A 57,671-nucleotide genomic window follows, 5' to 3' on the forward strand; every position below is an offset into this window, starting at 1 on the left:
GACACCCAGGTCATTGACCACGACCCTGGCGCCTCGGGAACCCAGCAGCAAGGCGTGGGCGCGTCCCAGGCCGTTGCCGGCGCCGGTAACGATGGCGACTTTGCCGTCAAAACGAATTTCTTGAGACACGTTTGCTCTCCTATGATCGCGCTCACAACGTGCGAGCGATGATTTCCTTCATGATTTCGTTGGTCCCGCCCCAGATCCGGTTGCCACGGGTGTCCAGGTACAGCCTGGCAATCGGGTATTCGGTCATGTAGCCGTTGCCGCCATGCAGTTGCAGGCAGGCATCGACCACCCGGCTGCTGAGTTCGGCGGTCCAGTACTTGGCCACCGCGGCCGCTTCGGCCGTCAGTTCACCGCGCAGCAACAAGGCCATGCAGCTGTCGACCCATGAGCGGCCGATCTGGATTTCGGTCTTGAGTTGCGCCAGGGTGAAACGCGAGTTCTGGAAGTCGAGCACCGGTTTGCCGAACACGATGCGCGTGCGGGTGTATTCGAGGGTGTGATCCAGCGCCGCCTCGGCCTGGGCCTGGAAACCGGCGGCACCGATGATGCGTTCCCACGCCAGGTCGTGCATGAGCTGATAGAAGCCCTGCCCTTGCACGCCACCGAGCACGTTCGCGGCCGGCACGCGGCAATCGTCGAAGAACAACATGCTGGTGTCCTGGGCATGCAGGCCGATCTTTTCCAGCGGCTGTGAACGACTGAACCCTTCGCGCTCTTTCTCGACAATAATCAGCGAGATGTCCTGGGCACCCTTGCCGCTGCTGCCGGTCTTGCAGACCACAACCGCGAGGTCGCAGGACGATCCGTTGGAGATGAACGTCTTCGAGCCGTTCAGCACGTACTCGTCGCCGTCGAGCGTCGCACGGGTGCGCACGGCTTGCAGGTCCGATCCGGTATTGGGCTCGGTCATGGCGATGGCGCCCACCGCCTCGCCGGCGATCATTCTCGGCAGCCAGGTCCGCTTCTGCGCCTCGGTGCCGTAATTGAGGATGTAGAACGCCACCAGGCCGTGCACGCCGAAGCCGATCAGGCCCGAGGCCCCGACCCGCATGAATTCTTCGGCGAACAGCATGTCGAACAGGCGGTCGGCGCCGGGGCCGCCATACTCCTCCGGCATGGAGGGCAGTAACATGCCCAGCTCACCGGCCTTGCGCCACACTTCACGGGGCACGCACTTGTCCTTCTCCCACTGGGCGTGGAAGGGTGCGACTTCCTGTTCCATGAAGCGGCGGCAGGCGCGGCGAAACTCATCGTGCTCGGTACTGAACAATGTACGGGGGATCAAATATTCCATGGGAATTTCTCTTTATCCTGAGTCTGCAACCGGGATCAGAGCGTGCGCCCGACCAGATCTTTCATGATGTCGTTGGCGCCGCCGGCGATGCGCAGGACGCGGTGATCGAGGTAGTGACGGGCCACCGGGTACTCGAGCATGTAGCCGTTGCCGCCGTGCAGCTGGACGCACTCGTCCACGACCTTGGTGTAGAGGTCCGAGCACCATAATTTGGCGGCGGCTGCCGCCTCGGGGCTGAGGCTCCCGGCCAGGCACTGTTCCATGCAGCGGTCGACGTAGTTCTGCGACACCGCCAATTGCATCTTCAGGTCGGCCAATTTGAAGCGGGTGTTCTGGAAGGCGAAGATCGGCTTGCCGAACACGGTGCGACCCTTGGTGTATTCAAGCGTGCTTTCAAGCACGGCCTCGGCACCGGCGACGCTGCTGATGGCGATAGACAACCGCTCCCAGGCCAATTCCTTCATCAGTTGGAAGAAGCCCTTCCCGGCCTCGCCGCCCAGCAGGTTTTCCTTCGGCACCCGGACGTTTTCGAAGAACAGCATGGTGGTGTCCTGGGCGTGCAATCCCACCTTGCGCAAGGGTTTGGACCGACTGAAACCGGCACGGTCGGCTTCGACCAGGATCAGCGAGATGTCCTGGGCGCCCTTGCCCGAGTTGCCGGTCTTGGCGACCACCACCACGACATCGCAGTTGGTGCCGTTGGAGATGAAAGTCTTGGCGCCATTGATGACGTATTCATCACCGTCCAGCACGGCGCGGGTCTTGACCGCCTGCAGGTCGGAGCCGGTGTCGGGCTCGGTCATGGCCACTGCGCCAATGGCCTCGCCGGCTGCCATCTTCGGCAGCCACGCCTGCTTTTGCTGCTCACTGCCGAAATTCACCAGATAGCCGGCAACGATGTCATGCACCCCGAAACCGATCAGGCCGGAAGCCTGGCCCGCCCGGTAGATTTCCTCGGTCGCAATCATCGAAAAAAGGCGATCCAGCCCCAGCCCGCCATAGGCCTGCGGCGTGGTCGCATTGAGCATGCCCAGCGCGCCGGCCCGCTCCCAGATTGACCGGGGAACCCGATGGTCTGCTTCCCACGCTTCGAGGCAGGGAGCACATTCCTGAGCCAGGAAGCGCCGCACGCTGCGGCGAAACTCCTCGTGCTCTTGATCAAACAGGCTGCGCGCAATCATGGGGTGGTTCTCTCCTCAAATCATCGTTCTGCCACCTATCCAGGGGCTATGGATCGATCATAGGAGGAGGTATCGGCGATCCGCCCCCTCGGGGAGGGGGGGATTTGTGCATTCGAAAATCAAGGTTTGCTTCTGATGCGGGCCAGGCAAGCGCAACATTGAATGGCTTCCACACCACAAAGGCTACGGGCAGCGGCGACTACTCACGCCGATCAATCTGATCCAGCATCCAGACCGCGAGAATCGAGCAAGCAACTGTCGATTTTGTCTTCGACATCACACGGTTGAAAACCGCTTGCGATAATCACTCGGACCGACCCCGAGACGCCGCACGAATGCCCTTCTGAAACCATCCGTATTGGCATAGCCGACGATATCGGCCAAGCGCTTGAGTGACACGTCCGAATCTTCGATCAGCCGCCTGGCGGCATCGATACGGGCAAGCTCGACAAACTCGGCCGGGGTCGAGCCGGCTTCCGCCTTGAAGGTGCGGGCAAAGTTCCGTTCGCTCATGCCTGCGCGAGCGGCCAGGGTGGGGACGCTCAGGTCGGACTTGAGGTGCTGCAAGACATAGTCCTGCACATCCCTGATCACACTGCGTTCGGCTGTCTGTGCGGCCAATTGCGCGCTGAACTGCGATTGCCCGCCAGGTCGCTTGAAGAACATCACCATTTCACGCGCGACACTGAGCGCCAGTTCCCTGCCGTGATCCTCTTCGACCAGCGCCAAAGCCAGGTCCATGCCTGCGGTGACTCCCGCCGAGGTGTAGATGTTGCCGTCCCTGATGAAGATGCTATCGGGTTCGACGCAGGTTTGCGGATGTTCCCTGGCGAGTTTCGCGCTGGAATTCCAGTGCGTTGTCACACGGCGCCCGTCGAGCAGGCCGGCGGCAGCCAGCAGGAATGCGCCGCTACACACCGAGCCGATGCGACGCACGGATTTGGCCTGCCGGCGCAACCACTCCTGTAGCGCAGGGTTCATGGCGATTTCGTCGATGTGCGGGCTGCCGGCCACGAGCAACGTATCAATCCGGCCTTTATAGGTCTCGAAGGTCTCATCCACGCCGAGTTTCAAACCACTTGAGCCTTTGATCATCCCCTTGTCGGTACCGATGACTTCGACCCGGTAGGCGCGTGGATTCCCCAGTTGCCTGGCCGCTTCGGCGAACACATCGGCGGGTCCGACAACGTCAAGCAGTTGCACGCGGGGGAATGCCAGGAGGGTTATGCGCATGATGTCTGTCCTCGTCGAATCATTGGCTGAATACGTCGCCATGTGACTATTTAAGCCAAACCCATTTTCGGCTGAAAATAGCTCCAACAGCAAATTCAGTCAAACGGGAGACTGCCATGAACAACGCATACACCCCCTCCGTCGCAGCGGCACAATCGGTACCCAACAGCACGACTTCAATCAAAAACCTGCCGATCAATCTGTTCGGTTCAGTCATGGGTCTGGCCGGTCTGGGACTGGCCTGGCGCCTGAGTGGTCAGTATTTCGGTGTAGGCGGCGCGTTGGGTGAGGCGATTGGCGCGCTGGCCGGCCTGATATTCGTATTGTTGACCCTCGGTTATCTGAGTAAATGGGTGAAACACCCTGCTGCGGTAAAAGCCGAGTTCAACCATCCGATCGCCAGCAACTTTTTTGGCACCGTCACCATCGCACTGTTGCTGCTGTCGGCCGTGGCGGCACCCCACAGCGAATGGCTCGGGCAGGCGCTCTGGATACTGGGCAGCGCACTGACGGTGTTGCTCGCAGGTCTTGTGGCTTCCCGCCTGTTGTCGGGCAATCAGGATTCATTGAATGCCGTACCTGCGTGGCTGATTCCAGGTGTTGCCACCCTCGATATCGCGGTAACCGGCGCGCACATGCCCATGCCATGGGCGGCGGAGTTCAACCTGTTTGCCCTCGCCGTGGGTGCGGTACTGGCGCTGGTTTTCTTCACCCGGATCTTTTCGCGGGTGGTGCATGAAGCCCCTCTGGCCAAAGGCATGGTGCCCTCGTTGATGGTCCTGATTGCACCGTTTGAAGTAGGTTTTCTGGCGTACACCAACGTGTTCGGCGAAATCGACCGATTTGCCAGTGTGTTGTTCTACTTCGGCCTGTTCCTGTTCGTGGTGTTGAGCTTCAAAGTGTTCCGTCGCGATGTGCCTTTTGCCCCTTCGTGGTGGGCAATCAGCTTCCCCATCGCAGCCCTGAGTAATGCGGCACTGAAATATGCACATGCCCAGGACAACACCTTGCTGATGGTTATCGCTGCGGTGATTTTGCTGTTCCTCACCGTGGCACTGACCGTGTTGCTGGTGAAAACCCTGATCAGCCTGTTCAGCGGAAAACTGTTGGCCAACTGACCGTTTACCTCCCTTTGGCGAGCCCTCACCGGCTCGCTTTTTTTTTGCCCATACAGGTTTCATCCAATGACTTACAACACATCGTGGTTACTGCTGATCGTTGCCGGCTTTCTGGAGATTTTCTTTGCAGTCGGGTTGAAATCTGCAAACGGCCTGGAACGGCCCTGGCTGCTGGTCGGCACGGTCTTCGTGTTGGCCGGCAGTTTGTGCTTGTTGACACTGGCGTTGCGGGTGCTGCCTGTAGGAACTGCCTATGCGGTCTGGACCGGAATCGGCGCCGCCGGCACAGCCATCGTCGGAATGTATTGGCTGGGCGACGCGGTATCGTTCTGGAAATTGTTCTGGATCGGTCTGATCCTGTTGAGTGTCGCCGGGCTGCGCTGGGTGGCCTGAACCGTGAGCCATTGAGGCGAAAGGTCAGGTGCAGCCTTGAGGTTCCGTGGATCCGGTTTCGAGTATTTGCGCGGTGATGTCATGCGTCGGGCGATACAGGTCGAACGGCGCGCTATTCTTGATCTGGGTAGCTGAACGCCCACACCGAAGGAGGTCATCCGTCTATGCACTGTGTCTTTTTCGAAATCCGCTGCGGTTTGACCTGATGCAAGAGGACAAGTCGATCCGCGCCGTCACGACACCCTGAAAAGGAGGCACCAGCATGAGCACCTTGAAGCTTCACCCTGCACTGGACAACGGTATCCAACCCGCCGCCGCGAATTTCACGGGTGGCACCCTGCAATGCCTGTGTGCGACTGACAAGGTCGAGGTCAGGATCGACGCACAAACCCTGCATAACCACGCATGCGGCTGCAGCAAATGCTGGAAACCGCAAAACGCGACATTCGCCGTCATCGCCGTGGTACCCCGGGATAAGGTCAGCGTCACGGCCCACGGCGAAAAACTGGCGATCGTCGACGAAACCGCCACCATCCAGCGCCACGCCTGCAAACAGTGCCACGCCCATCTCTTCGGACGCATCGAGAACAAGGACCATGCGTTTTATGGCCTGGACTTCGTCCACACCGAGCTCTCCCCCCAGAAAGGATGGGCTGCGCCAGGCTTTGCGGCGTTCGTGTCCTCCATCATTGAAACCGGCACACCGCCCGCGCAAATGAAGGCGATCCGCGAGCGCCTGCGCTCGCTCGGCCTGGAACCCTATGACTGCCTGTCCCCGGACTTGATGGACGCAATGGCGACTCATGTCGCCAAACAGAAAGGCCTGCTCCCCGCCGCCTGATCGAACGGCCGCCGCGGTTGCTTCACTGGACCGCGGCCCCGGTTCACCTTCAACCTTGGGCTCGCGCACTTCAACTCATGCCGATTGCCTGCGCCAGGTCCCGGGTGATGTGCCGAACTGGCGCTTGAAGGCGCGACTGAACGCGGCTTCGGATTCATAGCCCACGGCAAAGCCGATTTGCGCCACATTGCCGCGGCCTTCGCGCAGGTGTTGAGCCGCCACGTGCATACGCCAGAGCGTCAGGTATTGCATCGGGGGTTGTCCGACCAATGTCGTGAATCGCTCCGCGAAAACCGAGCGCGACATGCCTACCTCAAGTGCCAGGGCTTCGGCCGTCCAGCCCTCGGTTGGACGCGCATGGAGCAGCGCCAATGCGCGCCCGATAGGCGGATCCCGCAAACCCGCCAGCCACCCGCGCTGTTCGGCGGGAAGGTTCGCGACATACTGGCTGACGGCCTCGACAAACAGCAGTTCGGACAGTTTGGCGATGACCGTGGTCGAGCCAACCCGCCCCGCCGCGATCTCACTGACAGCGAAACGGAATGAGCTTTCGATCCAGGCGCCCGAAGCCGTCGCGCGTACATCCAGCTTCAATAAGGAGGGCAGCGACGACAGCAACGGACTGAAGGGTGTTTCAGAGCCGAGGAAACCACACAACAACTGCGTGGCCTCGCCGTCCCCGCCGTACTTGATGCGTGAAATGCCGCCGACTTCCGGCGGCTGGATAACGTCGCGCGCATGCATGGGTGCAACGCTCAGGTCACTGCCAAACGTATGAACATCGTTGCGGGGCAGCAGTATGAGTTCGCCTGCCCGCACGTCAACAGTCGCACCCTCGTCGATTCGCAATTGCATGTGCCCTGCGGCGACGAAATGCGAGGCAATGATATGTCGGGGTGTCGCCAGGAACGGTTTGCAATCGTCCGCAGAGAGCTTTCCGTTGATGCACCAGGGCGCAGTGAGCTCCGCCTCGAGAAAGACCCCTCCCGACAGCCGAATCACACGCAAGACATCAGACAGCGCATCCAGCAATTTGCCAGCCCTCCTTTCCGGAGTCCGGAGCATGTAATCAGGCGGCCCGGTCATTCGCTGCCTGAACCGCGAGGCCTAGATTAGCACCAACGTGGACTCAGTGATCGAGACGCTCCCCAGAGGCTTGCCCCAGGGTCATTGGTTCCGACGTCAGCCGTCATGGCCCCATTACAACGCGAACTGGGAAGCAGGAGATCGATATGAACACCGTCGCCAACATACCCGGCCCGGATTCGGGCAACGCCGCCCGCTATGCTCAAATGGTCAGATCATCGAAGAAAGCCGAATGGCAGATCGATCGCGATTTGCTGCAGGACAGGCGCTTCGACTTCTCGCGCAAATTCTTGCCCGACGGACTGTCGCGGGTCGACCGCCTGACCTTTCTCGCCACGGATGAGGCGCGCCTGCTCAGCCAGATCCAGGGCCGGACCTATGCGTACATCTTCGGTCTGGTCGAGCGCTTTATCAGTGCCAAAATGCTCGATCAGGGGCGGGCCCATGTGTTTGACGATCAGCTCGCACTCGAAGCGCTGGTGCGCTTTTCCAACGACGAGATCAAGCATCAGGAGCTGTTCCGGCGCATGGAGACAATGATGTCTGCACAATTGCCAGCGGGTTATCGTCAGGTTGCCGATCCAAACGATGTAGCGCGTGCGGTACTGGCGGCCAGCTCCTGGTCGGTGCTGGCACTGACCTGCCATATCGAACTGTTTGTTCAGTCGCACTACACGCAAAGCATCGCCCCGCACGAGGAGTTGTGCCCACTGTTCAAGGACGTCTTCAAATTTCACTGGAAGGATGAAAGCCGGCACGTCGTACTCGATGAGCTGGAGTGGAAGGCCGAGCACGCGAAACTTTCGCCGGCCGAGCGTGACCAGGCGGTGGACGACCTGATTGCGCTGGTGGCAGCCGTCGACGCCATCCTGCAGGCACAATCGGCAGCCGACACCGACTACTTCATTCGAAACGTTTCACCATCGTTCGGTGTCGATGAGACCGCGCAAATCAAAGCCTGCGTGCTGGGCGCCTACCGCTGGCAATACATTATCTCGGGCGTGCAGCATCCCCACTTTGGCCGGCTGCTGACGCGCATGACTACGCCGGCACAGATGTCCAGGATTCAGACTGCGCTGGCACCGATCATGGGCCATTGATCGAGGGCCCGGCCGACTCGGGTCGGCCGGGCGGCTATGAGATGACGCACTGACGTAGAGGATGGCGGCCATGACGACACCGATGTGGATGTTGCTTGGATTTGCGACCTGGACCTTGCTGCTGTTGATGGCAACCGTCGGGGTCTATCGTTGGGGCAGAATCCTGTTCTCGAATGTGCCGATTGCCTCGTTCCGAAGCGATCAGCCCGAAGGCGAGGACTGGTATCGGCGCGGGACGCGAGCACACGCGAACTGTGTGGAAAACCTGCCGGTGTTTGGCGCCATCGTGTTCGTGATTTCGGTCCTTGGGATAGACGGCCCTGCAGTGAACGACTTGTCCGTCGTCGTCCTGATCGCACGCGTGTGCCAGTCTCTGGTTCACGTATCCCATGTGCAAACCGATAGGTTCGTGGCGGTTCGGTTCAGCTTCTTTTGCGTTCAGCTGGTCTGCTTTCTCGCGCTCATTGTTATAGCCGCCATTCATGGCGCATAAAAACTGGCCGCCTCAACAGCCTGCTCAAGGCGCACCAAAACGGACCAGCGCGGCCTCGATAAATCGTCGCAACTTGGCCGTTCGCTGACGATTGGCGGTGTACAGCAAATGCATTGGCCGGCCAGGCGCCTGGTAATCAGCCAGCACGCGAACCAACTCGCCGCTGCGCAACGCGGGCTCCAGAAAGTCTTGCGGGCCGAGGACTATTCCGAATCCATCCAGTGCTGCCGACAGCAGTGCCTTGCTTTCGTTAACCTGCAATCGACTGCCGACCTGTACCCGTTCGACTGCGGAGCCTTTGCAGAATACCCATTCACGGTCGGCCGGCCTGGACCAATAGGCATACCCCAGGCACTCATGGTGCATCAGATCACCCGGTATTTGCGGCACTCCGCGGTCGGCCAGATAGCCCGGCGTCGCACAGGCGACCAATCGATAAGGCGCCAAGGGCCTGGCGGTCAAACTGGAGGTGGCCAATGGACCAATCCTGAACGTCACTTCGTAACCCTCTTCCACCAGATCGACGAAGCGGTCGGTCAGATGCAGATCGATTTCGACCTCCGGGTGTTGGCGCAAAAACTCCGTGACAAAGGGCATTAGGCTATAGGAGCCGAAGGTGACGGGTGCGCTGACTTTCAGTTTCCCGCGCGGGGTGTCGCTCATGATCTGCGCAAGGGAGTCGGCCGCCTGAGCCTCGCTCAAAATGTGCTTGCAGCGTTCGTAGTAGGCACTGCCCAATTCAGTCAGGCTCTGGCGCCGGGTGGTGCGGTTCAGGAGGCGCGCGCCTAGCCGCTGCTCAAGCGCGGCGACGTGCTTGGCCACCATCTGCGGCGACAGACCCAATCGCTCGGCGGCACCGGCATAGGAGCCTGACTCCGCCGCCATCACAAACGCGCCCATGCTCGTCAGTCGATCCATCATTCAATACTCCTAGTAACGAGACTAAGTAACGGATGATTATTTATCTCCCATTGGTTGGCAATCATCATGATTGCTACTGACCAACCAGCGGAGCAAGGACATGCAAATCGGCATTATCGGGGCAGGCTTTATCGCACGCGCAGTCGCGCAATTGGCCATCGCGGCGGGACACCAGGCGATGCTCAGCAATTCGCGCGGGCCACGGACCATGAGCAGCGTGCTCAGCGGCATTCCTGGCAGTCAGGTCGGCACTGTGGAGGACGCGGCACAATTTGGCGAAATGGTACTGGTGGCCATTCCGCTTGAGCATTACCGCAGCGTGCCGGCCCAGTGGCTGGAGGGCAAAACCGTGCTGGATGCCAACAACTACTACCCTGAACGCGACGGTCACATTGAGGCTCTCGACCGATTCGAAACCACCACCAGCCGCCTGCTCGCCGAGCACCTGCCCCACTCCAGCGTGGTCAAGGTGTTCAACGCAATCCTCGCCCAGGACCTGATACAGGACGCGCGCCCCAAAGCGGCGCCCGACCGACGCGCACTGCCCGTCGCTGCGGATGATCCGGTGGCGAAAGCGCGGGTCATCACCTTGCTGGACGAGATTGGATTCGACGGGGTCGATGGGGGCAACCTCGATGAAAGCTGGCGATTCGAACGCGCTAAACCCGCCTACTGCATACCGCTGGATAAAGAAGGACTGAAGGCTGCCCTGGCTGCCGCCCAACGGCAGGTCGAATTGCCCGAGGGATCGTGGCGCCGCCGAACACATTGAGCAATCACGCTTGATTCAAAGGCATGAAGTCGGTACTGACTATGCCGATGACACCTTTGAAGCGAACCGCCTGCGTGACTGCGCCGATAATCGAAAGCTCATTGAAGAAATCTCGAGGTCACGCATGGCGAGCGCATCTACAGGGCAGGTCAGCCCGAAAACCCTGAGAAAGGTGATTGTGGCCGCTGGCATCGGCAATTTCGTCGAGTGGTTCGACTTCGCCGTCTACGGTTTTTTGGCCACGACCATCGCCCAGCAGTTTTTCCCCAGCGGCGATGCCAGTGCCGCGCTGCTCAAGACCTTTGCCGTATTCGCCGTGGCCTTTGCGTTCCGGCCCCTTGGCGGGATTTTCTTCGGCATGCTGGGCGACAGGATCGGCCGCAAGCGAACCCTGGCGATGACAATTCTGTTGATGGCCGGTGCAACGACCTTGATCGGCGTGCTGCCCACCTATGCCGCGATCGGGGTCATGGCCCCCATTCTTCTGTCCCTGATTCGTTGCGCCCAAGGCTTCTCCGCCGGGGGCGAATACGCCGGTGCCTGTGCCTACCTGATGGAGCATGCCCCGAGCGATAAACGCGCCTGGTACGGCAGCTTCATTCCGGTGTCGACCTTTTCCGCGTTCGCCGCTGCTGCGGTGGTGGCCTACGCACTCGAGGCGACATTATCAGCCGAAGCGATGGGTAGCTGGGGCTGGCGCCTGCCGTTCCTGATTGCCGCCCCGCTGGGCCTGGTGGGTCTTTACCTGCGCTGGAAGCTGGATGAAACACCGGCGTTCCAGGCAGTGACCAAGGAACATGCCGTCGCACATTCGCCCCTCAAGGAAACCTTGCGCAACCATGGTGCGGCGATCTGCTGCCTGGGCGCCTTTGTGTCGTTGACGGCGCTTTCGTTCTACATGTTCACCACCTACTTCGCGACCTACCTGCAAGTCGCCGGTGGCCTGAGCCGCGCAACCGCGCTGCTGGTGTCACTGATTGCATTGATCTTCGCGGCGGCGATCTGCCCGCTGGCCGGGCTGTATTCAGACAAGGTCGGACGCCGGATGACCGTGATGACGGTTTGTGCGCTGTTGATTGTGGTGGTGTATCCATCGTTCCTGATGGCCAGTTCCGGCTCGTTCGCAGCGTCCATCATCGGCGTGATGCTGCTGGCGGTTGGCGCGGTGCTGTGTGGCGTGGTGACGGCAGCCTTGCTCTCGGAAACCTTCCCGACCCGTACGCGATACACCGCATCGGCCATCACCTACAACATGGCGTACACCCTGTTCGGCGGCACCGCACCGCTGATGGCGACGTGGCTGATCAGCACCACCGGCAGCAACCTGTCGCCGGCGTTCTATCTGATCGCCGTGGCCGTGCTGGGGTTGGCGGGTGGTTTGGCCTTGCCTGAGACGTCCAGGATCTCCCTGCATGACGTGCAGGGGCAGGAAAAAAGCGCAAGCGTGAGCGCGGAGGCCTGAACAATACCCCTCCAAAGGAGGGGCGCGCGAAGGATCGGATGCAGGCTATACGGTGATGACCCAAGCGGTCATTTTCACTGCATCCGACGGAGATCTTCATGTCCTTGCGTTTACCTTTCACACTGGGCGCCAGCGCCCTGACCTGGCTGATGACAGCCTGCTTGCAGGCGCCGGTTGCGCTGGCGCAAACCGACTCGGCATCGCCAACGCCCGCCATCAGCGACCAGGATATCAGCGACGCCTACATCTACCTGTACAGCCGCCTGCTGGTGGCACGCCAGCAACAGCTGGATTTCAAGGCGGGCATGCAGTGGAACACCCTGACTCATCACAAGCCCGGCGCGGTGGATTGGCCCAATCCCAATCTGGACGTGGCGTACTCCGAAGCCTGGGTGGCGGTGGACAAGAACAGCTGCACGCTGGTTTCAGTACCGAAGATCAGTGGCCGCTACTACACCGTGCAGTTCCTCAACGGCTGGGGCGAGACCTTGGCCAACATCAATGAAAGGGAGTTCCCCAAGCATCCGAACGGCGAGTTCGCCGCCTGCTTGCAGGGCGCCAAGGTCAAGCTGCCGGCCAACACCCAGCGAGTCGATCTCCCGGCGCGTACAGCGCGGGTGTTGACACGTGTCGAGTTGGGCAGCGACTGGAGCGAAGCCGAGCGCTTGCAGCACCAATTCACAATGCGCCCGACCGGCTCGCCGCAATTGCCGCAGATCCCACAAACACTGATGTTCCAAGGGCAGCAACTGCCAGGCGTGGAAGCCTTCGACTCGGCGAACGTGGCGTTGCAGGAACCTGACCTGAACCCCGGCATGGAACCGTTGCAGGCCAAGGTCCGCGCCATCGCCGCCGCCATCGCTAACCCGGAAGAGCGGGCGCGCATTGACAAGTCGATCCACACCCACACGTTCGCCGATCTCGCCAAGGCTTCGCCACTGATGGGCCACGGCACCGCCAGCAACGGCTGGGGCCGCCCCGCCACCTCCGGCACCTACGGCAGCGACTACCTGACCCGTACCCTGGTGAACTATGGCGGCATCTGGGCCAACACCCAGAAGGAAGTGGTCTACTACCGCGGCTGGCAGGACGAGAACGGCAAACCGCTGGACAGCGCGCAAAGCTATTCGGTGACCTTCCCCGCCGACCAACTGCCGGCGTCGATGGTGAACTACTACTGGTCGATCACCGCCACCGATTCCAAAAACTTCCGCGTGCTGCCCAATCCGCAGAACCGCTTTGCAATCAACAGCCATTCGCCGCTGACGTACAACAGGAACGGTTCACTGACCCTGCACTTCGCCCCCACCAAACCCCAGGACGTCGCCGATGGCAACTGGCTGCCCACCTCCGCGGGGCAGAACTATCGCCTGATCTTCCGTTTCTACGGGGCCAAGGGTGGAGCGACCACGGGTGAATACGTCCCGCCGGTGATCAAGCATTCGTGATCGCCCTTTGGGCAAGCCACTCTCGGATCTGGGGGTGGTTTGCTCTGAGTCATGCGCCGTTACCCCCCTCCAACCGGGTTGGCTGCCAAAATCGTTCCCGGGTATAGACTGCCCCCGCGAAACGCCAGCGAGCGAAGTGAATGGAGCGTCCACGCAATGCTCCCCTCCTTCGCTGCGCTGGTGTTTTGCGCTTACGATCCAACAACACCGAGCACCTTGTGGCGAGGGAGCTTGCTCCCGCTGGGTCGCGCAGCGGCCCCAAAAAACGGGCCTGCTACGCAGTCCAGCGGGAGCAAGCTCCCTCGCCACAAAGTGCAGTGTCAGTTTTGGATTCCTGAATTGGGCTACCACCCATCCCTACTAAAGAAGGGGTGGCAGCTGTACGCAGGTTAGTAGACCGGGGAATCCAAGAAACCGGCGCGCCCAGGGGCGCCCTGCGTACAGCCACCATCAGAATGCAGGCGCAAAGCCTGACTGATAGAAGCGTTGTACGTCTTGGATTGAACCACCGGGCTACTAATCCCGATCACTGATGGGCAGTGACGCGAATCAAGTTACCGAGCAGCCCCAAGGTGCACAAGGCGGCGGATTCTGGCGTACCCGTAGGCAACGGTGCAAGGTTTTGTAGCTTTCAGGAAGTAAGGTGTAGGGCGCTTAAACACGCGATCTCATCTTGTGTTGATGGGTCTGACACTTGGGTACTGTTGGAGATAAGACCATTGAGATTTCAGCCGTGCCAAGACGCTAGCCGAGCGCAGCACATAGCATTCGATTCAATTCAAGGATAGGGAAGATCCCCCACTCAAGTCAGTGAGGGGCAGAAGTTCAGATCGATTTGGCAATCAAAGTGACGACGACAAAGGTCGCAAGAGCGAACGCAACACCGATGCAGAAAGGCAACAAAGAAGCGCGGGCTGCACTCGGGGCCGGCCTGCGCATTTCTTCGGCGAGCGAGGCTATATCACGACGCAACTGCTCAATGTTGTCCTGATTCGTGGGTTGTGTATGCATGCTGCATTTTCCTCTGCGAGTCACGGGTCATTCCTGTTGCGGGAACTATGTCCGGGTTGCCGATGAACTTCATTAGAACCCTCTCGCTCGCCGCCGGTGTCGCCTCCCTGTTGTGCCCCGTCACTATTTCCTTTCCATCAGTATCTGGATAGCAGGTGACTCCCATTGAAATGTAGGCAAAATCCGATAGCTGAGCACGAAGGTTCATCCGTATGTATCCCTACATCCATACTTCGCACCTACTCAATCAACCCATTCTTACGCGCCCACGACACCGCATCATAGCGACTCGAAACCCCCAACTTGGCGTAGATATTTTTCAAATTCCACTTCACCGTTTCCAGCGAAATATTCAGCGTCAGGGCCACGCGTTTGTTGGCCATCGCCTGGCTGATCAACTCCAGGATGGCCAGTTCCCGTGGCGTGAGCGTCGAAGACACGCCATTGGCCGACGACTCGCTGGTGCGGCCGACGCTTCCCGGGCCGAAGCGCTCCAGCAATTTCCCCAGGTACGCCTTATCCTCACTGGCCAGCGGTTTGCTCGCCAGCGCGGAGAGCATCTTGCGCAGCACTTCGCCTTCGTCGAGGAAGGTGCGCACCAGTCCCAGCCGGCGGCCCTGGGACAAGGCTTCCAGCAAGTGCGCTTGCGCCTGTTCCGGTTGCAGCAGATCGGCATTGGCGCAGGCTTCGAGCAGTTGACCGGTGACCAGCAATTGTCCACGACTGAATTTCCTGGCGTAGGCACTCAGGATCGCCAGGTTTTCCAGGGCTCTGCCCGGGTAATTGGTGGCCAGTAGCAGGCGCGCATGCGCCAGCGCCGATATCGCCGGGATGTCTGCCTGGAAGCCCGGGGACTCGCGGTGTTTCTCCGCCAACGCTTGCAGTTTGGCGACCCTGTCGGCGGCGTAGGTTTTGTCATTCACCAGCAAGGCAATATGGGCCTGTTCGGCCAGGCAATGCGCCAGGGCACGATCCTGGTTGATGGTGCGAAAGTGTCGCTCCTGTCGATCCAGAAAGGCCATGGCCACTGCGGCGCTGTCCTGAAGCAGGTCCAGGCGCGCCCGGCAGATGGTGGCGCGCAGCATGGTGTCGGGCATGGCCCATTGCAGCAGCCCGTTGCGATTGGCGAGGATTTCCCGCGCTTCATCGGTACGGTCTACCTCGCGGTAGACCTCGGCCAGCGTGGCGGCCCCCAGATAAGCACTGGCGGCGCGGTGCCCATGCACCGCCACGGCGCAGGCCAATTGTGCCGTACCGATCCGCTCGGCCTCGCGCATCTGGCCGGCCTGCAGGTAACAAAGGGTCCGGGCCCCTTCGGCCACCAACGCCATCTCGCCATTGCGCTCGGCCTCGGGGATGGGGTTCTCGTCAAGACATAGCAGCGCTTCCTCGATCCTGCCCGCTGCCAGATAGGCAATGGTCAGCAGCGCCGGCGCGCCGAAACGCGTCACGGTGTAGTCATCCGGCAACGCCTGGAAGTTCTTGAGCAAGCCAATGATGGGCTCGGTGCGATCACGCTGCAGTTCAATGGCCGCCTGGACCAGCGGCAGTCGATAGGCGACGTCGGCGTGCTGCGCCGCGCCGCTGCGATGGAATTGCTCCAGCCAGACCTCGGCCTTGGCCGGACGGGCCGTGAGGGCGTACGCCAGGCAGCCGAGAAAGAACAAGCGCGGCCGGGAAAACAGGATTTGCTGCGGCAACCGGTCGAGCAGCCGTAGCAACGGGCTCAGTTGACTCAGGCTCCAGGTCGCCGGGGCTGCCCGCTCGATCAACTGTGCGGCGAAATCGAGGTCGCCCGCCAGGGTGGCATGTCGTACCGCCTCGGCCAACAGCTTGCGCTCGGCGAACCAGCGTGCGGCCCGGTTATGCAGTTCGGTTTGCGCGGCGCTGTCCCGGCGCGCGAGCCGTGTGGCCAGGAAATCGCCGAACAGTGCGTGGAAGCGATACCACGGCTGCCGGTCATCGGCTTCGACGCGAAAGATCAACAGGTTCTCTTCATCCAGCCGCTTAAGCATGGCCTGCGCCGAGCTGACGCCAGTGATTGCTTGCGCCAGGGAGGCATTGAAGCGACGGCAAATACTCACACTTTCCATGAACTGCGCCAACTCGGGCGGCAGATGGACCATCACGTCTTCGGCCAGGTAACTCTGCAGATCGTCGGAGCGCCAGCCCATTTCGCGCAGCGCACCACGGGAGTCCGGATCGCTGCGCAGCAGGATGATCACCAGTTGCAAGGTGGCCGGCCAACCGCTGGTGAGTTCATGGATCTGATGCAGTTCTTCCGGACTGAGTTTCAGTGCAGCCAGGCTCTGTTCAAGAAACGCGCGGGATTCAGCCAAATCGAATGGCAATGTAGCGCAATCGAGTTCCAGCAATTGCCCGCTCAGGCGCAGGCGGCTGAAACTCAGCGGCGGACCGACACGGGACGAGATGACGAAATGCAGGTTCTCGGGGCTGTGATCCAGAAGCTTCTGCATGAGCTGGTGGGAGCGCGGGTCGGTGACGTGCTGGTAGTCGTCGATGACCAGGAACAGCTCCTTGTTGATCGCGGCGGCACCTTCGACAATGGCCGCCACCACCTGGTCGATGAACTCCGGTTGCGCGCCTTCCAGTGGAACACCGCTGTCCAGGGCAATGCCAAGGCGCTGCAAGGCGCCGCGCAGATAGGCGAAGAAGATCGGGACATGCTTGTCATCGCCACTCAGCGACAGCCACGCCACTTCGGCTCCCGAGCGCATCATCACCTGGCGCCACTGGGCCAGCAGCGTGGTCTTGCCGAAACCGGGACTGCCGGTGACCAGGCCGACGCGGCATTGACTCATGCCGCGCAGATCCTCCAGCAAGCGTTCGCGCAGAATGGTCTGGGTGCCGATGCGCGGTGGCGCGAACTTCGTCGATACGAGTAGCTTGTCGGTATGCATGTCCTGACTGGTCTCCCATCCTGCCGTACCCAACGAAACAGCGAGTCGGGCGCTGCACGATCCGGATCGGTGAGGTGTGCCATGTTCTGGCGATTGTTGGATTTCTTACCCGCAGGTTTCTGACAACCCCGGGTTCCGCCTTGGCACAGATGGTGACGGGGAACAGCGACCCATTACCCCCCTACATTGGAGGGGGGTAACCAGAACACCGACCCGCCAGCGAGCAACTCATTCCTGTGGGAGCGAGCCTGCTCGCGATGGTCGTTAACGATAACGCGTGCTGTCTGAATGATCGTGTTGCCCGGACGTTTTTCGCGAGCAGGCTCGCTCCCACAGGTATGAGTTGGCTTTTGCTCTGGCTTTTGCTCTGGCTTTTGCTCTGGCTTTTGCTCTTGATCTATCTGCCCCGTTTCCAGAGGCCGAACGCAGGCGTTGCGCAGTGGGCCGGAGCGAGGGGCCGAATGGTGGGGCAAAGCCTTTTGGTTCCTTTTTGGCGTTTGAAAAAGGGACTCGCCGTAAGGGCGAAACCGCCAGTGGCCGTAACCGCAGGAATGGATATGTACACTATCAAAACCTATGTCGCCTGACACAAAGCTTTCGCGAGCAGGCTCGCTCCCACAGGTATCCGCTCCTGCAATTAATCCGGATACATCCAGTCAGAGTGTACGCGCCACCAACTCACGCATGATGTCGTTGGCCCCCCCATAGATACGGTTGACCCGGCTGTCCAGGTAATGACGGGCCACCGGATACTCCAGCATATAACCGTTGCCGCCATGCAACTGCACGCACTGATCGACCACCTTCGAATACAGCTCGGTGCACCAGAGTTTGGCCGCCGCGGCCGCTTCCGGGCTCAGTTCGTGCTGCAGGATGAGTTCCATGCAGCGATCGGTGTAGGTCTGCCCCAGGACGATCTCGGTCTTGAGGTCGGCCAGCTTGAAGCGCGAATTCTGGAATTCGATGATCGGCGTGCCGAAGGCCTTGCGTTCGCGGGTGTAGGCAATGGTCTGTTCCAGCACCGCCTGGCTCGCCGCGATGGCGAGTATGCCGATGCTCAATCGCTCCCAGGCCAGTTCCTTCATCAATTGGTAGAAGCCCTGGCCAGGCTCGCCGCCCAGAACGTTGGCCTTCGGCACCCGTACGTCCTGGAAGAACAGCATGGTGGTGTCCTGGGCATGCAGGCCGACCTTGCGCAGCGGTTTGGACTTGGTGACCCCGGCGCGGTCAGCCTCCACCAGGATCAGCGAAATATCCCGGGAGCCTTTGCCGGTGCTGCCGGTCTTGGCGATCACCACGATGATGTCGCTGTTGGTGCCATTGGAAATGAAGGTCTTGGCACCATTGATCACGTAGTCATCGCCGTCGAGCACGGCACGGGTCTTGACCGCCTGCAAATCGGACCCGGTGTCCGGTTCGGTCATGGCCACGGCGGAGATGATGTCGCCGCTGGCCATTTTCGGCAGCCATTGTTGCTTCTGTTCTTCGGTACCGAAATTGATCAGGTAGCCGGCACAGATGTCATGCACATTGAAGCCATTCAGGCCCGAGAGCCCTGCACGAGCCACCTCTTCGACGGCAATCATCGAAAAACGCCGGTCCAGGCCCAGGCCGCCATAGGCCTCCGGTGTCGTGGCGTTGAGCATGCCCAGTTCGCCGGCGCGCTTCCAGACCTGGCGGGGAACCAAGCGATCCTCCTCCCACTGTTCGTGAAAGGGCGTGCATTCCTCCGCAAGGAAACGCCTTACGGTATTGCGGAACGCTTCATGCTCATGATCAAAGAGTGTGCGCGGAATCATGGAGTGACCTCTGGATGCGATGGGTTCTGTCGGCGACTTTTTCAGCCGACGCCTTTGCGTCACCTTAGAGCGACCCGCGCTCGCCCTGCCCCCTCGAATCGAGTAAGGCAAATGGCTGCTCTTGGATAACGGGCAACCCCACTCCTTTCGAGGGGTGTTTGCCCCCAGATAGCGTCGATAGCATTCGGTCAATGCGTGCACACGTGTGCACAACAAGTGAAAAGCGACCGGAACACACGACATGAAGCGCGACAGCACAGCCGGGGATGCATCCGCTCAGCGAAGCGCCACATCCGTCGAACGGATCACGGCCAGGGACCTCGCCCGACGCATGGGGGTGGCTACTTCCACCGTCACCCGCGCCTTCGATGCGCAGTCGCGCATCTCGGCCGAGCTACGCGAGCGCATCCTGGCCCTGGCCGATGAGCTGGGGTATCGCCCCAATGCCATTGCCCGTTCGCTGAACCAGCGCAGGACCGGCATCGTGGCGCTGGTGGTGGGTGACATGGCCAATCCCTTCTATCCCGCGCTCCTTGAAACGTTCTCCCTGAAACTGCGGCAAACCGGCCGGCAATTGCTGCTGTTCGTCGTGCCGCCCGGGGGCGATGCGGACGAGCTGATGCCGCAACTGTTGCAGTATCAAGTGGATGCCATTGTGGTCACCGCCGCGAAGCTGTCTTCACACATGGCGGATCTGTGCGCCCGTCAGGGCGTTGCGGTGGTGTTCATGAACCGCCGGGTCGCGGACCCGACCGTTTGGTCAGTGTGCTGCGACAACCAGCGCATGGCCGCTGAAGTGGCCGAGTACCTCGTGTCCCGGCAACGCCGGGCCTGCGCTTTCGTGTCCGGCGACACAAGCATTTCCACCACCACTGACCGCCTGCGCGGGTTCGAACAGGGCCTGGCCCTGCATGGCCAACACCTGGTGGCGTGCGTCGCGGGCGGGTACACCTACGAAGGCGGACGTGACGCGGCGGCCCGACTGTTCAGTGCCGGGCAACCCGCCATCGACGCCGTGTTCTGTGCCAACGACGTCATGGCCCTCGGTGTTCTGAGTCACCTGCGGATGAACACCTCTTTGCGCGTACCCGAGGATGTCGCCGTGGTCGGCTTCGACGACATCCGCGCCGCGGCCTGGCCGGAAAATCACCTGACCACCGTGCACCAGCCTGTCAGCCAGATGATCGATTGCGCCATTCGCTTGCTTGGCGAAGGTCGCCCCGACGCAAGCGTCATCCAGGCGCTGCACGAAGTGCCCGGCCGACTGGTGATTCGTTCCACCGCATAGCGCCCCACACCAACAAAAACAATCGTCCGCCCGAGGCGGCCAAACCTTGATTTCCAAAGGAGAAATCCCGTGATCCAACACCTCAAGAAGGGCCAGTCGGCCCAAGCCAAGGCCAGTAATCAAGCCCAGGTGCGCGCTACCGTGGAAAGCATCATTGCCGACATCGAGCAGCGCGGTGATGCGGCGGTACGTGAGTACTCCGAGAAGTTCGACAAGTGGACTCCACCGAGCATGCGCCTGACCCCGGAGCAGATCGACGCCTGCATCGCCAGCCTGCCCCAACAGACCCTCGACGATATCAAGTTCGCCCAGACGCAGATCCGCCGGTTTGCCCAGATCCAGAAGGAGTCGATGCACGACGTCGAGGTCGAAACATTGCCTGGCGTCGTGCTCGGTCATCGCAACATTCCGGTCAACTCGGTGGGTTGCTACATCCCCGGCGGCAAATACCCGTTGATCGCCAGCGCCCACATGAGCGTACTCACGGCCAAGGTGGCCGGCGTCAAGCGCGTAATCGCCTGTGCACCGCCTTTCGAGGGCCAGCCTTGCCCCGAGATCGTGGCCGCCATGCACCTCGCGGGGGCCGATGAAATTTACTGCCTGGGTGGCGTGCAGGCCGTGGCCGCAATGGCGATCGGGACCGAGAGCATCGTCGGCGTGGACATGATTGTCGGTCCGGGTAACGCCTATGTGGCCGAGGCCAAGCGTCAGTTGTTCGGCCGCGTCGGCATCGACCTCTTCGCCGGCCCGACCGAAACCCTGGTGATCTGCGATGACACCGTGGATGCCGAACTGGTCGCCGTCGACTTGCTGGGCCAGGCCGAGCACGGCCCCACCTCCCCCGCGTACTGCGTGACCACCAGCAAAAAAATCGCAGAAGAACTGCCGGCCGCCATAGACCGGGTGCTTTCACGCCTGGACACCGCGCCGGTCGCAAGCGTGGCCTGGAACGACTTCGGTGAGATCTATCTGTGCGACACCGACGAGCAAGCCCTGGAAGTCGCCGAACGCCTGTGCTCCGAGCATGTGCAGGTAATGACCCGCGACCCGGCCTGGTACCACGATCGCATGACCCGCTACGGCGCCCTGTTCCTCGGGCACCGGACCAATGTCAGCTATGGCGACAAGGTCATCGGCACCAACCACACGCTGCCGACCATGGGCGCCGGGCGCTACACCGGGGGTTTGTGGGTGGGCAAGTTCATCAAGACCCACACCTACCAGCGCGTGCTGACCGACGAGGCCAGCGTGATGATTGGCGAGTACTGCTCCCGGCTGTGCGGATACGAGCATATGTCCGGCCACAAAGAGCAGGCGGACATCCGCGTGCGACGCATGAAGCAGGAGGCTTGAAGCCATGAGCAAGCCTGTACCGCACAACCGCAGTGACTATCGCTACCTGCGCGAGATCACCACGCGCTGGATGGACAACGACGTCTACGGCCACGTCAACAACGTCATCTACTACAGCTGGTTCGACACCGTGGTCAACGGCTGGCTGCTGGAACAGAACCTGCTCGACTTCGAGCAGTGCCCGACGGTCGGCCTGGTGGTCGATACCCATTGCAGCTATTTCTCCTCCATCGCCTTCCCCGACCTGGTGCGTGCCGGCCTGCGCGTGGCCAGCCTGGGCACCTCAAGCGTGCGCTACGAAGTCGGCCTGTTTGCCAATGACAACACCGAGGCGTCGGCACAGGGCCATTTCGTTCACGTCTACGTCGACCGCGTGACGCGTCGGCCGGTGCCATTGCCGCAAGCATTGCGCCGCGCACTGGAGAGCATCGAGGTGGCGTCATGATCAACGTCAGGAAACTGGTCATGGCCTGCCTCGTACTCGCTGCTCCACTGGCGCAGGCGCAGACGTCCAAACCCAACATCCTGGTGATCTGGGGCGACGATATCGGCTGGCAGAACGTGAGTGCCTATGGCATGGGCACCATGGGCTACACCACGCCGAACATCGACCAGATCGGCATGGAGGGCATTCGCTTCACCGATCACTACGGGCAGCCATCGTGCACTGCCGGCCGGGCAGCGTTCATCACCGGCCAGTATCCGATTCGCTCCGGCATGACCACCGTGGGCCAACCGGGTGACAAGCTCGGCCTGCAAGCCGCCTCGCCGAGCCTGGCGGAGGTGCTGAAAGAAGCCGGGTACCGCACCGGTCAGTTCGGCAAGAACCACCTGGGTGACAACAACGCCAACTTGCCGACAGTGCATGGCTTCGACGAGTTCTACGGCAACCTGTATCACCTCAATACCGAGGAGCAAAGTGAGTACGCCGACTATCAGAATTTCGCCAAGTCATATCCCGGCGGACCACAGGCGTACGCCAAAAAATTCGCCACCCGTGGCGTGCTGCACACCCTGGCCACCGACAAGGATGACCCGACGGTCGACCCACGCTTCGGCGTGGTCGGCAAGCAGAGCATCGAGGACACCGGCCCGTTGACGATGAAGCGCATGGAGGACTTCGACGGCGCCGAACTGATCCCCCGTGCAGAGGACTTCATGCGCAAGGCCAAGAGCGATGACAAGCCGTTTTTTGTCTGGCTCAACACCAGCCGCATGCACCTGTACACCCACCTCAACGCCAAGTGGAAACATGCCGCCGATCAGTACACACACGAAGGTGACAACCACGGCGGCGGCATGATGCAGCACGATCATGACATCGGCCAGGTGCTCGATTTCCTCAAGCAGAGCGGCCTCGATAAAAACACCATCGTCTGGTACTCCACCGATAACGGCCCGGAACACTCCTCCTGGCCGCATGGCGGGACAACACCCTTCCGTGGCGAGAAGATGACCACCTATGAGGGCGGCGTGCGGGTGCCGTCGATGCTGCGCTGGCCGGGTGTGATCCAGCCCGGGCAGATCAAGAACGGCATCCAGGCGCATCAGGACATGTTCACCACCCTGGCCGCAGCGGCCGGCGTAACGGATGTGGTCGAGCGCATGAAAGACCAGAAAAAGCAGTACATCGATGGCATCAACAACCTCGACTACTGGACCGGCAAGTCGCCGCAAAGCGCACGCACCAGCCTGTTCTACTACATCGAGAACAAACTGACCGCCGTGCGCATGGGGCCATGGAAGATGCACTTCTCGACCAAGGAAGACTATTACGCGCCGATAAAACCCTTGTTTGCACCATTGATGTTCAACCTGCGCAGCGATCCGTTCGAAAGCTACGACAGCAATGACTCCTACGGCCACATGATCCAGAAGTCGTCGTGGATCTCCGGCCCCATGGGCGAACTGATCGGCGCCCACCTCAAGACCCTGGCCGAATACCCACCGGTGCAGGCAGCCAAATCGTTCGACCGGTCGAACCTGGTGCAGGACTTCCTGAGAAACCAGCCGAAAGCACAATGATGCAATCGAAACCGGCGCAAATGGCGGTGTGTCTGACGCCATCTGTGCCGGCCTCTTCGCTGGCAAGCCAGCTCCTACACGAGGGCTTCGTCGAGCACCAAATCTGCGGCCACCCCCAATCAACTGTAGGAACTGGCTTGCCAGCGAAAGCGGTGTATCTGACGCCATCTCTGCCGGATGTGCCGGCCTCTTCGCTGGCAAGCCAGCTCCTACACGAGGGCTTCGTCGAGCACCAAATCTGCGGCCACCCCCAATCAACTGTAGGAGCTGGCTTGCCAGCGAAAGCGGTGCATCTAACGACATCTCTGCCGGATGTGCCGGCCTCTTCGCTGGCAAGCCAGCTCCTACACGAGGGCTTCGTCGAGCACCAAATCTGCGGCCACCCCCAATCAACTGTAGGAGCTGGCTTGCCAGCGAAAGCGGTGCATCTAACGACATCTCTGCCGGATGTGCCGGCCTCTTCGCTGGCAAGCCAGCTCCTACACGAGGACTTCGTCGAGCGCCAAATCTGCGGCCACCCCCAATCAACTGTAGGAGCTGGCTTGCCAGCGAAAGCGGTGCATCTAACGACATCTCTGCCGGATGTGCCGGCCTCTTCGCTGGCAAGCCAGCTCCTACACGAGGACTTCGTCGAGCGCCAAATCTGCGGCCACCCCCAATCAACTGTAGGAGCTGGCTTGCCAGCGAATGCGGTGGGTCTGACGCCATCTCAATCGGATGTGCCAGCGAAAGCGGTGTATCTGACGCCATCTCTGCCGGATGTGCCGACCTCTTCGCTGGCAAGCCAGCTCCTACGCGGGACCTTCAATATTCGAACGGCTTAACGCGGTGTGCGGTTGGAATGGCAGATAAGGTGATTGCCGATCCGCCGCCCACTCCAGTGGAGTGGGTCACGAGACGGGTCTCAGGTTGCTTCCTCCCGCCGCCTGCGGGCGATGACAATGGCGTCGTAACGGCTGGAGACGCCAAGTTTGAAGAAGATGTTCTTCAGGTTCCACTTCACGGTTTGCAAGCTGAGATTCAAGGCCAGTGCAATGCGCTTGTTGGACATCGATTGCTCCAGCAGATCAATGATGTCCTGCTCGCGCCGGGTCAATGCCGCCTGCTCACGGGTCAGCTCAATCGCCGCCGATGAACTCTTATCCGCTTCGATGGGCGGCAGGTCCGGCGGTTCTGCCACCAGCTTTTGGTAATAGGCGCCAAGCACTGCATCCTCTGCAAGATCAAGCTCCGGCAACAGCGACTGGAACGCTTCGCCCTCATCCAGGAAGGTGCGCACCAGCCCCAACCGATAACCGCTTGCAACTGCCGAGCGCAGAGATGCCAGGGCTTCGGCGCTGCGCTCCAGTTCAGCCAGGGCAAATGCGCGCAGCAACTCGACCTTGACCCGCCATTGCCCCCGGCCAAGCTCGCTGGCGTGACGCTCGACAATGTCCAGCGCCTGCATCGCGGCTTCGGGTTGCCAGCGAGCTAGTGCCAGGCGCGCCTTCGACAAGGCGGCCAGGGTCATGACTTCCACATCGCATGAGGACGCGCCCCGGTGGTTTCGCGCAAGGTCGTCAAGCACTACCTGCAACGTCTCGGCATGCCGCCAGTCACCGCACTTCAACGTAATGCGCAGCTGTTCATCGATCATCCGGGCCGTACCGCGATCAAGACCCAGGGCGCGGAAATGCTCTTCTTTCTGGTTCAAATACTCCAATGCGCTGCGTGGCGAATCCTGCAGGTCAAGCAGACGCGCATGGCACAACGCGGCGCCAATCATGTAGCCCGGCGCCGAAAAACGCAGAATATCCAGGCGATTGGCGAGCACCTCGCGGGCATCCCCGAGACGATCGAGTTCGTAATACACCTCGGCCATGATCGTGGCGCTGGCACAGGCGCTCACCGAGCGACGCCCGTGAATCTGTTCGGCCTGGGCCAATATCACCGAGCCCATGCGCTCGGCCTCCAGCACCCTGCCCTCCAGCAAAATGCCCGAGGCCATGGCGGTCATGCCCATCAACGCCATTTCATCATTGCTGCTACGCAAACAACGCCCGGCCGCCCCGTTGAATACGCTGCGGGCCTCGCTGTGACGGCCGGCGAGGCCCAGGCAGGTGATCGTCATGCCAACGCGTACCTGCTCGTGAAAAGGATGGCTTGCGGGCTGGTCGGCGGACAACGCCAACAAGGCCAGGCAACGGGTTTCATCATCCCGGTGCATGGCCAGCGATGCCTTGAGCAGTTGCAACTGATACGCCCACTGCGGTGCTTGCGGCACGCTTTCAAGTGCCGTGATCCAGGCCTGCGCCTTGCTGGTGAGCACCGTGAGTACCGCGCCCCAGATCCCCAGCAGCATCAGCGACGGGTGCCCGATCAATTCCTGCAAGGGCACCTGCTCGAGCCAGCGCATGAACTGGCTGAGATGACTCACACTGCGATAGGACGGTTGCACACGCTCCAGCAACTGCGCGACAACCGTGAAATCATCGCAGTGCAGCGCATGGCGAAGCGACTCGGGCACCAGTCCCGCCTGTTCGAACCACGTCGCCGCGCGCCTGTGCAATTGCGCGACATCGGTGCCGGATACCTGCAAGCGCTGGGTGAGGAACTCGACAAACAACGGGTGCAGGCGATACCACTGGCGATTGCCGGGCAGGTCGACCGGCTGGATGAACAGGTTGCGTTCTTCCACCGCCGCAATCAACTGCACCGCCCTCGCGGAACCGGTGACATGGGCGGCGACTTCGGCATTGAAGCGCCTGAGGATGGAAATTTTCTGCAGGAAGTCGAACAGTTCTGTTGGCAAATCCGCGACCACATCTTCGGACAAATAGGCTCTGAGGGCGGCGCTGTCAGGCAGCAGTGCCGTGCCCTTGACGCCTTTTTTCGGGTTCGCCTTCAAGGCGATGGACATCAACTGCAAACCGATCGGCCAGCCATCGGTCAGGTCATGGATGGCATGCGCCGCGTCAAGGTTCACCCCCTGGTCCAGGTGAGCCTTGAGGAAGGCCAGTGACTCCGCAAAGTCGAACGACAGCCCGGCACAATCCACTTCGCACAGCTCGCCCATGGCGCGCAGGCGCCCCAACAGCAACGGTGGCGTGCTGCGCGATGCCAGCACGATATGCAGGTGATGCGGTGCGTCATCGATCAGCGCTTGCATCAACTGGGCGATCCGCACATCGGCCGCATGCTGGAAATCATCGAGCATGACGTACAGCTCGGCGCTCACCCGGGCCAGCGCGTTGATCAACAGCGAAGCCATCGCCTGAATACTGATGGCTTCAGGCCCGGCCAACAGCAGCAGGTCGTCATCCAGGGGCAGGCCTGCCTGGCGCAACGCACCCAACAGGCTGGCACAAAACGATTCGAGCACGCAGTCGTCCGGCGATACCGACAGCCAGGCCACCTGAACCCCGTTTTTAATCAGCTGCTGGCGCCATTGCGCCATCAATGTGGTCTTGCCAAAGCCTGCGCTACCGGTCACCAGTTGCAAGCGACTGTGTCGCTCTCGCTGCAGTTTTGCCAGCAACTGTTCGCGGGCCACAGCCTGGCTGCCGATTCGCGGTGGGGCGAACCGGGTGGTGGTCAGCAATGAGTGGGTGTTCATGGGTGCGTACTCGGTTCAAGCGGTGCTGAGCACGCCGCAGGCCCAGCACGGTTATGGCCATGAGCGTTGCCACGCATGGCTCGCGGCGCGGACCAGCCTAGCCAGAATGAGTCGCCTCACCTATCGCTCAAACGAATTAGATTCGGTTTGTCGCTCTTGATCGGGCACGTAAAAACGCGTCCGTGTAGGAACGAGCTTGCTCGCGATGGGCGTCAACGATAACGCGTGTTGTTTGACAACGCGTTTACCGGGCGTTTTTCGCGAGCAGGCTCGCTCCTACAGGGCAGCTCAGGCGATATTGCGACCGTGGTTCGCCCAATAGGGTTCACGCAGCTCGTTCTTGAGAATCTTCCCGACCGTGGAAAGCGGCATGGCTTGCCGGAACTCGACGCTGCGCGGGCATTTGTAGCCGGCAATCCGCGCCCGGCAATGGGCAACGATTTCGTCTTCGGTCGCCACGGCTTCAGGCTTGAGCACAATCACCGCATGCACGGTCTCGCCCCATTTTTCACAGGGAATACCAATGACCGCGCTTTGGGCCACGGCCGGATGGCTGGCCAGGGCATTTTCAACTTCGGCTGAATAAATGTTCTCACCGCCGCTGACAATCATGTCCTTGAGGCGATCGACGATGTACACGAAACCTTCCTGATCCATCCAGGCGCCGTCACCGGTGTGCATCCAGCCGTCCCTCAAGACCTCTGCCGTGGCGACGGGATTGTTCCAGTAGCCGAGCATCACGTTCGGGCCACGCACGGCGATCTCGCCGACCGTACCGCGCGGCACCTCCCACCCCTCGCTGTCGACGATTTTCAGTTCGACGCAACTGATCGCGCGGCCGGCCGAGTACATCTTGCCGCTGGCCTGATGCTCGGCACAGTGATATTGCGCGTCCAGCATCGTGCCGCCGGTCGTCAGCTCGGTCATGCCATAACCCTGAAAAAACCGGGCAGTGGTAAACGCCTCGCAGGCGCGGTCCAGCAACACGGGGGAAATCGGCGAAGCACCGTAGATAATGTTCTTGATCGAACTCAGGTCCAGAGCGTTCAAGGCCGGCTTGGCATCGCGCGCATCCAGCATCATCTGGATCATGGTCGGGGCCATCATCGCATCGGTCACGCCTTCCTGGCTGATCAGTTCGAGCGCGGCTTCACCGCTGAAGGCCGGTAGCACCACATGGGTGCCGCCGCAGATGAACATGCCATACATGCCGGAAAAATCAGCCAGGTGGAACATCGGCATCGCATGCAGAAACTTCGCTTCGCTACCGTAGAATCCCTTGCTCAGACTGGCCAGGGAGGCGAACGCCAGATTGTCATGGCTGATCATGACGCCCTTGGGGAAACCGGTGGTGCCGCCGGTGTAGAAAATACCCAGCAAGGCATCGCCACTGCGACGTACATCCTCGATGGCCTCGGCCTCGGCGAGCAGGGCTTCGTAGGACAGCATGCCGTCCGGTGTCTCGTCGTCGCCGGCATAGATCACATGACGAATGGTTTTGGCCTGGCGGGCAATCATGCCCCCCATGATGCTGAAGGTATCGTCGACGATGAGGATGCTCGTTTGCGAATCGTCCAGGGAGTAGACGATTTCCATCACGCTCCAGCGGGTATTGACCGGGTTGAGTACCCCGCCCGCCCAAGGTACGCCAAGGCTGTATTCGATGTAGCGTTGCGAGTTGCGCGACAGCATGGCGACGCAATCACCGCTCGCCAGACCGAGCTTCTTCAGCGCGCCGGCCAGCCGGGCAACCCGTTCGCCGAGCGCGGCAAACGTCAGGCTGCGGCCCTGGCAGCGGATGGCGGTTGCGTCGGGGCGCTGCTGCATGTGTCGGTGCAACCCTTGGGTGATATACATCTGAGCCTCCAGAATCTTGTTGTTATAAGTAAAGCAGCTGCTGTTATCGCACGGCAAAAACCACTGACGGCGCACCACCGCGCTGGTTAATGCCAAACCCTGTGGGAGCGAGCCTGCTCGCGAAGACGGTGTATCAGTCTCCAACCATGTTGACTGTGCCGACGCCATCGCGAGCAGGCTCGCTCCCACATAAAGCACCTTGCGGGGTTAGAGCGAACGCCCCACCAGTTCGCGCTGGATTTCGTTGGCACCACCGTAGATACGCGCGACGCGGGCGTCTGCGAACATCCGGGCAATCGGGTATTCGTTCATGTAGCCGAAGCCGCCGAAGAATTGCAGGCAACGGTCCATGACCTCGCCCTGACGGTCGGTCAACCAGAATTTGCCCATCGACGCGGTGGTGGTGTCCAGGGTGCCATCCACCCAGCGCTGGATGATCAGATCGCCGAAGGTGCGTGCCGCTGTCACCGTGGCCTTCACGTCCGCCAGGGTAAAACGGGTGTTCTGGAAGTCCAGGATTGCCTTGCCGAAAGCCTTGCGCTCCTTGGTGTACTCAACCGTCAACGCCAGGGCGCGCTCCATGCTGGCAACGGCCTGGATGGAGATTTCCGCACGCTCATAGGGCAACTGCTGCATCAACTGATAGAAGCCCTGCCCTTCGACGCCGCCCAGCAGGCAGTCAGCCGACACCTCGCATTCGTCGAAGAACATCTCCGAGGTGTCCTGACCCGGCAGGCCAATTTTGTCCAGGCACTGGCCACGGACGAAGCCCGGTGTCCTGGTATCGACGATGAACAGCGAGATACCCTTGGAGCCCTTGGCTTCCAGATCGGTCTTGGCAATGACCACCACCATGTCACTGTTCTGGCCATTGCTGATGAAGGTTTTAGAGCCGCTGATGACGTACTTGTCGCCTTTCTTCACCGCGCGGGTGCGCACGCCTTGCAGGTCGGAACCGGTGCCCGGCTCAGTCATGGCGATGGAGGTAATGCACTCGCCGGAGGCGATTTTCGGAAGCCACGCCTGCTTCTGCGCTTCGGTACCGCTGGCCAGGATGTAGTGACCGACGATGTGGTTGATGCTCAGCGCGATGCTCATCACACCGGCATAGGTCAGCTCTTCCATGGCCACGGCGTAATGCGCCGGGGTGCCATCGGCGCCGCCGTACTCCGACGGCATGTCCGGCAGGATCATGCCCATTTCGCCACAGGCCAGCCAGGCCGCACGGTCGGAGCGGTGTTGTTCGCGCCATTTATCTTCCTGAGGGACAAGCTGCTCGCGCACGAAGCGGCGAATGCTGTCACGGAAGGCGCCAAGGTCCTCGTCCATCCATGGGGATGTGTAGTTTTCCAGTTGCATGACAAATCTCCTTCAAGGATCAGACGGTGCCGAGGCCGCCGCCGCAGACCAGGACCTGACCGGATACGTAATCCGATTCCGGGATGCAGAACAGATACACGGCACCGGCCGCTTCATCCGGCGTACCCGGACGTCCCAGCGGACACATCTGCTTGCCGGCTTCGATCGCCGCGGCCTGAATGCCGACCTTGATCTCGCGGCCTTCAATGTTCACGGTCTTGCTCGCGTCGCCGGCCAGTGCCTGGGTCATGCGGGTTTCGATGTGACCGTAGGCCACGGCGTTGACGTTGACCTTGTGGCGGCCCCATTCCTTGGACATGGTTTTGGTCATGCCGAGGATCCCGGCCTTGGCCGTCGAGTAGTTGGCTTGACCGGCGTTACCGGCCGCGGCGATCGAGGAAATGTTCACCACTTTGCGGTGCACCACGCGGCCTTCGGCAGCCTCGGCCTTGGCGGCGGCGCTGATCACCGGATAGGCCGCACGCAGGATGCGGAACGGCGCGGTCAGGTGGCAGTCGATGATCGCGTACCACTGCTCGTCCGACATTTTCTGGATGACGTTATCCCAGGTGTATCCGGCGTTGTTGACGATGATGTCGATGCCGCCGTAGTTGTCGACGGCGGTCTTGATGAAGCGGTCGGCGAAATCCACCGCCGTTACGCTGCCCACGCAGGCGACAGCGTCACCACCGGCTTCGCGGATTTGCGCAACCACTTCTTCGGCCGGCCCGGCGTCCAGGTCGTTGACCACCACGCGGGCGCCATCGGCGGCCAGTTTCAGCGCCACACTGCGCCCGATGCCGCGACCGGAACCGGTCACCAACGCTACTTTGCCTTCAAGCTTTTTCATCATTCGATACCTGTATTTTTTTTTATCAGTTGCTGGACAGAAAGCCGGGGTTCAGTTCGGTTTTCAGTTCAACGTCACGACCGCTTCACCCACCAGCTTGTCTTCGCCGTACTGGTTGGCGCACTTGATCTCCAGACGCACGAAACGCTCGCCGTCGGCTTCGAATTTCTGTGCCACGCGCCCCGTCAGGTGCGGGATATGGCCGATCTGGGTGATGCCGGTGAAACGCACCGCGAGCTTGCGAATCTGCGGTTGTGGCACCCAGTGGGTCAGCAGCCGGCCGAGGTAGGCCGCCGACAGCATTCCGTGGGCGAACACATCCGGCACGCGGGCCTTGCGGGCGAAATCGATGTCGATGTGGATTTCGTTGTGGTCACCGGAAGCACCGGCGTAGAGCGCCAACATCGTGCGATTGATCGGGCGCAGCTTCATCAGCGGCATCACATCGCCTACCTGGACATCGCTGAACTGCGGGCCGGTTTTTGGGAGTTGAGACATGAGCTATTCCTCAGCGCTGCACGAGCGAAGAACGAAGATCGGCGATGTGCTCACCGTCCTGGTTGGTCACGCGGGTTTCCTGCACCACAAATTGCAGCGCCCCGCCCTTCTTCTCGTACACATCGACGATGCGCGAATCGAAGGTCAACACGTCGCCGGCGAACGCCATGCGGTGATAGTTGAATGCCTGCTCGGCGTGCAGGATGCGACCCAGGTCAAAGCCCATGATGTCTTCGACGATGGCCTGTGGGTTGCGCCCTTCGCTTTCCAGGCACAGCAGGAAAGTCGGCGGTACCGGCAGCGCCTTGTAGCCTGCCGCTATTGCCGCCGCGTCTTCGGTATAGACCGGGTCGGTTTCGCCAATGGCCTTGGCGAAAAACCGCAGGCGACCCTTTTCCACTTCACTGGTGGTGACGCCAAGGGAACGGCCGATCAGACTCTTGTCTGCCATTTCAATTGATTCCTGTGCGTTATCAGGTCATCGCACACCTAATGAGGTGCGCGAACCAAAGTGGGTTCAGCCACGACCGAAGAGCGTGACGACACCGGCTCCGCCCAGGCCGAGGTTGTGCTGCAACGCGTGCTGCAAACCTTCGACCTGGCGCGCGCCGGCGGTCCCGCGCAACTGATGGGTCAGCTCGAAGCATTGCGCCAGGCCTGTGGCGCCCAGCGGGTGACCTTTGGAAAGCAGACCACCTGACGGGTTGATCACCACTTGACCGCCGTAGGTGTTGTCGCCGTCCATCACGAATTTTTCGCCACCGCCCACCGGGCAGAAACCCAGGCCTTCGTAAGTCAGCAGCTCGTTGTGCGCGAAGCAGTCGTGCAGTTCGCAGACACGAATGTCCTCGGGGCCGACACCGGCTTTTTCGTAGACTTCATTGGCGGCCTGACGGGTCATGCCCACGCCGACCACGCTGATCATCGATGGCGGATCGAACGCATCCGGTTTGTCCGTGGCCAGTGCCTGAGCCAGGATGGTCACGTCAGTACGCAGGCCATGCTTCCTGGCAAAACGCTCGGACACGATGATCGCCGCCGCGCCACCGCAGGTCGGCGGGCACGCCATCAGACGGGTCATCACCCCTTCCCACACCACCTGGTCGGCCATCACTTCTTCCGTGGTGACCACCTTGCGGAACACCGCCAAGGGGTTGTTCGCGGCGTGACGACTGGCCTTGGCACGGATCGCGGCGAAGGTCTCCATCCGGGTACCGTACTTTTCCATGTGCTCTTTGCCCGCGCCGCCGAAGAACATCAGCGCACCGGGCATGCCGACACCTTCCGGGAAGGCCATGGCGGAGGCATCAAAGCCCTTGCCCATGGTCAGGGGACGGTCGGTCCAGAAGTTCTTCAGTGCGCCGGGTTGCATCTGTTCGAAACCAAACGCCAGCGCGCAATCGACGGCGCCGCTTTCCACGGCCTGGCGCGCCAGGTACAGCGCGGTCGAACCACTGGCGCAGTTGTTGTTGACATTGATCACCGGAATCCCGGTCATGCCGACTTCGTACAACGCCGACTGGCCGCAGGTGGAGTCGCCGTAGACATAGCCCGCATAAGCCTGCTGTACCAGGTCATAACCGATGCCCGCATCCTGCAGCGCCTGGCGTACCGCCTGCGCGCCCATCTCGATGTAGGAACCACTGGCGCCAGGCTTGGCAAACTGAATCATGCCGACGCCGGCAATGTAGGTTTTCTGTGACATCACGTTCTCCCCGGGGTTGATTGACGGAGCGTTGGTCGTCTCGCGACCTGCTGCTCCATGGCGTCATGGTTGCGTACCAACCCTCGGGCTGTATCCCGCTCGGATGGGGTGGAAAGGAGTGGGATTTTGCCGGTCAGTCAAGGTTGACTCCGAACCTGTGGCGAGGGAGCTCGCTCCCGTTGGGTCGCGAAGCGGCCCCAAAAAGAAGGGACTGCTGCGCAGTCCAACGGGAGCAAGCTCCCTCGCCACAGGCAAGCTCCCTCCCCACAGGTTGCCCATCATTCATTCATTCGCTTGATTGATCAGGCGATGGCACCGGCGGCGCGCAGTTCGCCGATACGCGCCGCGTCCAGTCCCAGCTCACGAAGGATGTCGAGGGTATGTTCGCCGTTCTTCACCACGCTCCCGGCGGTTGCCGGCGTGCGGCTCAATCGCGGGGCCGGTGCGGGGTGGGTCACGCCGTCGGTCTGCATGAAGGTGCCTCGGGCTCGATGGTGCGGATGTTCGAGCGCCTCGTTGAAATCCAGCACCGGGGCGAAACAGACGTCGGTGCCGTCCAGCAGTTCGCACCATTGATCCCGGGTACGGGTGAGGAACATGGCCTCGAGTTTGCTGCGCAGGGCCGGCCATTGCCGGCGGTCCCACTGACGTTCAAACGCCGGGTCATCGATCTGGCAAAGCTGCATCAGCAGTCGGTAGAACTGCGGTTCGATGGAGCCAATCGAGACAAATCCGCCATCGGCGCAGGCGTAGCAACCGTAAAAAGGCGCGCCGCCATCGAAGATGTTTTCCCCGCGGCCGCGCCACTCTCCGCTCTGCTTGAACTCGTAATACATCGTGCTGAGCAGCGCAGCACCATCGCAAATGGCTGCATCCACCACCTGCCCTTTGCCGGACTTTTGCGCCTCCAGCAGCGCACTGACGATACCGAACGCGAGGAACATCGCGCCGCCGCCCATGTCGCCTGCCAGGTGCAACGGCGGTGTCGGCTCGCGATCGGCATGGCCCATGGCATGCAGCGCGCCGGTGATCGCCAGGTAATTCAAATCGTGGCCGGCAACGGGTGCCAGCGGCCCGGTCTGCCCCCACCCCGTCATGCGCCCGTACACCAGGCGCGGGTTGCGTTGCAGGCACGGCTCCGGCCCCAGCCCCAGACGCTCCATGACCCCCGGACGAAAACCCTCGATCAGCACGTCGGCGCCTTCGATGAGTTGCAACAACACATCAATCGAACCTGGCTTGCGCGGATCAATCGCCAGGCTGCGCCGGCCCCGGCTGATCACACTGCCGTCACCATTGAGGAAGCCTGACACCAACCGGTCGATCCGAATCACTTCGGCGCCCATGTCGGCCAACAACATGGCGGCGAACGGCGCGGGCCCGATCGCATTCATCTCGACTACTTTCACACCTGCCAGTGGTCCTGCCATCACTTATCTCTCTCATTATTGGATGCATGGCTGCAGCGCCACCCAATCGGCTTGCAGCGCGCCACAGGCTAGCGGGGCCCACCTTCGGGACAATCGCTCAAACGAGTGAAGTTCCCCGAGAGCGCACTGACCGTTTGCGCAGGGCGGCCTTGCCACGGGACAGGGGCATGGCAATATGCGTCGGATAAAACCTGCGAAATACGCGGCAGCGAAACTGTAGGAGCGAGCTTGCTCGCGAAAAACTCAAGGGCACCGCTGGGTATCTGGTTTTACGCGTTATCGTTCACGACCATCGCGAGCAAGCTCGCTCCTACAGGGGGTTGTGATGTTCAAACCCTTGACTGATCTGCAAGCACGCGACTCGCCCGCTGGAGAAATACATGCCTGACCGCCCGGACTTGTTGGCCCGCCTGACCCTCGTCCCGACCCTGAGCGACAGGGAGGATGACCGTTCTGCCACGGCGGGCGCAGCTGATGCGAAGCTTCATGCCTCGCGAATTCACCCGGAAAAATTTCGCGTGCCTGCCACGGCGCCCAGCCATCTGCCGCGTACTCATCTGCTGGATCGAATGGATAACCCGCAGGCTGCCCGCCTGATTCTCGTCGAGGCCGCGGCGGGCTTCGGCAAAACCACGTTGCTGCGCCAATATCGGGAGCGCTGCCTGGCCCACGGGCGCCAGGTGCTGTGGTTGACCCTGGATGCCGCCGACAATGAATTGCGGCGCCTGACGGCCCACCTGCATGTCGCCTTGCAGGCCCTCGGCGCACCTGGCGACAGCGAAAAACCCATCGACTTCAGCCCCCAGGCACTGCTCGACAAACTGGTCGTACTGGACCAACCCTTTGCGATTTTTCTCGACGATTTCGAAACCCTGGAGTCTGCCCCCGCACTGGACTTTGTGCGGCAGTTATTGAGGGTCCTACCGTCTTGCGGGTTGCTGGTCATCGCGTCAAGAACCACACCGGATATCGCGCTGGGCCGTTTGCGGGCGCACGGGCAAATGCGCGACGTCACCACCGACGCCCTGCGCATGAGCCTTGTCGAGACCACAACCTTCATCCGTGAAAAATGCGGCTTGTCCCTTGAGGACGCTGAAATTGCCACGCTGCAGCAACGCACCGAAGGCTGGATCACCGCGCTTTACCTGAGCACGCTGTCCTTGCAGGGGCGCAAAGCCCCGGCCGATTTCGTGGCGTCACTTTCCGGCGCCCATCTGGAACTGGCCGATTACCTGGCCGAGGACATCCTCGGACGCCAGACGGAGGAGTGTCGGCAGTTTCTGCTGCACAGCAGCGTCCTTGGACGCTTCAGCGCAGCGCTTTGCGATGCAGTGACCGCGCACAGCGACAGTCAGGCCATGATCGACTACCTGCAACGCGCCAACCTGTTCATTCAGGCCACGGATGAAGACCATCGGTGGTTCCGCTACCACCCGTTGTTCACCGACTTCCTGCGTCGTGCACTTGAGCGCCAGTGCCCCGGGCAGGCGCAAAAGCTGCACGCCATCGCCGCACGCTGGTACCTCGCGGACAATCATCCAGTGGCCGCCATCGAGCACTATCTGCTGGCGGGTGACACTGACAATGCGAGCCAACAGATCGACCGTCACCTTGACCCATTGATCGATGACGGCCGGTTGCGTCTATTGCTGCGCTGGTTCGAACAAATGCCTGATCATCAGTTGGATGCCTTTCCCCGACTGATCCTTGCCCATGCCTGGACACTGGTGCTTGATCATCGCTATCAGGACGCCATGCAATTGATTGAACGCCATCGCGACACTCAGGAGATGGGCACGATCCGCTGCCTGTTGCAGGTGTTCACCGACCAGATAGATGCCGCGTATGCCACGGCCCTGGTCGAGATCGAACAGGTGTCGCCGCAGGACGTCTTGCAGTACGGCATGCTCGCCACCACGCTGGCCTTCTGCATGGTCGCCACCGGTCGCTATGAACAGGCACGAGCATTACTGACGCGGATGGTCAGCCCGAAAGCGCAGAACCGTTCAATGCTCGTCGACAGCATCGTGGTCTGCGTGGAGTGCATCCTGGACCTGGTCCAGGGGCGGCTTGAAAGTACCGTCGCCCGCCTGCATGCCGCCCGCGAAGTGCAGGCACAACGGCCTGAAGGCAAATGGGCGGGCGGCAGGCCCTCGCTCGATACCCTGCGTGCGATGGCGCGGTATGAACAGGATGACCTCGTCCAGGCCCGGCAATTGCTTAGCGATATCCCTTCGTATGCCCTCGACAGCGGCGGGCCGGATCCGATGATCGTCCGGCATGTACTGCTCGCCCGCATCGCCTACCAAAACGGCGAGCGCGCTGTCTGGGTGCAGCAACTGGCTGAACTGGAACAACTGGGCCGGCGCAGTGGTTCGTTGCGTATACATTGTGCGGCGTGGCTGGAGCGCGCCCGAATCGCGACTTTGGAAAACCGTCTCGACATCGCTGCACAGGCCCTGCATAACGCCGAACTGGCGGGGAATTGGCAACGTCCCGACCTGGTGCTGCACACCTGCGACACCGATACCCCTTTTATCGCGCGCCAGCGGCTGCGCATTTTCAAGGGTGAGCACGCCAGTGCCGCCACGGCCCTGCAGCCCGCCATCGCCGAGGCATTGGAGCGTCAGCACAACCGACGGGCGCTGAAACTGCGCTTGCTGTATGCCCTGGCACTGGATGGCCTCGGGCGCCAGAAAGAAGCACTGGACACCCTGACCCCGGCCTTGCGCCTGGCCAGCGAAGAAGGCTTCATCCGCACCTTTCTCGATGAAGGCCCGGCCCTGGCAAAACTGCTCCAACGCTGGGCCGTGTCCTTCAAGGCACAATGCAAGAGCCTGGGTATCGCCCCGCAATTCCTGACGGATTTGCTGCAACGCAGCACCACCCACGGCACGCCAGCCGAGGCAGATGTCGACGAAACAGACACGCTATTGACCGCCCGCGAGTTCCATGTGATCCGGCTGCTGGCCGCAGGCAACCGCAACCGGGCCATCGCCGAGCAGATGCACCTGTCGGAGCACACGGTCAAGACGCACTTGCGCAACGTCAGCGCGAAGTTGGGGGCGCAAAGCCGCACGGAAGTCATCGCTATCGCACGCGCCAGGGGATTGCTCGATTGACGGACTTCAGGCCAGAACGCCCATCGCCTTGGCCCGCATCACGGCCTGAGTGCGCCGCTTGACCCCCAGTTTGTGGTTGATATGCACGGTGTGGGCCTTGACGGTATTGAGCGAAATGAACAACTGGTTGCTGATTTCCTGATTGGACAATCCTTGCGCGACCAGCTCCAGCACGCAAACCTCCCTCGGCGTCAGCTCCGAACCGGCTCGGGGGTTGGTCACCGGTTCTGGCTGCCGGCTTGCCAGAAGATTGAATGGCGCGAGCGGTACCTCGGCAGGCACCGGTGCCAAACCGGGTTCAGCATCGATCCGTGCCAGCACCCCCTGCACTTCCCTGATCAAACTGCCGAAACGCCGGCACTCGCAGTCCGCCAGCAATGACACCAGCCGCTGCCGTGCTGCTTCGACCTGACCGGTGCCTTGCTCACCCAGGGCTATCATCAACTCGATGCGCTGGCGCAACGAAGGCGCGTGCAGCGGAGGAAGCCGTGACGTACCGCCCTGAATATAGGCCTGGGCTGCCAGCGCCATCGGCAACATCCGCGCCCACGCGCCTTGTCGTGCGAGCAAGCGCAGATGTTGATAAAAAATCATCGACTGATAGCAGCTTTCCTTGATTTTCGCGCACTGCATGGACCGTGTCGCCGTGCTCAAATGAATCTGGGCCTGTTCGAAATCACCGCGGCAGGCGTGCACTTCCGACAACCCGATCAGCGCGTGCAATACATAGGGGTCGCCACTTTCCGTGCCGAGTTCCAAAGCCATGCACAGCGCATGCTCGCTGGCATCCAGGTCGCCCCGCAGCAAGAGCAGCTCGCCCTGCAAGAGCTGCAAACGGCCGAGCATCAAGCTGTGGCGCCCTTTCAGTCGCGTGACCAGGCGCAGGCATTCCTGCACCAGCGCCTCGGCTTCTGCCAACTCGCCGCCGAGAATCAACTGGCGGATGCGATCGGCATTGATCAGCACTTCACTGGCCAGGCAACCCTGATGACGCGCCAGTGCCAGGCAAGACTGCAACCACCGTTCGGCCTGCCCGGTCTTGCCGGCGGCCATCGAGACGCGGGCCAAGGTGGAATAGCACAGAAATGACGACTGCCAATCACGCAGCTCCAGGTGCTGCAAGGCGGATTCGCAATGCTCGAATGCGCCGTCGGCGTTGCCCAGAAGCCCCTGCAAAGTGCCCTCCAGTGCCTGCCAGTTGGCCAGAATGCGGACGTTGACCTGGGGTTTGGGTTGCGGGGAAATCCTGGCCAGTCGGGCGATGCACGACTGCGCTTCGTCCAGCCGCCAACTGCTGAGGAGCGCCCTGGCATTCATGTAAATCAGGTTTGGCGTGCACTCCAGCAAACGCAAGGGTAAGCGGGCACGCCAATCGAGCCAGGTGAACAGGTTGCGCTCAATCAACAGCCAGTCCAGCGTCAGGCGCTCCATGTAACAGGCCGCCACATCCACATAACCGATGGACAGCGCCAACTCGATGGCCTCGTCGACAAACCCGTCATTGCATAACAGGCGGCAGGCGCTCAATCGCAACTGACTTACGCCGGCGGCATTCAGCTCCCCTTGTAGAGCCTGTGCCACGGCGGGTAGCAGGCTGTACCAGATGGCCTCGCTGTCCAGCGGCACAAAGAACGACTGCGATTGCAGCAAACGGCAAAAAACACTCCCGGCATCGAGGTCCGGCCAGAGCTGCTGACAGAGCGTCGCCGACACCCGTGGCAAATGCGCGATGCCCAGCAAAAGCTTGCGAGCATCCGCATCAAGCCGGGCCAGGAGTTCGCCGCCCAGGTAATCGCGCATCCACAACGCCCCTGCCCGCTCATGACGGCCACCCGCGTTGAGCAACAGGAACGTTCCGGCGCACCAGCCGTGGGTCTGGCGCCACAGTTTGTCGCGCGTTGCAGGCTCGGTTGTCGGATCAAGCCACTCGACCACTTGCTCGAACTCCTCGTGGTCAAAGGCCAGTTGCCCGGCACCGAGTTCAAACAGCTGCCCCTCCAGCAGCAATCGCGCCAGCTTCCAGTTCGGCCTTTGTCGAGAACTGACCCACAGCTGGACCTGCGCTTGCGAACGCAGCAACCGGTCAATCCATTCATCGAGTTCGGGACAGGACTGGGCCGGGTAGTCATCCAGCACCAGCCACCAGACTTCCTCGCTGCTTTCCAGCCACGCCAACAGCGCACGCGGATCGCGGGCCCCGATGACCTCGCCTTCGAGACCTTCGGCAAGTCGCTCGCAAAATTGCGCCAGCGTCAGCGAGCGCCCCTCCAGATCAAGCCATAGATAACGTTCAGGATTGTGCCGGCCCAGGCACTCATTGATCAGGGCCGTCTTGCCATAGCCCGCGGGGGCACACAACAGACGCAAACGCTGCTCGCTGGCGAGCAGTACATCGAGCAGTCTCGGCCGTGGCAGGTAGGCGGGAGGCAACCGGGGCAGGTTCGCCAGTCGAGTGGAGCAAGCATCTCCAGACCGGCTTTGATCCCGACGCGTCATTGAAAGGAGCATGGGCTCGCAGCCCTCCTGATTTCAGCCATGGTTCGGTCACCTTCCGCTCGAAAATACGCAGGGGTGGACCCGGACAAGAATTCGGGCAATCTTCGCGCGCGTAGAACGGCTTACCTATCCGCCATTCGAGGTATTTGCTCGGTTGTCTGGTGCATTTGCGATGGAAGGTTTGTGGCAGGGCTGTAGTGCTGTTCGCTTAGATGGGGATTGGATTGGGTGTATATCCGTTATTTGGGTGATGGCGACTTAGGGTTCCGCCCTTACGGCGGGTCACTTGGAAGAGCCTGTAGGAGCTGGCTTGCCAGCGAAGACGGCGGAACAGCCAGCATCAATGTTGACTGACAAACCGCTTTCGCTGGCAAGCCAGCTCCTACAGGTGCGTGTGTTTTCCACATACTTGTGTATATGCTTGCTTCTGATCTTGCTCTGCTTTGGCTTTGGCTTTTGATCTTGATCTGCCCCATCGAGAGGCCGAGCGCAGGTTCTGCGCAGTGGGCAACCCGGCATGGATGCCGGGTTAGCCGCGCCCGGCCATGGATGGCCGATCGCGGCGGGCCCACGGAGCAGGACCGGAGCGAGGGCATGCCGAGCCTAGGCGAGGCACCGAACGAAAGGGGCGAAAGCGTTTGGTTACTTTGCGCTTTTCAAAGTGACCCGCCGTAAGGGCGGAACCCTAAGTCGCCATCACTCAAATAACGGATATACACCCAATCCAATCCCCGCCAGACCTGCTCCCACGCTTGTTACCTTCTGCAACACCTCATGTCACACCACACCGGCCCCACGTCAGATCCAGTGAAAAAACACCCTCGAAACCAAGCAAATAATGCTTTCAGGTAATACGCAAAATTACCTGATCAGGCAATTCAGGCCTGCGGTTCACCTGCATAGGATGCCCACTCCACAACATCCTGCAGTAGAGAAACCGCATGACAAAAACAACAAAGCGCGGCGTCTTCCAGCCGAGTCTGCTGGCCGTAGCGGTAATGGTTGCCACTGGCGCGAGCACTGAAGCTCACGCGGTTAATTTCAGCATCGGGGAGATTCAAGGGACGTTCGATTCATCGTTGTCGGTTGGCGCCAGCTGGTCGACGGCTGACCCGGACAAGCAGTTCATCTCCAACTTCAACTCACAGGGCGTCACCGGTGGCGAATCCGCCTCGCGGACCACCGACGACAACCGCCTGAACTTCAAGAAGGGCGAAACCTTCTCGAAGATCTTCAAGGGCGTGCACGACCTGGAGCTCAAATACGGCGACAGCGGCGCCTTCGTGCGCGGCAAGTACTGGTACGACTTCGAACTGATGGACGAACACCGGCCGTTCTACGACATCGACGATTCGGGACGTGACCGCGCGGCCAAGTCGTCCGGGGCGATGTTCCTCGACAGCTTCGTCTACCACAACTACTCGATCGGCGATCAGGTCGGCGCCGTGCGCCTGGGCAAGCAGGTGGTGAGCTGGGGCGAGAGTACCTTCATCGGCAACTCGATCAACAGCATCAATCCGGTCGACGTCGCGGCCTTGCGCCGGCCCGGTGCGGAAGTGAAGGAAGGCCTGATCCCGGTCAACCTGCTCTACGTATCCCAGGGCCTGGCCGACAACATCACCGCCGAAGCGTTTTATCAGCTGGAGTGGGACAAGTCGGTGGTCGACAACTGCGGCACCTTCTTCGGCAGCGACGGCGTGCCGCAAGGCTGTGATGACCGTCTGGTGGTGGCCGGCCTCGACCTGCCACCGGGTGTGGCACGTAACACCGGCGGCGCAGCGGCCATTGCGGCGGGGACTGACGATGCCTTCATTCCACGCCTGAAAGACAACGACGCCCGCGACAGCGGCCAGTACGGTCTGGCCTTGCGCTGGTACGTGCCGGAGGCCAACGATACCGAGTTCGGCGCCTACGCCATGAACTACCACAGCCGCAGCCCGTACCTGAGCATCAACCAGATGACCAGTGCGGCGGGCGGGCTGACCTCGGCGCGCAGCGTGCGTTACTTCATCGACTACCCGGAAGACATCCGCCTCTACGGCCTGAGCTTCCAGACCAACGTCGAAGGCGTGTCCCTGGGGGGTGAAGTCAGCTACCGGCCGAACATGCCGCTGCAACTGAACACCGCTGACCTGCTGTCGGCCGCCACCTTCGGCGCCACCTCGCCGCTGATCACCACCGGTTTCGCCGGCCGCAACCTGGGCGCCGAGGTCAACGGCTACAAACGCATGCCGGTGACTCAGGCCCAGGTAACTGCGACCCAGTTCTTCGATCAGGTGCTGGGCGCCAGTCGCCTGACCCTGGTTGGCGAAGTCGGCTACAACCGCATCAGCGGTCTGGGCAAGGCCGACGGCTCCGACCTGCGCTTCGGTCGCAGCCCGGCCTTCGGTTCCGGCCAGCTGCAAGGCGCGGCGGGCCCTGCCACCTGCGCCGGCAGTGCCGTGGGTACGCCATCGGCCAGCAACCCGGCCCAAGAGTGCAACGACAACGGCTTCTACACCAGCAACAGCTGGGGCTATCGCCTGCGCGGCAAGCTCGATTACCCGAACGTAATCGCCGGTATCAACCTATCGCCCAACCTGGCCTGGTCCCACGACGTGGAAGGTTATGGCCCGAACTTCGATGAAGGTTCCAAAGCCGTCAGCCTCGGGCTGGATGCCGACTACCAGAACACCTACACCGCCAGCCTGAGCTACACCAACTACTTCGGCGGCGATTTCAACACCAACGTCGACCGCGACTACGTCGCGCTCAGCTTCGGCGTGAATTTCTGACGCACCATTGGCCGAGGAGCCCGAACAATGAAAACAACATCCATGCTACGTGCCGGCGCATTGACCCTGTCGTTACTGGCCACCAGCGTCCTGGCCGCCGTTTCACCCCAGGAAGCGGCCCAACTGGGCAGCACCTTGACGCCTTTGGGTGCAGAAAAAGCCGGCAATGCCGAAGGCAGCATTCCGGCCTGGACCGGAGGTCTGAAACCCGGCGCGGCCCCCCTTGATCGCGGTTTCCTCGGCGACCCGTTTGCCGCGGACAAGCCGCAGTTCGTGATCACCGCCGCCAACGCCGAGCAGTACAAGGACAAGCTGACCCCGGGCCAACTGGCGATGTTCAAGCGCTACCCGGACAGCTACAAGATCCCGGTGTACAAAACCCAGCGTACCGCCGCCAACCCGCAGGAAATCTACGAGATTGCCAAAAAGAGTGCGGTGACCACGCAACTGATCAATGACGGCAGCGGCCTGGCCAATTTCAGCCAGACCCGTTACTACCCGTTCCCGATTCCAAAAAGTGGTGTCGAGGTTTACTGGAACCATACCAACCGTTATCGCGGCGGCAACATGCAGCGCCAGGCCGCCCAGGCCGCACCGCAGGCCAACGGTTCGTACTCCATTGTCGAATACAACGACGAGCTCGCCTTCCCGCAGCTCATGGAAGGTGTCGAGTCGGGACAGGCCGACAATATTCTGTATTTCTACAAGCAGGAAATCACCGCGCCTTCGCGCCTGGCCGGCAGCGTAGTGCTGATCCACGAGACCATCGACCAGGTCAAGGAACCGCGCCTGGCCTGGGTCTACAACGCCGGGCAACGGCGGGTGCGCCGTGCGCCGCAGGTGGCTTACGACGGCCCGGGCAACGGTTCCGACGGCATGCGCACCGCCGACAACACCGACTTGATGAACGGCGCGCCGGACCGTTATGACTGGAAGCTGATCGGCAAGAAGGAACTGTACATCCCGTACAACAACTACAAGTTGCAGTCGCCCAAGGTGAAGTACGACGAGATCATCAAGCCTGGGCACATCAATCAGGATCTGACCCGTTATGAACTGCACCGGGTGTGGCACGTCGAGGCCACGCTCAAGCCGGGCCAGCGTCACGTCTATGCCAAGCGTGATCTGTACTTCGACGAGGACACCTGGCAGTTGGCGGAAGTCGATCACTATGACGGTCGCGGCCAACTCTGGCGTGTCGGCGAAGGCTACACCGCCAACGATTACGAGCGCGGTTCCGCTGCGTACGCGATGTTGGGCATTTATGACCTGATCGCCGGCCGCTACAACGTGCTGGCATTGATCAACGAGTCCAAACAGGCGCCGGTTTACGGCAAGCCCGCCAAAATGAACGATTTCACCCCCGCCGCGTTGCGCATCGCTGGCGTGCGCTGATACCCGAAATAGCTGTAGGAACCGGCTTGCCGGCGAATGCGGTGCATCTGTTGGTACATGTATTGACTGACACACCGCTTTCGCGAGCAAGCTCGCTCCTACAAGGAAACGGGTCGTTTGCTGTTGCCCGACCCGTGAACTGACAACGTCCGGGCCTACCCCAAAGGAGGGGGATAAATACCCCACACATCGCTCTATTGTGGGCGCCTGTAACGGGCCATGAATCCTCCCATGGCCCCCACTCGACACTGTCTGACGAGAGATGCCATGACTGACCTGCTGCTCAACGAACGCGAATTACGCTTTCAGCTTTACGAGCTGCTCGATACCGAGGCGTTGTTGCAACGTCCGCGCTACGCGGACCACGACCGTGGCGTGTTCGACGCCTCTCTCACCACCGCCCGACAGATCGCCGGCGAGCTGTACGCCCCGCACAACCACAAGGGTGACGCCAACGAACCGACCTTCGATGGCGAGCGGATTCACATGATTCCCGAAACCAAAGTGGCCTGGGATGCCTTTGCCCAGGCCGGTTTCCTGGCTGCGCACCACGATTTCGCCGATGGGGGCCTGCAACTGCCGGAAGTGGTGTTGCGCGCCTGCATGGCCTATTTCAACGCAGCGAATATCTCCACGGTCGCCTATTCCTTCTTGAGCATCGGCGCGACCAATCTGGTGAAGGCCTTCGCGGGTCCAGAGCTGCGCGAGCGCTTCCTGGCGCCCATGCTCGAAGGCCGATTCAGCGGCACCATGGCCCTCACAGAGCCTGGCCAGGGCTCCGCGCTGGGCGACCTGCGCACCCTGGCACGGCCGGCGGGCGACGGGACCTACCGGGTCTTCGGCCAGAAAATGTTCATCTCCGGGGGCGACCACGAACTGACCGAAAATATCGTGCACCTGGTGTTGGCCCGTATCGAAGGTGCGCCGGCCGGCACCAAGGGCATCTCGCTGTTCCTGGTGCCCAAGTTCCTGGTGAACGCCGACGGCGGTGTCGGGGCGCGCAACGATGTGGCCCTCGCCGGCCTGCTGCACAAGATGGGCTATCGCAATACCACCTCCACCGTGCTTAGTTTCGGTGAGCACGACGGCGCCGTGGGTTATCTGGTCGGTGAGGCACATCAGGGACTGAGCTACATGTTCCAGATGATGAACGAAGCCCGCATCGGTGTCGGTCTCGGCGCCGCCAGTCTCGCCTATCAGAGCTACATCCACGCCCTGGACTATGCGCGTCAGCGCCCGCAAGGTCGCCTGCCCGCCAACAAGAACCCGGCAGCGCCTCAGGTGCGCATTGTCGAACACGCCGATGTTCGGCGAATGTTGCTGCAACAGAAGGTCTACGCCGAAGGCAGCCTGGCGCTGTGTCTCTATGCCAGCAGCCTCGTGGAAGATGCCCACACGGCCCCCACGGAGGCGCAGCGCAGCAATGCCGCCGAACTGCTCGACGTGCTCACGCCTGTGGTCAAGACATACCCGTCGCGCTACGGCCTGCTCGCGTCCGAGATCGGCATTCAGATCCTGGGCGGTGCCGGTTATACCCGCGAATACCCGCTGGAGCAGTACTACCGCGACAATCGCCTGAACCCGATCCATGAAGGCACCGAAGGTATCCAGGCCATTGATCTGCTGGGTCGCAAGCTGGGGCCGCGCGGTGGCGACGGTTATCGGATTTTCATCAGCGAAGTGCTCGCCACCCTGCTGGTCGCCAACAAAGACGCGCATTGCGCCCCTGTTGCAGCATTGCTGGCCGATGCCTTGAACATCCTTGAGCGGGTCACCGCCAGCCTGCAGGCGCAAGTGGCCGCCGATGCCAATCTCGGCATGGCCAACGCCACGCCTTATCTGGATCTGTTTGGCCGCGTGGTCGTGGGCTGGGTCTGGCTACGTCAGGCAATACTCGCCAGCCGTTCCCTGGCGGGTGGCGCGACCGGCAGCGATGCCGAGTTCTATCAAGGCAAGTTGCAGGCGGCGCACTACTTCATGACCTGGGAACTGGCTTCGCTGGAGTCCCAGGCGCGCCTGCTGACAGACGCTAACCATGTCGCCTACTACATGCAGGACAGCTGGTTCTAGACAGATCCCGCTTGTGTGTATGTGGGAGCGAGCCTGCTCGCGAATGCAGAGTGTCAGACGAAATTTCAGCAACTGACACACCGCTTTCGCGAGCAGGCTCGCTCCCACAGGATCTGCGGCAATCTTTTCAACGAATTTCAGGAATGCATCATGAGCACTTTGGTCACTTACCTCGTCGAAGACAATCTCGCGCTGATCGGCCTGGCCTCGCCTCCGGTCAACGCACTCGGACAACCCCTGCGCGCGGCCATTCTTGAAGCCTGTGACCGCGCCGCCAGCGACCCGGCGGTGTCCGCGATCATTCTGCATGGCGAAAACGGATTGTTTTGCGCGGGCGCCGACATCAGCGAATTCGGTCTTGCCGCTTCCTTTGCCGAACCTTCCCTGCCCGACCTGCTGGTGCGCCTGACGCAAATCGACAAGCCGCTGATTGCCTGCATCGATCGCTTCGCCCTCGGTGGCGGGCTGGAACTGGCCCTGGCGTGCGGGTACCGCATCAGCGCTACCGGCAGCCGTCTTGGCCTGCCGGAAATCAACCTGGGGCTGTTGCCCGGCGCAGGCGGGACGCAGCGTTTGCCGCGATTGATCGGTGCCGAACCGGCACTCGAAATGATGATGTCCGGCCAGCCTGTCAGCGCCAGCCATGCCCTTGATCTCGGCTTGCTCGACCGCTTGATCGGGGAAGGCGATGGCTTGCTCGAGGGTGCGCGTCGCTTCGCCCGGGAATTGATCCACGAGGGTGCGCCCGCGCGCCCCGCAGAGCGTCATTCCAACCCGGCCGCCGCCCTGCCCGAAGATTTTTTCACACGCTATCGCGCCACCCACGAACCGCGCTGGAAAAATCGCCTGGCGCCACGCCTGGTGCTGGCGGCCGTGGAGTCTGCCTGCGTGCTGCCGCTGAACGCCGGGTTGCAACGCGAAGTCGCCCTGTTCAAGGAGGCCGAAGCCTCCTCGCAATCCCAGGCCTTGCGCCACGTGTTTTTCGCCGAGCGCGAGGCCGGCAAGGTGGCCGGTGTCAGCGCCTCCACGGCCCTGCGTCCGGTGGCCAACGTCGCGGTGATCGGCGCGGGGACCATGGGCGGCGGCATCGCCATGAATTTCGCCAACGTGGGCATTCCCGTCACGCTGCTGGAACTCAAACCCGACGCCCTTGAGCGTGGGCTGGGGCAAATCCGCAACAGTTACGAGATCAGCCTGCAACGCGGCAAGCTGACTCAGGCCGAGTTGGATAAGCGCATGGCCTTGCTGACCGGCACCCTCGACTATGCCGACATCGCCGAGTGCGACCTGGTGATCGAGGCGGTGTTTGAAAGCCTGCCGATCAAGCAGCAGGTATTCCGCACCCTGGATGAGGTGTGCAAGCCCGGCGCCATTCTGGCCAGCAACACCTCCACCCTCGATGTCGATCAGATCGCCGCCGTCACGCGTCGGCCACACGATGTGATTGGCCTGCACTTTTTCAGTCCGGCCAACGTCATGCGCTTGCTGGAAGTGGTGCGCGGCAAACTCACCGCGCCTGAGGTGCTCGCGACCGTACTGAAACTGGGCAAGACCATTGGCAAGATTCCAGTGGTGTCGGGGGTGTGTTTCGGCTTCATCGGTAACCGCATGCTCGAACCCTATTCCCGAGAAGCCCATCGCATGGTGCTCGAAGGTGCCACACCGGCGCAGATCGACCAGGTGCTGACTGATCTGGGCCTGGCCATGGGCGTCATGGCGATGCACGACCTGGCCGGGATCGACGTCAGCTTCCTGGTGCGCGAATCCCGTCGCGAAGCGATTGCCCATGATCCGAGCTACTGCCGGGTAGCCGACGAATTGAACGCCCTCGGTCGCTTCGGCCAGAAGACCAAACGTGGTGCATACATTTATGAAGGCCGCGAGCGCAAGGAGGACTTCGAAGTCATAGCACTGGCCGAACGCATCGCGGGGGAATTGCACATTCCGCGGCGGCCGATCACCACCCAGGAAATTCATGATCGCTGCCTGTTCATGCTGATTAACGAAGGCGTCCAGTTGCTCGACGAAGGCATCGCCGAACGCAGTGGCGATATCGATCTGGTCTGGATCAACGGTTACGGCTTCCCGGCCTGGCTCGGTGGTCCACTGCACTATGCCGAGCAGATTGGCCTGGACGTCGTGCTGGATGGCATTCGGCATTACCGCAAGGCGCTTGGCGAGTACGGCGAGATGTGGTTCCACCCTGCCCCGTTGCTGGAACGCCTGGTCGCCGCCGGCAAGACCCGCATCGAACGCCTCTAACCCTCCCCCTCCCCCGTAGGAGCTGGCTTGCCAGCGAAGGCGTCAGTTCAGTCAACGCATCAATCGCCTGAATTGACGCATTCGCTGGCAAGCCAGCTCCTACATGGGATCGCCACAAGCCTCCCTTGAGCAGGAACAACATCATGAAAGAAGCCGTCATCCTTTCCACCGCCCGTACGCCGATCGGCAAGGCGTTTCGCGGTGCGTTCAATGTCACCACTTCCCCCACCATGGCCAGTTTCGCGATTCGCGCCGCTGTCGAGCGTGCCGGTATCGAGGCCGGTGAAATCGAAGACCTGGTGATGGGCACCGGTATGCCCGCCGGCACCGCCGGCTGGAACCTGGGCCGCATGAGTGCGCTGGCAGCGGGCCTGCCGTTGACCGTCAGCGGTCAGACCCTGGATCGCCAGTGCGCGTCGGGCCTGATGGCCATCGCCACCGCCGCCAAGCAAATCATGGTCGACGGCATGCAGGTGACCGTTGGCGCCGGCCAGGAACACATCAGCCTGGTGCAAAACCGTCATATGGAATGGGTCGGGAGCCAGCACGACGAAAGCGTCCTGCGCCACGTCCCCCTGGCCTACATGCCGATGCTGCAAACCGCCGAACTGGTGGCCAAGCGCTACGGTATCAGCCGTGAAATGCAGGACCTCTACAGCCTGCAATCGCAACAGCGCACCGCCGCGGCGCAACAGGCCGGCCTGTTCAGCCATGAAATCGTCCCGGTCAGGGTGACCAAACAGGTGGTAGACAAGGCCAGCGGTGCGGTCCGCCATGAACAGGTCAATTTGAGTCTCGATGAAGGCAACCGCCCGCAGACGATCCTCGAAGACCTGAGCAAACTCAAACCGGTGATCGAAGGCGGCTGCATCACCGCCGGCAACGCCAGCCAGTTGTCCGACGGCGCCAGTGCCTGCGTGCTGATGGACGCGCGACTGGCCGAACAGCGCAACCTGCAACCGCTGGGCCTGTATCGGGGGATCGCGGTGGCGGGCCTGGCGCCGGAAGAAATGGGCATCGGTCCGGTGCTGGCCGTGCCAAAACTGTTGAAGCAGCATGGCCTGAAAGTCGATGACATCGGGCTCTGGGAGCTCAACGAAGCCTTTGCCTGCCAGGTGCTCTACTGCCGCGACACACTGGGCATCGACAACGCCCGCCTTAACGTCAACGGCGGTGCGATTTCCATCGGCCACCCTTACGGCATGAGCGGTGCGCGCATGGTTGGTCATGCCTTGCTGGAGGGCAAACGCCGTGGCGTGAAGTACGTGGTGGTGACCATGTGTGTTGGCGGTGGCATGGGTGCTGCCGGCCTATTCGAGGTATTGTGATGAACGTATTGAACAGTTTTTCCCTGGCCGACAAGACAGTATTGGTCACTGGCGCTTCCAGCGGCATTGGAGCACATCTGGCTCGAGTCGCCAGCAGTGCCGGTGCTCGTGTGGTGCTCGCGGCTCGACGTGTCGAGCGGCTGCAACAGCTCGAGGAAGAGATTCGCCAGGCTGACGGCAACGCCCTGGCAGTCGTGTTGGACGTCACGGATCGCAACAGCGTTGAAGCAGCGTTCGACGCCGCCGAAGCCGCTTTCGGTGTAGTTGACGTGGTGCTCAACAATGCCGGTATCGGCCATAGCCAAGGGGTCCTGGACATCAGCGAGGCCGACTGGCAAGCCATGTTGTCGACCAACCTTGATGGGGTATGGCGCGTTGCCCAATGCGCGGCTCAACGGCTGGTCAAGGCAAAGCGCCCCGGCAGCATCATCAACATCGCCTCGATACTCGGCCTGCGAGTAGGCGCCGGCCTGAGTCATTACTGCGCGGCGAAGGCCGGCGTGGTGCAACTGAGCAAATCGCTGGCCATGGAACTGGCGCGTTACCAGATCCGGGTTAATGCCATTGCACCGGGTTACTTCAAGACTGAGATGAACGACGCCTATTTCGACAGCGAAACAGGCCTGGCGTACATACGCAACGTCGTCCCGATGCGTCGACTGGGAAGCCTGCAGGAACTGGAAGGCCCCTTCCTCCTCCTGGCGAGCGAGGCCGGTGCCTTCATGACGGGCGCGGTGCTGGCGGTGGACGGCGGCCATCTGGTGGGCAGCCTGTAGGAGCGGGCTTGCTCGCGAAAAGCCTATATGCGCCGAGGTCATCCAGACTTCCCGTGTCACCGTTGACCACCCTCGCGAGCAAGCTCGCTCCTGCAGGGTGGTGCTATTGTCGATTTCACCGCGTCTCGTTCGACTATCCATCAGGATTCCCCGTCGGACGAATCAGGAGAAGACCATGCGCAAGCTCATCGTTGCCGCTTTCATCAGTCTGGATGGCGTCATGCAGGCACCCGGCGGACCTGAAGAGGACCGCAGCGGCGGCTTCCGCTTCGGGGGCTGGATCGTGCCCTATGCCGATAACGTCTCCGGCCAGGCCATACAGGACCTGTTCTCGCAGCCTTTCGAGTTGCTGCTGGGCCGTCGCACCTACGACATATTCGCGGCGTACTGGCCGCACATACACAACCACGTCATCGCTGACCTGTTCAACAGCGTGCCCAAGCATGTCGCCACGCATCGACCCGATACGCTCGATTGGCGCAACAGCCGTGGCTTGGAGGGCGAATTGGTCGATTCGATACGCACGCTCAAACTTCAGGACGGCCCCCACCTGTTGACCCAGGGCAGCGGCGACCTGGTGCGCCAACTGCTGGCGGCCGGGTTGGTGGACGAGCTTCGGCTGATGATCCATCCCGTCCTGCTTGGTCACGGCAAGCGCTTGTTCGGCGACGACGCACAGGCGTCGGCCTTCACGTTGGCGCACTCGACCACTACGCCCGGCGGTGTGCTGATCGCCCGTTATGTGCACAGCGGCGAGGTGCGCACGGGAACCTTTGCGGAAGACACGCGTAAATAGGGGTCACTCCAGCAGCGACACCAGACGCGGCTCAATCGAATGTGGCTGCACCTCGAGCAGCGCCAGGGTCACCGGCAGCTTGAAGCGCCGCGGCCCCGCGCTGCCGGGATTGAGGAATAGCCGGTCGCCGCGCCACTCCATGCATGGCTTGTGCGAATGGCCGGTGATCACCAACCGCGTGCCTGCATCAAGCACGGCAGGCACATCCGCCATGTCATGGACCAGCAGGGTTTGCCATCCGTCGAGGTCGAAACTCAGGCGGTCGGCGAGATGGGCTGCCCAAGGGGCATTCAGGTCATTGTTCCCGCGCACGACATGCAATGGAGCAATGGCGGCCAGTTGATCGAGGATGTCGGGCTTGCCGATGTCACCGGCGTGAATGATCCGTCCACAGCCCTGCAACGCGGCAAGGGCTTCAGGACGGAGCAAGCCATGGGTATCGGAGATCACACCTACTTTCATGCAAACCTCGAGATTCGGGAAGCTGCACCCAGAATACCCCGCCTCTCGAGGGCACGAGTACCCCTTGTAGGAGCTGGCTTGCCAGCGAAAAGCGGACCGTCAGTCGACGCCGATGCTGACCCTGCCACCGTCTTCGCTGCGATGCGGCGACCCGACAAGCCAGCTCCTACAGGGGATGGGGTCCCCCGGCAAAAGCCAGGTCGGCTATAAGGCCGCCTCGCTTTGGCCTTTCGCGGTGTTTGCCCCCTCGAGAGGCCGAGTGGAGGTTCTGCGCAGTGGGCAAACCGGCATGGATGCCGGTTTAGCCGCGCCCGGCCATGGATGGCCGATCGCGGCGGGCCCACGGAGCAGGACCGGAAGGAGGGCATGCCGAGCCATAGCGAGGCACCGAACGACAGGGGCAAGAGCCCTTGGTTACTTGGGGCTCTTCCAAGTGACCCGCTGTAAAAGCGGAACCATTGGTGGCCGTTACCGCAGGAATGGATATGTATGCGATCAACAAGCCGCCATCGCTGGCAAGCCAGCTCCCACAGGGGATTGGGTGCGTCCGCTAAAGTCAGGTCGGCTGTCAGGCCGCCTACGCTTCGGTGCGTAGATCCGACAAGCCAGCTCCTACAATAACCGGGGCTCACGAAGGCCCCTTCTCAGCCCGGGTTCTGCATCAGTATTTCGCAGGCCCCGGCGGTGAAGCTGTAGCTTCTGTCCGCCTGGTAGTGAATGACCCCCACGTCGCACAAGCGCTTGAGCACTTCACGTACGCTGATGAATGACCATTCGGCCGCCGATGATTCCAGATAGGCGAGCACGCCATGCACACCGATGGCGCGCCCATCCCAAGCGGCGACCAGCAAGGCATCGATGACTTTGAGGCGGATCAGGCTGGTGCGCAGTCCGTAGAAGCGCAGCAACTCGCGGATGGGCTTGTTGGTTTTGCGGTTCAGGGCGATAGCGTCTTGAGCCATCCGGGCCGGGGGTTGCAAAGGCGTTACAGCGTTTGTCGATGCTGAGGCGTTGTGCATGCGAATGGTCCTTTTCAGTAGCGTTTCGGCATTAACATGGGTGGTGTTGTTTTTGACATTTTTTACCAATCTCACCGTCGGAGTGGCTTCTCCGGCCACACCGGTAGCGGTGGCTTACCCAGGCGATCGATCCATTTCACTGCGCTCCATCGTCTGCCATTGAAGTCGTGGGGACGGCCCGGCGATTACGCCACCGCTGCGCCACGGACAGTACCGAGACAAAAAATACCGGCACGAACAAAACCCCCAGTACCGTCGCCGCCAGCATCCCGCCGATCACCCCGGTGCCGATCGCACGCTGGCTGGCCGCACCCGCCCCCGTGGCGAAGGCCAGGGGCACTACGCCGAGAATGAAGGCCATGGATGTCATGACAATCGGGCGAAAGCGCAGGCGCGCTGCCTGGGCAGCCGCCTGGGTCAGACTGGCGCCTTGAGCGTGAAGCGCCCTGGCAAACTCGACGATGAGGATCGCGTTCTTCGCCGCCAGGCCGATGATCGTGATCAGCCCGACCTTGAAATAGACGTCATTGGGCATGCCCATCACGGTCACCGCCACCACCGAGCCGAGCATGCCGATGGGCACGATCAGCAGCACGGCAAAAGGAACCGCCCAGCTTTCATACAGCGCGACCAGTACCAGCAACACCATGGTCAATGACAACCCGACCAGCAAAGGCACCTGGTCGCTGGCCTGTTGTTCCTGCAACGACAATCCCGCCCATTCGAGGCTGAAACCGGCCGGCAATTGACGGGCGATTCTCTGCAAGGCTTCCATGGCCTGCCCGGTGCTGTAACCCGGGGCGGCATCGCCGGAAAAACGCAGCGACGCCGAGCCGTTGTAGCGCGCGATCTGCAGCGGCCCGACCTGCCACTCGAAACGACTGAACGCTTCCAGTGGCACCAGGCGGTTCTGCCGGTTGGGCACTTGCAGGCGCAGCAGCGCTTCGGGCGTCTGCCGGCTGATACCGTCCGCCTGAATGATGACCCGCTGCATCCGCCCCTGATTGGCGAACTCGTTGATCTGCTCCGACCCCAGGGCCGACGACAGCGCCGAACTGATCACATCGAAACTCACGCCCAGGGCCTCGGCTTTTTCGCGGTCGATGCTGACATTGATCTGCGGGGCATCGGCCAGGCCATCCTCCATCAGGTAGTCGATGACCGGCGATGCCTTGGCGGCCTCCAGCAATTGGGTCCGAGCCTTCAACAGCGCTTCATGCCCCTGCCCCGCCAGATCCTGCAAGCGCAATTCGAAACCGTTGGACGTACCGAGGCCGTCCACTGGCGGCGGCACCACGCTGAACAGCGCGCCATCGGCAGCGTTTTCAAAGGCCTCATTCGCACGCCTGGCCACTTCATCACTGGCCTGTCCGCGATCGCGGACCGACCAGTCCTTGAGACTGACAAAGGACAACGCCGCATTGGCCCCGACCCCGGAAAAACTGAAGCCCATGATCGCCAGCACCTGATCCGTCGCCGGTTGCGCCAGGGCGTAGCGTTCCCAGGCCTGAACCGTCGCCTCCGTGCGCGAGGCCGATGCAGCGGGCGGCAGCTGGATATCGGTGATGATGTAACCCTGGTCCTCGGCCGGCATGAATGAGGACGGCAGACGCAGATAGGTGAAGGCGAGTACCAGCAACAGCATCAGGTACAGGCACAGGCTGCGGGTGCTGCGTCGAACCCAGCTCGCACCGAGCCGTTCGTAGCGTTGGACCAGGGCATCGAAGCGTCGATTGAAACCGCTTGCCCAACGGTTCGGTCGGGGCTGATGCGTCCGGTCGAAGGGTTTTAGCAAGGTGGCGCACAGGGCCGGCGTCAGGGTCAACGCGAGGAACCCGGAGAACAGGATCGACACCGACAGTGCCATGGAGAACTGCTGGTAGATCACGCCGACCGAACCGCCCATGAACGCCAGGGGCAGGAACACCGCCGCCAGCACCAGGGTAATGCCGATGATGGCCCCGCTGATCTGCTGCATGGCCTTGCGGGTCGCCTCCTTGGGCGACAGCCGCTCCTGAGTGATCAGTCGCTCGACGTTTTCTACGACGACTATGGCGTCGTCCACCAGAATGCCGATGGCCAGCACCATGCCGAACAGAGTCATCATGTTGATCGAGAACCCCAGCGGCGCCATCACCGCGATCGTCCCCAGTAGGCAGACCGGCACCACCACCGCCGGGATCAGCGTGTAACGCAGGTTTTGCAAGAACAGCAGCATCACCAGGAACACCAGAACCATGGCTTCGATCAGGGTGTAGATGACCTGCTTGATCGCCACGTCGACAAAATAGGAGGTGTCATAGGGCACATTCAGGGCCATGTTCGCTGGCAGCGTGCCCGACAGCTGATCGAGCCGCGCCTTGATCGCCGCCGCGGTTTGCAGCGCATTGGCGCCCGGCGCCAATTGCACCGACATGGCCGCTGTCGGCTTGCCGTTGAGGCGTGCGTCGAAGCGGTAGTCCTGGCGACCCAGTTCCACCCGTGCCACATCGTGGATTCTGACGCTGGAACCATCATCGTTGGCCCGCAGCACAATGTTGCCGAACGCCTGCACCGACTCGAGCTGCCCCTGCACCATCACGGTGGCAGTAATGTGCTGGTCGGCCGGTCCCGGACGCTCGCCCATGCTGCCGGCGGGCACTTGCACGTTCTGTGCGGCGATGGCCTTGCCGACATCGGCCATCGACAGGTTGTAGCCCACCAACCGGGTCGGATCGACCCAGATGCGCATCGCCCGTTCGGCGGTGTACATCTGCACCCGCCCGACCCCTGCCACCCGGCGAATCTCATTATTGATGGCCCGGGCGGCATAGTCCGCCAGCCCCACCGATTCCTGCTGGTCGTCGGTGTAGGACAAGGTATAGATCATCAGGAAGTTGGCGCGCACCTGCTCCACTTTCAGACCTTGCTCGATCACGGCCCGGGGCAGACGCCCGATCACCCGTTGCAAGCGGTTCTGCACATCGACCTGTGCCATGTCGGGATCGGTGCCCGGCTTGAACGTGATGGTGGTTTCGGCGCTGCCGTTGGCACTGTTGGACTCGTAGTAAATCAAGCCTTTGAGGCCATTGAGCTCTTCTTCGACCAGGCTGGTGACGTTCTGGCCGACAATCTGCGCCGAGGCGCCGGGGTAGCTGGCGCTGACACTGATTTGTGGTGGTGCCACGTCCGGGTACTGGCTGACCGGCAAGGTGCCGAGCGTCAGCACCCCCGCCAGCGCGATGAGCAACGCGATGACCCAGGCAAAATTCGGACGGTTGATGAAAAATTCGGGCATCGGAACCTCAGGCTGTCAATTGCGGGCCTGCTGCCCGGCCAACGTGATGACGTTGACCTGAGTGCCGGCACTGAGTTTGTCCGCTCGCTCGACCACCACTTGCTCGCCGGCCGCCAGCCCCTGGGTGATCTGCCAGTCGGCGCCGAGCATCGCGCCGGTGCTGACCACCCGCTCACGCACGACACCTGTGGCGTCCACCAGCATCAACCGGGCCTGGCCGTCGGCCCCGCGCTGCACCGCTTGCTGCGGTACGAACAACGCTTGCGGATCGACCCCGGCCGGCGCCACCACGCGCACGTACATGCCCGGCAACAGCACGTTGTCCGGGTTGGGGAACTCACCGCGCAAGGTCACCTGCCCGGTGCTTCGGTCCACGGAAATATCGGAAAACATCAACTTGCCCCGGCGGGCCTGGGGCGGATTGCCCACCTGCACCGTTACCTCCGGGGTGCCGTTGCCGTTCAGGGTCAGGCGACCATTGGTCAGGGCTTGCTGCAAGGCCACGACCTGCTCGGCGGACTGGGTAAAGTCGGCGTAGATCGGGTCCAGTTGCTGGATCCGCGCCATCTGCGTGGCTTCGTCCTGACCCACCAGCGCACCTTCGCTGACCAGGGCCCGACCGATGCGGCCGCTGATCGGCGCCCGCACCTGGCAGTAACCGAGGTTGAGCTGCGCCGTGGTGAGGTCAGCCTGGGCGGCCAGGCGATTGGCCTGGGCACTCTTGAGGTCAGACACCGCGTCATCGAACGCTTGCGGGCTGACAGCGTTGATCTCCACCAGTTGCTTGAAACGCTGCACCTGGGTGTTGGCGCGATAGACATCGGCCTCGACCTTGGCCAACGCGCCCTCGGC

Annotated in this window: 42 protein-coding genes (2 of these 42 running past the window's edge); 20 read left to right on the forward strand and 22 right to left on the reverse strand. The window is 61.6% G+C overall.

Annotated features, from left to right (window positions below; translation table 11 throughout):
• The 4 genes from LAB08_RS17690 to LAB08_RS17705 all read right to left on the reverse strand — a co-directional run.
• Positions 1-129 carry the 5' end (the start) of an SDR family oxidoreductase gene (locus LAB08_RS17690; RefSeq protein ID WP_096510486.1) on the reverse strand. Its footprint begins 1,689 nt before the window's first position, so the window shows 129 of its 1,818 coding nt (coding positions 1-129); the start codon lies at positions 127-129; its stop codon lies off the left edge, out of view.
• Between the two features lie 22 nt (positions 130-151).
• Complete coding sequence (locus LAB08_RS17695; protein WP_254007547.1) at positions 152-1,294, reverse strand: acyl-CoA dehydrogenase family protein; 1,143 nt, start codon at positions 1,292-1,294, stop codon at positions 152-154.
• 44 nt (positions 1,295-1,338) lie between these two features.
• The gene (locus LAB08_RS17700; protein WP_096510484.1) at positions 1,339-2,484 is read right to left on the reverse strand and encodes an acyl-CoA dehydrogenase family protein; all 1,146 of its coding nucleotides are present in this window, start codon (positions 2,482-2,484) and stop codon (positions 1,339-1,341) included.
• Between the two features lie 276 nt (positions 2,485-2,760).
• Positions 2,761-3,717: a GlxA family transcriptional regulator gene (locus LAB08_RS17705; RefSeq protein ID WP_096510483.1), complete on the reverse strand. Its 957-nt coding sequence runs from the start codon at positions 3,715-3,717 to the stop codon at positions 2,761-2,763.
• A 116-nt stretch (positions 3,718-3,833) separates the two neighbouring features.
• Between LAB08_RS17705 and LAB08_RS17710 the strand changes: the two genes are divergently transcribed.
• From LAB08_RS17710 to gfa, 3 genes are all read left to right on the forward strand, one after another.
• Positions 3,834-4,835, forward strand: a complete 1,002-nt coding sequence (locus LAB08_RS17710) for an SLAC1 anion channel family protein (RefSeq protein ID WP_096510482.1) — start codon at positions 3,834-3,836, stop codon at positions 4,833-4,835.
• A 66-nt stretch (positions 4,836-4,901) separates the two neighbouring features.
• Positions 4,902-5,228 carry a DMT family transporter gene (locus LAB08_RS17715; RefSeq protein WP_096510481.1) on the forward strand — a complete coding sequence of 109 codons (327 nt, stop codon included), beginning with the start codon at positions 4,902-4,904 and terminating at the stop codon, positions 5,226-5,228.
• Positions 5,229-5,490: 262 nt separating this feature from the next.
• The gene (gfa, locus tag LAB08_RS17720) at positions 5,491-6,069 is read left to right on the forward strand and encodes an S-(hydroxymethyl)glutathione synthase (protein ID WP_096510480.1); all 579 of its coding nucleotides are present in this window, start codon (positions 5,491-5,493) and stop codon (positions 6,067-6,069) included.
• 75 nt (positions 6,070-6,144) lie between these two features.
• On the opposite strand, the gene LAB08_RS17725 is transcribed toward gfa, so the two are convergent.
• Positions 6,145-7,101: an AraC family transcriptional regulator gene (locus LAB08_RS17725; protein WP_096510479.1), complete on the reverse strand. Its 957-nt coding sequence runs from the start codon at positions 7,099-7,101 to the stop codon at positions 6,145-6,147.
• A 200-nt stretch (positions 7,102-7,301) separates the two neighbouring features.
• Between LAB08_RS17725 and LAB08_RS17730 the strand changes: the two genes are divergently transcribed.
• Together LAB08_RS17730 and LAB08_RS17735 are read left to right on the forward strand one after the other, a co-directional pair.
• Positions 7,302-8,255: a diiron oxygenase gene (locus tag LAB08_RS17730; RefSeq protein ID WP_096510478.1), complete on the forward strand. Its 954-nt coding sequence runs from the start codon at positions 7,302-7,304 to the stop codon at positions 8,253-8,255.
• Between the two features lie 70 nt (positions 8,256-8,325).
• Complete coding sequence (locus LAB08_RS17735) at positions 8,326-8,748, forward strand: MAPEG family protein (RefSeq protein WP_096510477.1); 423 nt, start codon at positions 8,326-8,328, stop codon at positions 8,746-8,748.
• 24 nt (positions 8,749-8,772) lie between these two features.
• Here LAB08_RS17735 and LAB08_RS17740 read toward each other — a convergent pair whose 3' ends face one another.
• On the reverse strand, positions 8,773-9,669 hold the full coding sequence (locus LAB08_RS17740) for a LysR family transcriptional regulator (protein WP_172901593.1): 897 nt from the start codon (positions 9,667-9,669) through the stop codon (positions 8,773-8,775).
• A gap of 100 nt (positions 9,670-9,769) precedes the next feature.
• Between LAB08_RS17740 and LAB08_RS17745 the strand changes: the two genes are divergently transcribed.
• The 3 genes from LAB08_RS17745 to LAB08_RS17755 all read left to right on the forward strand — a co-directional run bounded on the left by LAB08_RS17745 (position 9,770) and on the right by LAB08_RS17755 (position 13,351).
• Positions 9,770-10,441: an NADPH-dependent F420 reductase gene (locus LAB08_RS17745; protein WP_096510476.1), complete on the forward strand. Its 672-nt coding sequence runs from the start codon at positions 9,770-9,772 to the stop codon at positions 10,439-10,441.
• 124 nt (positions 10,442-10,565) lie between these two features.
• Positions 10,566-11,903, forward strand: coding sequence for an MFS transporter (locus tag LAB08_RS17750; RefSeq protein ID WP_096515334.1), 1,338 nt, complete (start codon positions 10,566-10,568; stop codon positions 11,901-11,903).
• Positions 11,904-12,001: 98 nt separating this feature from the next.
• On the forward strand, positions 12,002-13,351 hold the full coding sequence (locus LAB08_RS17755; protein ID WP_096510475.1) for a DUF1214 domain-containing protein: 1,350 nt from the start codon (positions 12,002-12,004) through the stop codon (positions 13,349-13,351).
• An 825-nt stretch (positions 13,352-14,176) separates the two neighbouring features.
• Here LAB08_RS17755 and LAB08_RS17760 read toward each other — a convergent pair.
• The 3 genes from LAB08_RS17760 to LAB08_RS17770 all read right to left on the reverse strand — a co-directional run bounded on the left by LAB08_RS17760 (position 14,177) and on the right by LAB08_RS17770 (position 19,082).
• A complete protein-coding gene (locus LAB08_RS17760) occupies positions 14,177-14,362 on the reverse strand; it encodes a hypothetical protein (protein ID WP_096510473.1) in 186 nt (61 codons plus the stop codon).
• Positions 14,363-14,601: 239 nt separating this feature from the next.
• Positions 14,602-17,283, reverse strand: a complete 2,682-nt coding sequence (locus tag LAB08_RS17765) for a winged helix-turn-helix domain-containing protein (RefSeq protein ID WP_096510472.1) — start codon at positions 17,281-17,283, stop codon at positions 14,602-14,604.
• A gap of 656 nt (positions 17,284-17,939) precedes the next feature.
• Positions 17,940-19,082: an acyl-CoA dehydrogenase family protein gene (locus tag LAB08_RS17770; protein WP_096510470.1), complete on the reverse strand. Its 1,143-nt coding sequence runs from the start codon at positions 19,080-19,082 to the stop codon at positions 17,940-17,942.
• A gap of 241 nt (positions 19,083-19,323) precedes the next feature.
• Here LAB08_RS17770 and LAB08_RS17775 point away from each other — a divergent pair, with 241 nt between their 5' ends.
• The 4 genes from LAB08_RS17775 to LAB08_RS17790 all read left to right on the forward strand — a co-directional run bounded on the left by LAB08_RS17775 (position 19,324) and on the right by LAB08_RS17790 (position 23,748).
• Complete coding sequence (locus LAB08_RS17775) at positions 19,324-20,370, forward strand: LacI family DNA-binding transcriptional regulator (RefSeq protein ID WP_096510469.1); 1,047 nt, start codon at positions 19,324-19,326, stop codon at positions 20,368-20,370.
• Between the two features lie 69 nt (positions 20,371-20,439).
• Positions 20,440-21,723: a histidinol dehydrogenase gene (gene hisD / locus LAB08_RS17780; protein ID WP_096510468.1), complete on the forward strand. Its 1,284-nt coding sequence runs from the start codon at positions 20,440-20,442 to the stop codon at positions 21,721-21,723.
• A 4-nt stretch (positions 21,724-21,727) separates the two neighbouring features.
• Positions 21,728-22,168: an acyl-CoA thioesterase gene (locus LAB08_RS17785; RefSeq protein WP_096510467.1), complete on the forward strand. Its 441-nt coding sequence runs from the start codon at positions 21,728-21,730 to the stop codon at positions 22,166-22,168.
• On the forward strand, positions 22,165-23,748 hold the full coding sequence (locus LAB08_RS17790) for an arylsulfatase (protein WP_096510466.1): 1,584 nt from the start codon (positions 22,165-22,167) through the stop codon (positions 23,746-23,748). The genes LAB08_RS17785 and LAB08_RS17790 overlap by 4 nt, the downstream gene beginning before the upstream one ends.
• A 904-nt stretch (positions 23,749-24,652) precedes the next feature.
• Here the strand turns inward: LAB08_RS17790 and LAB08_RS17795 are convergent.
• The 8 genes from LAB08_RS17795 to LAB08_RS17830 all read right to left on the reverse strand — a co-directional run bounded on the left by LAB08_RS17795 (position 24,653) and on the right by LAB08_RS17830 (position 35,042).
• The gene (locus tag LAB08_RS17795; protein WP_096510465.1) at positions 24,653-27,343 is read right to left on the reverse strand and encodes a helix-turn-helix transcriptional regulator; all 2,691 of its coding nucleotides are present in this window, start codon (positions 27,341-27,343) and stop codon (positions 24,653-24,655) included.
• Positions 27,344-27,631: 288 nt separating this feature from the next.
• Entirely contained in the window at positions 27,632-29,200 is a 1,569-nt protein-coding gene (locus tag LAB08_RS17800; RefSeq protein WP_096510464.1) for a long-chain-fatty-acid--CoA ligase, read from the reverse strand.
• Positions 29,201-29,407: 207 nt separating this feature from the next.
• Positions 29,408-30,559 carry an acyl-CoA dehydrogenase family protein gene (locus LAB08_RS17805; protein WP_096510463.1) on the reverse strand — a complete coding sequence of 384 codons (1,152 nt, stop codon included), beginning with the start codon at positions 30,557-30,559 and terminating at the stop codon, positions 29,408-29,410.
• Positions 30,560-30,578: 19 nt separating this feature from the next.
• Positions 30,579-31,409, reverse strand: a complete 831-nt coding sequence (locus tag LAB08_RS17810; protein WP_096510462.1) for an SDR family NAD(P)-dependent oxidoreductase — start codon at positions 31,407-31,409, stop codon at positions 30,579-30,581.
• Between the two features lie 63 nt (positions 31,410-31,472).
• The gene (locus LAB08_RS17815) at positions 31,473-31,907 is read right to left on the reverse strand and encodes a MaoC/PaaZ C-terminal domain-containing protein (RefSeq protein ID WP_096510461.1); all 435 of its coding nucleotides are present in this window, start codon (positions 31,905-31,907) and stop codon (positions 31,473-31,475) included.
• A 10-nt stretch (positions 31,908-31,917) separates the two neighbouring features.
• Complete coding sequence (locus LAB08_RS17820; protein WP_096510460.1) at positions 31,918-32,358, reverse strand: MaoC family dehydratase N-terminal domain-containing protein; 441 nt, start codon at positions 32,356-32,358, stop codon at positions 31,918-31,920.
• Positions 32,359-32,424: 66 nt separating this feature from the next.
• On the reverse strand, positions 32,425-33,612 hold the full coding sequence (locus LAB08_RS17825) for a lipid-transfer protein (RefSeq protein ID WP_096510459.1): 1,188 nt from the start codon (positions 33,610-33,612) through the stop codon (positions 32,425-32,427).
• 302 nt (positions 33,613-33,914) lie between these two features.
• Positions 33,915-35,042, reverse strand: coding sequence for a CaiB/BaiF CoA transferase family protein (locus tag LAB08_RS17830; RefSeq protein ID WP_096510458.1), 1,128 nt, complete (start codon positions 35,040-35,042; stop codon positions 33,915-33,917).
• Positions 35,043-35,422: 380 nt separating this feature from the next.
• Here LAB08_RS17830 and LAB08_RS17835 point away from each other — a divergent pair, with 380 nt between their 5' ends.
• Positions 35,423-38,164 carry a winged helix-turn-helix domain-containing protein gene (locus LAB08_RS17835; protein WP_096510457.1) on the forward strand — a complete coding sequence of 914 codons (2,742 nt, stop codon included), beginning with the start codon at positions 35,423-35,425 and terminating at the stop codon, positions 38,162-38,164.
• 6 nt (positions 38,165-38,170) lie between these two features.
• On the opposite strand, the gene LAB08_RS17840 is transcribed toward LAB08_RS17835, so the two are convergent.
• The gene (locus LAB08_RS17840; protein WP_096510456.1) at positions 38,171-40,672 is read right to left on the reverse strand and encodes a LuxR C-terminal-related transcriptional regulator; all 2,502 of its coding nucleotides are present in this window, start codon (positions 40,670-40,672) and stop codon (positions 38,171-38,173) included.
• A 929-nt stretch (positions 40,673-41,601) separates the two neighbouring features.
• On the opposite strand from LAB08_RS17840, the gene LAB08_RS17845 reads away from it, so the two are divergent.
• From LAB08_RS17845 to LAB08_RS17875, 7 genes are all read left to right on the forward strand, one after another.
• On the forward strand, positions 41,602-43,434 hold the full coding sequence (locus tag LAB08_RS17845) for a DUF1302 domain-containing protein (protein ID WP_096510455.1): 1,833 nt from the start codon (positions 41,602-41,604) through the stop codon (positions 43,432-43,434).
• 27 nt (positions 43,435-43,461) lie between these two features.
• Entirely contained in the window at positions 43,462-44,829 is a 1,368-nt protein-coding gene (locus tag LAB08_RS17850; RefSeq protein ID WP_096510454.1) for a DUF1329 domain-containing protein, read from the forward strand.
• A 267-nt stretch (positions 44,830-45,096) separates the two neighbouring features.
• Entirely contained in the window at positions 45,097-46,899 is a 1,803-nt protein-coding gene (locus LAB08_RS17855; RefSeq protein WP_096510453.1) for an acyl-CoA dehydrogenase, read from the forward strand.
• Between the two features lie 150 nt (positions 46,900-47,049).
• Positions 47,050-49,161 carry a 3-hydroxyacyl-CoA dehydrogenase NAD-binding domain-containing protein gene (locus LAB08_RS17860; RefSeq protein WP_096510452.1) on the forward strand — a complete coding sequence of 704 codons (2,112 nt, stop codon included), beginning with the start codon at positions 47,050-47,052 and terminating at the stop codon, positions 49,159-49,161.
• Between the two features lie 143 nt (positions 49,162-49,304).
• Positions 49,305-50,489 (forward strand): acetyl-CoA C-acyltransferase, encoded by a 1,185-nt coding sequence (locus LAB08_RS17865; protein ID WP_096510451.1) that lies wholly within the window; start codon positions 49,305-49,307, stop codon positions 50,487-50,489.
• The gene (locus LAB08_RS17870; protein ID WP_096510450.1) at positions 50,489-51,265 is read left to right on the forward strand and encodes an SDR family NAD(P)-dependent oxidoreductase; all 777 of its coding nucleotides are present in this window, start codon (positions 50,489-50,491) and stop codon (positions 51,263-51,265) included. The genes LAB08_RS17865 and LAB08_RS17870 overlap by 1 nt, the downstream gene beginning before the upstream one ends.
• A 175-nt stretch (positions 51,266-51,440) precedes the next feature.
• Positions 51,441-52,061 carry a dihydrofolate reductase family protein gene (locus tag LAB08_RS17875; protein WP_096510449.1) on the forward strand — a complete coding sequence of 207 codons (621 nt, stop codon included), beginning with the start codon at positions 51,441-51,443 and terminating at the stop codon, positions 52,059-52,061.
• Between the two features lie 3 nt (positions 52,062-52,064).
• Here the strand turns inward: LAB08_RS17875 and LAB08_RS17880 are convergent, their stop codons facing one another.
• From LAB08_RS17880 to LAB08_RS17895, 4 genes are all read right to left on the reverse strand, one after another.
• On the reverse strand, positions 52,065-52,523 hold the full coding sequence (locus LAB08_RS17880; protein WP_096510448.1) for a metallophosphoesterase family protein: 459 nt from the start codon (positions 52,521-52,523) through the stop codon (positions 52,065-52,067).
• Between the two features lie 644 nt (positions 52,524-53,167).
• Positions 53,168-53,542 carry a fe2+ zn2+ uptake regulation protein gene (locus LAB08_RS17885; RefSeq protein ID WP_436799335.1) on the reverse strand — a complete coding sequence of 125 codons (375 nt, stop codon included), beginning with the start codon at positions 53,540-53,542 and terminating at the stop codon, positions 53,168-53,170.
• Between the two features lie 136 nt (positions 53,543-53,678).
• Positions 53,679-56,819 (reverse strand): multidrug efflux RND transporter permease subunit, encoded by a 3,141-nt coding sequence (locus LAB08_RS17890; RefSeq protein WP_096510446.1) that lies wholly within the window; start codon positions 56,817-56,819, stop codon positions 53,679-53,681.
• A 15-nt stretch (positions 56,820-56,834) separates the two neighbouring features.
• Positions 56,835-57,671, reverse strand: partial view of an efflux RND transporter periplasmic adaptor subunit gene (locus LAB08_RS17895; RefSeq protein WP_096510445.1) — the 3' portion only. It continues 318 nt past the right edge of the window; 837 of the gene's 1,155 nt are visible here — the last part of the coding sequence; its start codon lies off the right edge, out of view; its stop codon occupies positions 56,835-56,837.

It is taken from the genome of Pseudomonas izuensis (assembly GCF_002356535.2).
In the GTDB taxonomy this organism is placed as follows: domain Bacteria; phylum Pseudomonadota; class Gammaproteobacteria; order Pseudomonadales; family Pseudomonadaceae; genus Aquipseudomonas; species Aquipseudomonas izuensis.

Coding starts and splice junctions, on each gene's coding strand:
- LAB08_RS17785 (WP_096510467.1), top strand. CDS start 21,728: ATGAGCAAGCCTGTACCGCACAACCGCAGTGACTATCGCTACCTGCGC.
- LAB08_RS17885 (WP_436799335.1), bottom strand. CDS start 53,542: ATGCACAACGCCTCAGCATCGACAAACGCTGTAACGCCTTTGCAACCC.
- LAB08_RS17825 (WP_096510459.1), bottom strand. CDS start 33,612: ATGTCACAGAAAACCTACATTGCCGGCGTCGGCATGATTCAGTTTGCC.
- LAB08_RS17770 (WP_096510470.1), bottom strand. CDS start 19,082: ATGATTCCGCGCACACTCTTTGATCATGAGCATGAAGCGTTCCGCAAT.
- LAB08_RS17820 (WP_096510460.1), bottom strand. CDS start 32,358: ATGGCAGACAAGAGTCTGATCGGCCGTTCCCTTGGCGTCACCACCAGT.
- LAB08_RS17750 (WP_096515334.1), top strand. CDS start 10,566: ATGGCGAGCGCATCTACAGGGCAGGTCAGCCCGAAAACCCTGAGAAAG.
- LAB08_RS17810 (WP_096510462.1), bottom strand. CDS start 31,409: ATGAAAAAGCTTGAAGGCAAAGTAGCGTTGGTGACCGGTTCCGGTCGC.
- LAB08_RS17790 (WP_096510466.1), top strand. CDS start 22,165: ATGATCAACGTCAGGAAACTGGTCATGGCCTGCCTCGTACTCGCTGCT.
- LAB08_RS17890 (WP_096510446.1), bottom strand. CDS start 56,819: ATGCCCGAATTTTTCATCAACCGTCCGAATTTTGCCTGGGTCATCGCG.
- LAB08_RS17880 (WP_096510448.1), bottom strand. CDS start 52,523: ATGAAAGTAGGTGTGATCTCCGATACCCATGGCTTGCTCCGTCCTGAA.
- LAB08_RS17800 (WP_096510464.1), bottom strand. CDS start 29,200: ATGTATATCACCCAAGGGTTGCACCGACACATGCAGCAGCGCCCCGAC.
- LAB08_RS17830 (WP_096510458.1), bottom strand. CDS start 35,042: ATGGCAGGACCACTGGCAGGTGTGAAAGTAGTCGAGATGAATGCGATC.
- LAB08_RS17760 (WP_096510473.1), bottom strand. CDS start 14,362: ATGCATACACAACCCACGAATCAGGACAACATTGAGCAGTTGCGTCGT.
- LAB08_RS17855 (WP_096510453.1), top strand. CDS start 45,097: ATGACTGACCTGCTGCTCAACGAACGCGAATTACGCTTTCAGCTTTAC.
- LAB08_RS17730 (WP_096510478.1), top strand. CDS start 7,302: ATGAACACCGTCGCCAACATACCCGGCCCGGATTCGGGCAACGCCGCC.
- LAB08_RS17815 (WP_096510461.1), bottom strand. CDS start 31,907: ATGTCTCAACTCCCAAAAACCGGCCCGCAGTTCAGCGATGTCCAGGTA.
- LAB08_RS17870 (WP_096510450.1), top strand. CDS start 50,489: ATGAACGTATTGAACAGTTTTTCCCTGGCCGACAAGACAGTATTGGTC.
- LAB08_RS17875 (WP_096510449.1), top strand. CDS start 51,441: ATGCGCAAGCTCATCGTTGCCGCTTTCATCAGTCTGGATGGCGTCATG.
- LAB08_RS17710 (WP_096510482.1), top strand. CDS start 3,834: ATGAACAACGCATACACCCCCTCCGTCGCAGCGGCACAATCGGTACCC.
- LAB08_RS17755 (WP_096510475.1), top strand. CDS start 12,002: ATGTCCTTGCGTTTACCTTTCACACTGGGCGCCAGCGCCCTGACCTGG.
- LAB08_RS17795 (WP_096510465.1), bottom strand. CDS start 27,343: ATGAACACCCACTCATTGCTGACCACCACCCGGTTCGCCCCACCGCGA.
- LAB08_RS17805 (WP_096510463.1), bottom strand. CDS start 30,559: ATGCAACTGGAAAACTACACATCCCCATGGATGGACGAGGACCTTGGC.
- LAB08_RS17715 (WP_096510481.1), top strand. CDS start 4,902: ATGACTTACAACACATCGTGGTTACTGCTGATCGTTGCCGGCTTTCTG.
- LAB08_RS17835 (WP_096510457.1), top strand. CDS start 35,423: ATGCCTGACCGCCCGGACTTGTTGGCCCGCCTGACCCTCGTCCCGACC.
- LAB08_RS17865 (WP_096510451.1), top strand. CDS start 49,305: ATGAAAGAAGCCGTCATCCTTTCCACCGCCCGTACGCCGATCGGCAAG.
- LAB08_RS17740 (WP_172901593.1), bottom strand. CDS start 9,669: ATGATGGATCGACTGACGAGCATGGGCGCGTTTGTGATGGCGGCGGAG.
- LAB08_RS17850 (WP_096510454.1), top strand. CDS start 43,462: ATGAAAACAACATCCATGCTACGTGCCGGCGCATTGACCCTGTCGTTA.
- LAB08_RS17705 (WP_096510483.1), bottom strand. CDS start 3,717: ATGCGCATAACCCTCCTGGCATTCCCCCGCGTGCAACTGCTTGACGTT.
- LAB08_RS17745 (WP_096510476.1), top strand. CDS start 9,770: ATGCAAATCGGCATTATCGGGGCAGGCTTTATCGCACGCGCAGTCGCG.
- LAB08_RS17860 (WP_096510452.1), top strand. CDS start 47,050: ATGAGCACTTTGGTCACTTACCTCGTCGAAGACAATCTCGCGCTGATC.
- LAB08_RS17700 (WP_096510484.1), bottom strand. CDS start 2,484: ATGATTGCGCGCAGCCTGTTTGATCAAGAGCACGAGGAGTTTCGCCGC.
- LAB08_RS17775 (WP_096510469.1), top strand. CDS start 19,324: ATGAAGCGCGACAGCACAGCCGGGGATGCATCCGCTCAGCGAAGCGCC.
- LAB08_RS17845 (WP_096510455.1), top strand. CDS start 41,602: ATGACAAAAACAACAAAGCGCGGCGTCTTCCAGCCGAGTCTGCTGGCC.
- LAB08_RS17735 (WP_096510477.1), top strand. CDS start 8,326: ATGACGACACCGATGTGGATGTTGCTTGGATTTGCGACCTGGACCTTG.
- gfa (WP_096510480.1), top strand. CDS start 5,491: ATGAGCACCTTGAAGCTTCACCCTGCACTGGACAACGGTATCCAACCC.
- LAB08_RS17840 (WP_096510456.1), bottom strand. CDS start 40,672: ATGCTCCTTTCAATGACGCGTCGGGATCAAAGCCGGTCTGGAGATGCT.
- LAB08_RS17765 (WP_096510472.1), bottom strand. CDS start 17,283: ATGCATACCGACAAGCTACTCGTATCGACGAAGTTCGCGCCACCGCGC.